Raw genomic sequence first — 57,532 nt, 5'->3', positions numbered from 1 at the left:
GGTGTTCATGTAGTCGTTGTAGATCACCGGCAGTGCGCGGTGGTCGGAGTGGTCGCGGCGGATGCTCCGGCGGTAGTCGGTGAGTTCACCGAAGGCCGCGTCCAGCCCGCCGGTCCGCGTGTGGACGAGAACGGCCGGGACGGTGTGGAACTCCTCGCCGGGGGCCAGGGTGTGCCGCCACTGGTGGTGCGCGTCGTCGGGGCCGAACAGGGCCACATAGGCGGCGCCCTCGCGTTCGCCCGTCTCGAAGCGCCAGCCCGCGCTGGACTCGATCTGCCACAGCCAGGCGCGGCCTTCCGCGTCGGTGAGGCCGGCCACGGGAAGGTGGCGGCCGGTGGACCAGCTCCCCTGTGAGTACCGCTCGAAGCAGCCCCGGCCCTCATGACCGTGGGCGGAGCGGCTCAGCGGGACCACCCGCTTGCGGAACCCGTCCTGCCGCCACCGGCATTCGGCGAGCCAGTCGTTGTCCGCCCAGTGCAGGGTCAGGTCGTCGAGGCCGCCCTCCCCGTCGACGACGCCGCCGAAGGCCAGGGTGGAGACGCTCTCCAGCCGCAGCGGCACCTCGCCCTCGTTGACGAGGCGCACCCGGGCCCGCAGACAACCGCTGCCCGCACGGGTCTCCAGGGTGACGTGGGCGGCCAGACCGGTCTCGGAATCCGTGAGCCGGATCGTCGTACACTCCCCGCCGCCGCGCTGAACCGTCTCGTGCCCCCGGTAGGCCAGGCGCTCACCGATGGCCGTCTCGATGAACCGCTCCCCCGACCACATGCGCCCGTGGCCGGTGGCGGTGACCTCGACGAGGGGCACCAGGCGGGCCCGGTCCTGACCGGGTCTTCCCAGCCTCACCGCTCCACCGGCATCCATGACGGCGTGCAGGCCGGTTTCCGGATGGGACCAGACCCAGGAGCCCTCGGCTGTTTCGACGGTAGCGGTCAACGCGATTCCCCTTCCGGGATGATTCGGTCCTGCGGCGGCTACGTGGGGTTGATCTGGGGATTCACCAACGGCGACAAGGCCGGGCCCCGGCGGCGGATGTGCCGGAGAGCTGATTGCCCTCGGCTGTTTCGACGGTAGCGGTCAACGCGATTCCCCTTCCGGGATGATTCGGTCCTGCGGCGGCTACGTGGGGTTGATCTGGGGATTCACCAACGGCGACAAGGCCGGGCCCCGGCGGCGGATGTGCCGGAGAGCTGATTTCGCGCTCACGGTCTCTTGACGCCCGCGTTGTGACCGCTCACAATCCTCGCATGTTTGTGACCGGTCACACAAGGTCGGGCAGCTCCGCCGACCTTCCTCAGGGGCAGCAGAAGGCCGCGAGCATCCGCGATGTCGCCCAGGCGGCGGGCGTCTCCTACCAGACCGTTTCGAGGGTCATCAACGGCCACCCGAACGTCCGGGAGGAAACGCGCAAGCGGGTGCAGGAGGCCATCACCGTCCTGGGATTCAGGCGCAACGCCACCGCGTTCGCACTGGCCAGCGGCGTGAACCGGTCGATCACCGTCCTCACGTCGAACACCCTGCTCCACGGTTACGCGGCCACCCTGCAGGGCCTGGAGGAGGCGTCCCGCGCCGCGGGCCACACGCTCGGCGTGCGGGTCCTGACTTTCGAGGACGACCTGGACCGCACGATCGCCTCGGCCGCCGACACCGGTGGCGGCCTGGTGGTCATCGGCTTCGACCGCCTCGGCGCGGCGGCCCTGGACCGCGTACCGGCACACGTGCCGTGCGCGGCGGTGGTGGAGGCTCCGCCCCCGGGGAGCTCACCCGGTCTGCCCGCCGTGTGGGCAGACGACCGCGAGGCGGCCCGTGCCGCAACCGCACACCTCTTGGCGCTGGGGCACGACACCGTCCACTACGTGGCGATTCCCGCCTCGACCGGATCCCGGCGCTCGGTGGGCCCGCGCGCCGAAGGCCGGCGCCAGGCCCTGGAGTCGGCCGGTGTCGCCGTTCCCGAGCCGTCCGGCAAGGGCTGGGACGCCCAGGCCGGGTACGAGGCCGGGAAGAAGCTCGCCCGGAACCCCGAGGCCACCGCGATCCTCTGCGGCAACGACGACCTGGCGCTGGGTGTTCTGCGGGCCCTTCACCACGCGGGCCGACGGGTCCCGGAGGACGTCAGCGTCATCGGGTTCGACGACGCTCCGCACTCCGCCTACGTCACACCGTCCCTCACGACGGTCCGCATGGACTTCCAGGGGCTGGGCCGCGCCGCCTTCGGGCTGCTGCGCACCCGGCTCGACCCCGATCAGCAGGCACCCGCGGTACTGCCGGCCGCACCCGCCCTCATCCTCCGGGAGAGTGCGGGCCCGCGCCGCACCTGAGCCGGAACGCACAGCCACGCGCCCCGTCTCCTCCTCCCTTCCCGTTCCCCGCAGTCATCGCCTCTCTTGACAGCACCGCACCGCCTTCCCGCTCCTCACGACCAAGGATCTCGCCATGAGAAGAGCCGTCTCCGTCCTTGTCACCGCCTGTCTGCTCGGCCTGACCGCCACCGCCTGCAGCGACAGCACCGCCGGCGGAACCGGCGCCGCTCCCGAGGGATCGGTCGACCCGACCGCCGACCTCAAGGGTGTCGAACTCACCATGTGGACGGCCCAGAACAGCGTCGGGCAACCCAAGCAGGCCATCGAGGCGTTCGAGAAGGCCACCGGCGCCAAGATCAACACCGAGGTCATCCCCGACCCGTACGAGTCGAACGTCCCGACCAAGCTCGCCTCGGGCGTCAAGCCGGACCTGATGTTCTGGCAGCCCACGGGCAGCACCCTGCCGTTCATCCAGCCGCAGCAGAACCTGCTCCAGCTCGACAACGAGGACTGGGTCCCGAGGCTCGGCAAGACGGAGCAGAGCCTCGGCCAGGTCGATGGCCACCGCTACGCGGCCATCGTCACCAGCCCCGCGGTCCTCGGCGTCTACTACAACAAGGACGTCTTCAAGAAGGCCGGCATCACCACGATGCCGAAGAGCTACGACGACCTCCTCGCCACCGCCTCGAAGATCAAGTCCAAGACGGGCGCGGCCCCCTTCTTCGAGGTCGGCGGCGACAAGTGGCCCCTGCAGTGGCAGGTCCAGGTGCAGATGACGGATCTGCCGCAGACGTTCTGGGACAAGCTGAACAAGAACAAGGCCAGTTGGACCGACAAGACCATCGTCGACGCCATCACCACGTACAGGACGAAGGTCCTCGACGGCGGCCTGGCGCAGAAGAACTACAAGACGGCCACGTTCGTCGACCAGGGCAAGGCGATCATGGACGGCAGTGCCGCGATGGCTCTCAACGTCACCTCGCTGCAGGCCCAGATACAGGCCACCTCCAGCGCGGAGGAGATGGACGAGAAGCTCGGCTGGTTCCCCATCGCCAACAGCGCCGCCAAGGCCGAGTACTCGCCCGACCAGACCAACGGCGTCGTCGCCTTCAAGACCGGCGCCACCAAGCGGCAGAACGCCGCCCGGCAGTTCCTGTCCTTCTGGCTGGGCAAGGACTACCCGGACTACATCAAGGCGAACAAGCTCGTCTCGGTGCAGCCGTCGGTGCCCAACCCCGGCGGTCTGCCGCAGACCGCGATCGCCCAGGCCGAGGCGCTGTCCTCCGCCACCGGTGTCTTCCAGGTCAAGGCCCTGACCGCGCCCGACATGCACCTCGCCCTCGCCGACATGATCTACGGCAAGAAGTCGCCCCAGCAGGTCGCCCAGGCCGCCCAGGACCAGTTCGAGCAGGTGCTCAAGGCGCGCGGCGTCTCCGGCTTCTGACCGGCGCCCTTTCACCAGCCCGCTCCCCGGGCCGCCGTCGGCGGCGCGCCCGGGCCCGCATTCGGAGGTGAGAAAGTGGTGGACACCGCCACCAGGGGCGCCCTCGACGCCACACGCGCGAAGGACCGGAGCGCATCGCCCCGCCGCAGCAGACGCGAGCGCGTCCGCAGGAAGGCCGACCAGCCGTGGTGGTTCGCGCTTCCCGCGCTCGCCGTGTTCGGTGCGTTCTTCCTGCTGCCGAACCTGCTGAACTTCGTCTACCCGTTCACGGACTGGTCGGCGTTCCACCCGCAGATCGGCTTCGTGGGCCTGTCGAACTTCGAGACCATCCTGAACGACGGCTCGATGGCCCGCGACATCCGCATCACCCTGGAGTACGCGGTCCTGGTGGCCGTGTTCCAGAACGGCTTCGGTCTGGGCCTGGCCCTGCTGCTGGAGCGGGACACCCGCTTCAACCGCTTCTTCAGGGCGGTGTTCTTCCTGCCCGTGCTGATCTCCGCCCTGGCCGTGGGCTACATCTTCCGGGCCCTGCTCGCGCAGGACGGGGCGCTCAACAGCGTGCTGTCCGCCCTCTCGGGGCACCAGCTCGACACGCCCTGGCTGGGGTCGACGACCTGGACCCTGGTCGTGGTGACCCTCGTGCACGGCTGGAAGTGGATGGGACTGGCCATGCTGATCTACCTCGCGGGCCTGAAGAGCATGCCCGGTGACGTGCTGGAGGCCGCCCGGATCGACGGGGCCGGCGCCTGGCGCACCTTCTGGTCGATCCGGTTCCCGCTGCTGGCGCCCGCGGTGACGTTCAACGTGACGACCGCGCTGATCGGCTCCATGAACACCTTCGACATCGTCCAGGCCACCACCGGGGGTGGTCCGGGCAGCGAGACCGAGGTGTTCAACATCTACATGTTCCGCATCTTCGGCCAGGGCCTGTACGCCCAGGCGTCCGCGATGAGCCTGGTGCTCTTCCTGGTGGTCGTCGTCCTCGCCGTGCCCGTGATCGTCGGCCTGCGCCGGAGGGAGAACAACCAGTGACCGCCACCACCGTGTTCGCTCCCGCCCGCCGGCGCGCCCCACGCCTGCTGCAGCCGGCGGCCGTCCTGCTCATCGCGGCCGTCACCATCGGCATCCCGCTCTGGCTCGTCGCGGTGACGTCCGTGAAGCCCCAGGCCGAGGCGATCAAACCCAACCTCTCGCTGCCGCACCGGGTGCAGGCCGCGGAGAACTACCAGCAGACCTTCGACCAGGGCAAGGTCGTCCAGGGTTTCGTCAACAGCCTGCTGGTCGTGGTCCCTTCCGTGGTGCTCGTGCTGCTGCTGGGCGCCGGCGCCGCCTGGGTCTTCGCCCGCCGCAAGGGGCGCCTGACCGGCACGCTGTACGCCTTGAGCATCAGCGGCCTCCTGCTGCCGCCCGCCGTCATCACCATCGTCATGGAACTGCGTCAACTCGGCCTTGCAGGCACCCAGTTGGGCATGATCGCGGTCTACACCGGGATGTACCTGTCGACGTCGATCTTCTTCATGACCGGCTTCATCCGGAACCTCCCCGAGGAACTGGAGGAGGCGGCGCGCATGGACGGCGCCGGTCCGGCCCGGGTCTTCTTCCAGGTGATCCTGCCGCTCCTGCGCCCCGTCATCGCCACCGCGACGATCATGGTGATGCTCTTCGCGTGGAGCGACATCTTCTACGCGTTCTTCGTGCTGGGCGGTGGGGAGAAGGCCACGCTCCCGCTCAACCTCTACCAGGTCGCGAGCGCCCAGCTGTACCTGAACAACTGGCACCTCATCTTCGCCTACGTCGTGATGATGAGCCTTCCGATGGTGGCGGTCTTCGTCATCGCCCAGCGCCGGATCGTCGCCGGCATCACCAGCGGCGCCGTCAAGTAGCGCGCGCCCACGGTCTCCGGGGCGCGACTCCCCGCGCGCCCCGGCCCTCACTCTCCGGTCCGCCCGGTCCGTCCGGGCCCCCGGGTCCACTCACCATCCTCCCGCAGCGACGCGGGAGGCGGAGGACGCACATGCCCCGAACCGAGCACACCTCACGCAACACCGCGCGCCTCATGGGGGCCATCGCCTGCGCCGCCGCGCTGATCGGCACGGCCGTGACCACTCCGGTCGCCCATGCGGCCACCCCGCGGGTCACCGTCGACCTGGGCGAAACCACCGGCGACGTGATGCACGGCGCCAACGGAACGCTGTACGGGCTCAGCGACGACGGCGTCCCGGGCGACGAGCTGGTGGCCCCGCTGCATATGACTACGGTCGTGCAGAAGGCGCCGGACGGCGCGCAGCACCCCAACGGGGACGCACTCGCGATCAAGAAGGGCTACGACCGCAACGGCGGCGGCGAGGTCCACATCTACATGCAGGACGTCTACGCCCAGTGGCCGTACGAGAACCTCGGTCTGGACGACTACCTGGCCAAGGTCGACACCATGGTCCGCAAGGTCGCCTCACGTCCCGACCGGGACGACTTCGTGTGGGTGCCCTTCAACGAACCGGACGGCAACTGGTATCCGGATCTGGGCAGTAGCGACAGCGCCAAGTACGCGAGCGCCCTGGGCAGGTTCCGGAGCGACTGGAGCACCGTCTACAAGAAGATCCGCTCGATCATCCCCGACGCCCGGATAGCGGGGCCCAACGAGACCCACTACGACGGCAGGCTCATGGGCGACTTCTACCCGTGGGCCAAGGCCGACAAGGTGCTCCCGGACGTCACGACGTGGCACGAACTGGGCCCGGGCTCCCTGAAGGACTTCGAGTCCCACCTCGCCGACTACCGGGCCGTCGAGGCGAAGGCCGGCATCTCCGAACGGCCGGTCGCCATCAACGAGTACGGCAACCGGCGTGACCAGTCCGTGCCCGGCCAGATGGTCCAGTGGCTGTCGATGTTCGAGCGCAACAAGGTCTACGCCGACCAGGCGTACTGGAACATCGCGGGCAACCTCAACGACAACGCCGCGCAGACCAACATCCCCAACGGCACCTGGTGGCTGCTGCGCTGGTACGCGGGCCTGACCGGCAAGACCGTGCGGCTGGACCCGCCGCAGCCGAACACGGTCGACACCGTCCAGGGCATCGCCTCACTGGACACCGGCCGCACACAGGCCCAGGTACTGCTCGGCGGCACCTCCGGTGACGTCGAGACGGTGATCCGTAACGTCCCCGAGCGCTTCGGCAAGAAGGTCCACGTCACCGTCGAGCGCATCGGCTGGAGCGGCTACGAGGGCGCCGCCGCGCCGAGCGTGGTGTCCCGCACCACCAGCAAGGTCGCCACGAACGGCAGCGTCACCGTGCCGTTGACGAACCTGGACGCCATGGCGGCGTACCGCGTCACCGTCAACCCGGCCGGCAGCGGCTCACCCACCGCGGCGAGCCTGCCCTGGTCCGCGTCGTACGAGGCGGAGAACGCCGCGATCACCAGCGGCACGGTCTACTCCCAGGGTTCGCTGAGCAACCCCTACGGCTTCGCCACCTCGGGCACCAAGGACGTCGGCAGCCTGAACCAGCCGGACAGCAAGGTCGCCTTCACCGTCGACGTTCCGAAGACCGGCACCTACGACCTGGACGTCTTCTACGGCAACCAGTCCGGCGGGCCCGCCACCCAGACCCTGACGGTCGACGGCGGCTCGCCGAAGACCCTCACCTACGGCTCCACTCTGAACTGGACCTACCGCGCCACGGCGCGCACGCCCGTGTCCCTGACGGCCGGCGAACACACCCTGACCCTGGGCAAGGGCACGAACGAGGTCACCCTCGACAAGATCGACCTCACCGCGTCCAGGACCCCGGACTCCGTCTACCCCGCGGCCTACGCCGACATCAGCGGGTCCCCGTCGTACGACTACAGCGCCTCCGGGATCAGCGGCGCCGGCGCCCTGGTGCTGAGCCCCGGTGACAAGGCCGCCTTCGACGTCCACGCGCCGGCCGACGGCTACTACACCGTGCACGCCGACTACGCCGCCACCGGCGAGGGCGCCCTGAGCCTGGACGGCGCCACCGCCGCCGCGCTCCCCTCCACCCGGGGTCGTGTCACCGACAGGTCCCTGCGGCTGTACCTGTCGCAGGGCAACAACCGCATCACCGCCGCCGTCCCGGGCAACGGCAGCCTCACCCTGCGCGATCTGCGCGTCACCGGCGCGGTCAGCACCTCGGGGACCAAGACCTACGAGGCCGAGGACGCCACCCCCGCGGGCACCGCGTCGGTCTCCGGCAACTCCTGGGCCTCCGGCGGCAAGTACGTCGGGCACGTCGGACTGGGCGCCGGCAACACGCTCACCTTCAAGGTGAACGCCCCCTCGGCCGGGCGCTACGTGATGAACGTGCGCTACGCCAACGCCGAGGTCGCGGGGTCCGGCAACTACAACACCAACGTCATCTCCCGGGCAGCGGACATCACGGTCGACGACACCTCCCAGAGGGTCATGTTCCGCAACTCCTACAGCTGGTCCGACTTCTGGGACCTGCCGGTCCCGGTCACCCTCAAGGCCGGCACCAACACCGTCACCTTCGGCAACTCGACGGCGTACGCGCCGGACATCGACAAGCTGACCGTCGCGCCCCTGAACGGCTGACGACACCGCACGCAGTACCCCGCCCGACCGCATGTGCAGAGTGACTCGAAGGGTCGGACCGGCGCAAGAACCTCTTCTCCCGACTCACTGCCGAGCCGTGCTCGTGCCCACGATCTCGATGGCGACCTGAAGTGGTGTCTCCGCCATACCGAGCAACGCCCGGGTGATTGCGATCGCCTGGATGGTGCTCATACCGCGCTCGGCCAGGAATGCCTGGACAGCCTCCATCCCGTGATGGTCGAGAATGGGTCGGGATTGCTCGACCAGCGCGCGCAGGCGTGCGGCCTCCTCGGGGCGCAGTCCGTTGACGTAGTCGAACATGGCTTCGCCTCCCGTGCTGAGCCGACGCGATGACTCGCTGATCCGAGCTCCTGCCAGTCTTCCATCTCGCTCGGTCGGTCATACCGCTCCCTGAGCATGTGCCCGGGAGGGTTGCCCGGCCGTGACTGTGCCGATGCCGGCCCGGCTTGCCTGCGTGCGGGGGTGGGCTCCTCCTGGCGGGAGGAGCCCACTTCGGGGGATGCGTGTGGAGTTACTCCGTGCGCAGGCCCTCCGGGCGCATCATCCGCAGCAGGGGCGGCAGGCTGAGGAGCGTGACCACGCCGACCACGGCCGCGCCCACGCCGGTCATGGTCAGGACGCTCGCCCAGTCCATGGCCACCGGTGTACGGGTCATCTTCAGCAGCACCGAGCCGAGGGTGACACCCACCGTCGTGGCCAGGACGAGACCGAGTCCGACCGGGAGGGCCGTCTGCCACAGCACCGACAGGCTCAGGGTGCGGCGCCGGGTGCCGAAGGCGATCAGCACGGAGAGCAGTTTCCTGCGCTCGCGCAGCTGCTCCAGCTGGGAGACCAGCAGACTCGCGCCGATCAGTGCCAGCACGAAGGCGGAGCCGACGAACAGGCCCGTGCGGATGGAGGCGTACTTCTCGTCCTCCTGGGTCGCCGACCAGCTGTAGGTGTGGGCCAGGGGGTCGATCCGGGCGGCGACGTTGCGTGCGTACTCCCTTGCCTCCGGCACCGACGGGTCGATGCGCAGATAGACCCCGTCCGAGGCCAGCGCGGGCGCCGCCTCGGCGGGCAGGGCGGCGGGGGTGACCAGCACACTGTTGGACTCCACCAGTGCGTCCTTGCGCGCGTCCACCACCCGCGTGTTCGCCGGAACGGTCCAGGGCGCCTCGATGCCGCGTTCGCCGGCGTCGCCGTACGACGGGTCGATGTAGAGCTGCCGGCCGGGCTTGACCACGGCGATTTCGGCGGCGTTGCTGGGATCCTCGTAGCCGCTCCTCGTGCGCGTGACGAACACGTCGCCGTCCTTGCAGGAGGGCAGTGCGGCGAGTTCGCGCAGGGCGGTGCAGGTGCCCACGGTCAGGCCGTTGCTGTTCTCCGGATCGCGACGCGTGTCCCCGTACTGGGAGATGGCCAGGGCCACCGCGGTCCGCACCCCCTTGGTGCCGGTGAATTCGCGCTCGACACCGGACAGCGGCTTGCGGTCGCTGAACTCGACCTGCATCTGGACCCGGCCGGGATCCTGGCCGGTGGCCTTGACGTACTGGCTCTGCGTGCCCGCGAACAGCATCTGCAGGGCGATGGCTCCGGCCACGGCGACGGCGATGCCGTTGACCATGCGTGCGGCGGTTCCGCTGCTCAGCTGCAGCCGCCGCACCGCGAGTTGCCAGGACAGCGCCCCCTTGCCGAGGCGGACGACGACCGCCTCCACGGCCCAGGGGAGCAGCGCGGTGACGCCGATCAGCAGCAACAGCACACCGCCGATGACGAGGTACTGGTTGAACTCTCCGTTCCTGTGGCCCTTGCCGATCATCGGGTAGAGCATCGCGAGGCCGGCCAGCGGCAGCAGTAGCCGCCACCACAGCCGGCGGCGGTGCTGCGTGGCCGCGCGCACGACGCCGAGCGGTTCCACGACCACGCCGCGCATCGCGAGCAGTGTGACGAGTACGGCGGCGACCGGGACCGCCACCGCGACGAGCGCGGCGAGCAGCGGGGAGGGGTCGAGGTAGCTGGGCCAGACGCTCACGCCCAGCACCTCGGTGGAGCCCAGCGTCCGACGGCCGAGGAGGAAGAAGCCGGTGCCGACGACCAGGCCGAGCAGGGCTCCCGCGAGTGCTTCGCCCGCCGCGATCCGCCGGGTCATGTGGCGGTCCGCGCCGACCAGGCGCAGCGCGGCCAGCCGCCGGTCTCGGCGCTCGCCGCCGAAGCGGACGGCGGCGGCGATGAACACCGCGACCGGGGTCAGCAGCACAAGGAACACGACGAGGATCATGAGCAGCAGCACCGGGTCGGTCTTCTCGGCTTTCGCGTCCGGTTTGCCGTACTCGGTCAGCCGGTGCACCGGGGAGAACTCCGTGAGTTTCAGCCCCGAGGCGCCGGCGTAATAGGCCAGTTCGTGGGAGCCGATGAGTCCGCTCTCGCCGATCGTGCCGGTGATCTTGTACGGCAGCCGTTCCCGCAGCAGCTTGGCGTCGTCGGAGGCGAGCAGGTCCTTGAGTGCCGGGGAGACGACCATCTCGCCCTCGCCCGGGAAGCTGTCGACCCCCGGGGGCAGTGGTGCCCGCTTGCCCTCCGGCTCGAGGAGCCGGCCGCGGACGTCGTCGTCGTGCCAGGTGGTGTCGGTGTCGACGATCAGGAAGGTGTTGTCGGCCTTCGGCGGGGCCTTCTGGGAGTACGTGAACGTGTTGTCGAAGCGGGCGTCCTCCACCTTGCCGCGGGCGGCGAACACGTTGGGCAGGGCGGTGCACAGCAGGAGCAGTGCCACGCCGAGGCCGACGCCGACGGCGGTGAGCGTCATCCGGACCCAGCCCTCGCGCCCGCCGGTGAGGGCGAAGCGTGCCCCCATGGCCAGGTCCGCGGCCCTCCCCCACGCTCGGCTTCGCTCGCGCGGGAGGTGCCCCCTACGAGAACTCATACGGCGCGCTCCATGTCCCGGGACCTGCCGTCGCGGACGACGACCTCGCGGTCGGAGTAGGCGGCCACGCGTGTCTCGTGGGTGACGAGGACGACCGCGGCATTGGTCGAGCGGGCCGCTTCGGTCAGCAGTTCCATCACGCGTTCGCCGTTGGAGGAGTCGAGGGCGCCGGTGGGTTCGTCGGCGAACAGCAGGCGGGGTCCGGTGACCAGCGCGCGAGCCACGGCGACGCGCTGGCCCTGGCCGCCGGAGACCTCGCCGGGACGCTTGGCCGTGAGGTCGTCGACCTCCAGGCGCGCCATCCAGCCGCGCGCGGTTCGCTCGGCGTCCTTGCGGGAGGAGCCGTTCAGCCGCAGCGGCAGGGCGACGTTCTCCACGCAGGTCAGCTCGGGCACCAGTTGACCGAACTGGAACACGAAACCGAACTCGGAGCGGCGCAGCGCGCTGCGCTGGGCGTCGCTCATCGCCGTCAGTTCACGCCCGTTGTAGGTGATCGACCCGGAGTCGGGTGGCACGATCCCCGCGAGACAGTGCAGCAGTGTGGACTTGCCGGACCCGGAGGGACCCATGATGGCGACGACCTCGCCGGGGTGGACGGAGAACTCGGCGCCGTCCAGCGCGCGGGTCGGGCCGTACGCCTTGCGCAGGTCGTGCGCGGCGAGCAGGGAACCGGTGGGAGAAGTCGTCATCGGGTCACAGCCTTGCGGAGTTTGTCGAGTCGGGCAGCGGTCGGTTCCAGCCAGCGCAGGTCGGCTGCCAGGTGGGATAGGGCGTGGTCGCAGATCAGCTGATCCGCCCAATCGCCCTTGCTCTTGCGGTCGGTGAGGGTCCGCATGCCGCGCAGCTGCTCGGAACGCTGGACGTCGAGGATTTTGGCGGCGTCGCGCCGGGTGAGCAGGGCGAGGACGACTTTGGTATAGAGGGGCGACTGGAGGTATTCCCCCGGTTTCTGCGGGGTCTCCAGCCACCGCTGTACGTCGGTGATGCCGGCGTCGGTGATCGCGTAGCGTTTGCGCTCGGGACCGCCGCCCGCCTCGACGCCGCCGACCTCGACGAGCCCGTTCTTCAGCAGGCGGGACATCGTCGAATAGACCTGGCCGTAGTGGAGCGGCCGGTCGTGACCGAACTTCTCGTCGAAGGCCCGCTTGAGGTCGTAACCGTGGCGCGGGCCGGACTCCAGGAGCCCTAAGAGGGTGTGACCGATGGACATGATCCGCACTCTACACACTGTGTATACCTAGCATGTATACGCGAGGTGTATACGTAGGGCCCAGATGGCGGCGGTGAGTACGACACCGCAGGTGAGGGGTGGGGAAGGCCGATCGTCACGGTTCGGAAACGGACGGTCCCCTGCCGAGTCGGCAGGGGACCGCGCGCAAGCAGCACCGGAGCGCCGGCCTGCTCTCGACGAGCGGTAGGGGGCCCACGCGGCTGAGGCCGGCTCGTCCAGCGGGACGAGCCGGCCTCGATCGAGCGTCTACGGGGTCACGGTCAGCCCGGGCGCCATGTCGGCGGTCGCGTTGGTGAGCTTCCCGGAGCCGGTGGCGCCTTCCGAGCTGACGAAGCGCAGCTCGTGGTTCGTGCCCCCCGCGTTGCCGACGGCGAGCAGGAGCGTGGACTGACCTGCCGTGTAGGCGTTCTGGACGAAGGAGGTGATGTCGACGGTGATGTCGCGGCCGTCGACAGGGTTGCCCTGGTGGTTCCCGCTGCCCTCGGCGACGACGGTCGAACCGAGGTTGAAGGTGGCCGACTTCGCCACGGAGGAGTTCGTGGCGGTGAAGCTCGGCCGGTTCTGCCAGGTCATCGTGTTGACCGGGCAGGACGTGCCGCCGCCGGTGCAGGTCGTGTCGGTGACGGGTTGCACGAGGAGTTGGTCGGTGTCAGTCGACGGGACCGACGAATAGCGGTGGCCGACGTAGGTGAGATGGAGTGTCGCCTGGCTCGGTGCCCTGGTGAGGCTGTTGAGGGGGAACTGGATGTAGGAGATCTTTCCGTCGCCGGACCCTGTGGTGTACTGCTCGCCCATCAGGCCGACCCCGGTGTTGCGGGTGATGAGGGTCAGGTCCGAGGAGTTGTTCTTGGTCTGGTCGCCGGTCCACGCACCCACCCAGGTGTCGCCATTGGTGAGGGCGCCGGCCTTGACGTTCTGGGTCTGGCCGTTCGCGCCCGTGAAGGTGGACGTCACCGAGCCGATCCCGCTCGGCGCCAGCGGGAACTGGCTGGAGTACTGGACGAGCTGGCCCCCGACACGGAGGTTGTTCAGCGTCACGTTCGTGGTGCCGTTCAACGGGCTGCTGTTCGGCTTCTGCTCCGAGAACCACACGTTGTCGAGGTTGAAGGTGCTGATCGGGGTCTTGGTGTACGTGTACGTGGCGCCCGACCCGTCAGGGTTGGGGGCGAACCCGTAGGTCGCCTGGTCGTCGGCGGTGATGGTCTGGGTGGATCCGTCGCCGCCGTTGAGCCTGATCGGTCCCGACCCGTACCGGGAGGTGTCGAACGAGCTGTTCTTGATCACGATGCTCGAGATACGCGGGTACGGCTTGGGGCTGTTCTGCGTGAAGATGCCGCCGGCACCCTGCGAGATGGAGTTGAAGTTGTCGAACGTGTAGTTGTTGAGCTTGTATCCCCACGAACTCCATCCGATGCGGATCGAGTTGCCGGCACCGGAGGACCAGCTCAGCGTGTCCTTGACCGAGATGTTCTTCGAGTCCGCGTTGTCCCAGTGGTAGCTGTCGAACCCGAGCTCGTCGGCGACGGCGTCGTGGGCGCCCACCGCGTTGGCATAGCCCTGGACGTCGGGGGTGGAGGTGCCGAGCTGGAAGTTGCCCCACACGCCGGCGGCCGTCGGGGTGAATCCGTCGCTGGGGTTGTAGTGGCCGGAGGCGAACGCGTCGTCGTTGCCGAGGGTGAAGACGCCGTTGGCGGTGATGTCCTGGCCGCTCGCGAAGTCCGTCCCGTCGATCCACGGCTGGGGGTACGGGGTGAGGCCCTTGATGTTGTTGAACGTCACCCTCTTGGCGGTGTGGGTCTCCCAGTTCCACTGCTTCGAGTCGCGCAGGTAGGTCTCGTTGAACGTGATGTCCGACGAGTGCATGACCATGACGCCGCCCTGGTGCTGGCTGCGGTAGGCGTCGTGCGAGTCACTGCGGTAGTTCGCCACGCCGTTGCCGTCGTAGACGCCTCGGCCGTCGATTTCGATGTTGTTCGAGTTGATGATCCCGACCGCCGGCTCGAACGCCTCCATGTACCCCTGGATGCGGTTCTTCAGCAGGGCCCCGTCGTCGGTGTAGATCTTCAGCTTGCCGCCCTTGAGCTTGCTGCCGTCCACACCGTTGACCATGAGACCGGACCACACGTACGTGCCGTTCGGGAAGTAGAGCGTGTTGAGCGCCGTGGGGTTGGCCTTGATGGTGTCGATGGCGGCCTTCAGGGCGTACGTGACGTCGTCGGCGGCCATCATCCGCACATTCGGGTACCGCACATTGGTGCTGCTCGCGCTCACCAGGGTCCCGGCCGAGCTCTTCTGACCGGCGGGGATGGCGGTGCCGTTGACCGTCTTGCCGGCCATCGAGCTCGTCTTCGCGGCGGGAGGCTGCTGAGCCGTGCTGTTCGGGTGCGCCGCGAGGTACTTCGCGGCGAACTGCTGGAAGTTGAGGACCCCGGTCTGCAGGTTGACGCCGGAACCGTCCGATGCGCTCGTGGTGTTCGGACGCTGCGCCGGGTCTTCCAGAGGGTCGTTGATGACCGCCAGGTAGGGCTGTCCCGTCACGCTGGTCGAGTCGCCGTTGACCATCACGATCGCTTGGTTCAACCCGGCGTCGGCTGACATCTGGAACGTCAGGGTGTGCTTGTCCGTGCTCACCGAGACGCTGCCGGGCGGGTAGTAGCGCGCCGGGTAGACGTTCACCGTGTCGATCGTGGTGCTGGGCAGCGTGACCGTGATCGTCGGTGTCCGGGAGTCCGACGCGAAGCGCGCGATGTCGAAGTTGTTTCGGTTCGCGGTGTACCGCACGGCCTGGACGGGCGTGCCGGCGACTTGCACCTGGTACTTGGTGGACGCCTGGTCCGGGGACGTCGTCGTACCGCCTCCCACACCCGTCGGCGCGTACGTGCGGACGGTGGTGGCGGCTTGTGCGGGGACGGCGCTGGTGAGCATGAGGCTCGCCACCGCAATGGTGGCGCCGGCAGCGCCCGCGATGATGCGTCTCACGCGCGAGCTGCGTCGCGCCGGGGCGGGGGTCGGGTCGGCGTCGTCGCCGGCCGGTCGGTACATGCCTGTCTCTCCTCAGGACGAGACCTTTCCAGGTCTGTTCAGGCGCTCCCCGCCTGCTGGAGACGGCGCGGAGCATTCGCGATGCTGCGGCCGGACCGCGGCCGTTGGGGGCCGTCGCGGCCGAGAGGACCAGCCCGACGCACCGAGCGCGGGAGCGCGAGGTGACATCGAGTGTTGTTGCACGCGGTGGGCCAGGGGGGACACCGCCGCCACGTTGATCGATCCATAGGATTGGCGTGGCGGGGACGTTACTGCCGCATTTCCGGAACCGTCAATGCTCCGCGCACTTCAAGTCGCGAAAACAGTCATGACCGGCTTCTGACCTCCTCACGTGCTCCGTAACGGCTGAATCACGGCCACCGTGCGAAGCCTTGCCCTCCTGGGACGGTCGCCCTACGCTGACGCCACTTTCGTGGATCGATAAAAGTTTTGGGGAGCGCATGTGGTGACAATGGCGGAGGTAGCAGCTCGGGCAGGAGTCACCAAGCAGACCGTCTCCAACGTGGTGTCCGGCAAGAAGGTACGGCCGGAGACGCTGGCGAAGGTGAACAAGGCGATCGCCGAACTCGGCTACAAGCCGAACCTGGTGGCGCGCTCACTGCGCACTGGCAGCACGTCGACGGTGGGGCTGTTCGTGCCGTCGGTGGCCAATGCGTTCTATTCGGAGGTGGTCGAGGAGGTGGAGAACCTCCTGGTCGGCCACGGATACAACCTGCTGCTCGCCACGACGCGCGACGATCCCGACTACACCCGGGCCCACCTGGAGAACCTTGCCGCGCGCTCGGTGGACGCACTGCTGGTCGCCGGGGACAACGGCGTCGAACAGCAGCTGCCGATGCTCGCCGAGGCCGACTTCCCGGTCGCGCTGTTCGCCTGGGAGGGCGACCCTCCGACCACACTCCCGGTGGTGTCCATCGACTACCAGCACGCAGGGTTTCTGGCCGGGTGCCACCTGCGGGATCTCGGCCACCGGAACGTCGCGGTGATCGCCGACCTCCCCGCGCACACGCCGCGCATCGTGGGGTTGCGCCGGGCGTTCGCGGCCGACGGGCTGGACGACCGCAAGGTGTTCGCCTGCACCAGCGACGACGCCGCCGGCGGTTTCGCCGCGGCCTGCGCGGCGCTGGAGGCAGATCCGGAGCTGACGGCGATCTTCGCCACCCACGACGTCCTGGCCGTCAGTGCCATAGAAGCGGTGGTCCGGTCCGGGCGGCGGGTCCCCGACGACGTCAGCGTCGTCGGCTTCGACGACATCGCCCAAGTCGGGCGGATCCGCCCGGCACTGACCACGGTCACCTTCCCCAAACGCGAGATGGCCCAGCAGGCCGTCGAACTACTGCTGCGAGCCGTCGACTCCGGCCGGCCGCCGACCAACGTCGTAACGCTGCTGCGCCCGACCCTGACCATCCGGGACAGCAGCGGCCCCGCCCGGGGCAACCGCTAAGCGCCTGGCACCGCCTGACCTGCCGCGGGACACCCCATGAGCCGCCGGCGCAGTCCTTCCCAGCCGTTTCCCGCCACCACGGGGCATTTCGAGAGGAAACACCTTTACTGATGAACGGCCTCGACCTCAACGCCTACGTCGAAGACCGGTCGCCGGGCACCGGACGGCTGCGGCCGCGCGCCGCGTTCGCTTCCGACCTGCCCACGATCGCGCTCGACGGCGACTGGAGATTCCGACTGGCGTCGGGGCTGGACGACCTCACCGGGGGCTTCGCCGCGCCGGACTTCGACGACACCGCCTGGGACCTGCTCGCCGTGCCGTCCTGCTGGCAGATGACCGGCCTGCCCGGCGAGCCGCGTTACGGTGCCCCGGCCTACACCAACATCCTGTACCCGTTCCCGGTCGACCCGCCGCGGGTGCCCCGGCAGAACCCGACCGGCGAGTACCGCCGCGAGTTCGACGTTCCGGACGGGTTCCCGGCATCGGCCGCGGTGCTCCGGTTCGAGGGCGTCGACTCCGCGTTCGCGGTGTGGCTCAACGGGATCCGGCTCGGCGACGGCAAGGGCAGCCGCCTCACCACCGAGTTCGACGTCTCCGCCGGTCTGCGGCCCGGCCGGAACGTGCTCGCGGTCCGCGTGCACCAGTGGTCGTCCGGCAGCTACCTGGAAGACCAGGACATGTGGTGGCTGTCCGGGATCTTCCGGTCGGTGTCCGTGGCCGCCCGCGGCGTCGAGGACTTCTTCGTCCAAAGCGCCTACGACCACACGACGGGGCAGGGCACCCTGGCCGTCGACGTCACCGCCCCTGCCCGGGTGACCCTGTCGGTGCCCGAACTCGGCATATCCGCCGCCGACCCGGCCGGACCGCACGTGATCGACGGCATCGAGCCCTGGTCGGACGAGCAACCCCGCCTGTACACCGGGGAACTGGTCTCCGAAGCCGGGGAGCGGATACCGCTGCGCATCGGCTTCCGCTCCGTGGCCGTCGTGGACGGCGTCCTGACCGTGAACGGCAGGCCGATCTCCCTGCGGGGCGTCAACCGCCACGAATGGCATCCGCTGACGGGGCGGACCCTGACCGAGGACACCATGGTGGCCGACGTGCTGCTCATGAAGCAGCACAACCTCAACGCGGTGCGCACCGCCCACTACCCACCCGACCACCGTTTCCTGGACCTGTGCGACGAGCACGGCCTGTGGGTGTTCTGCGAGGGCGACCTCGAGACGCACGGCTTCGAACCCGGCGGCTGGCGGCGCAACCCCAGCGACGACCCCGCGTGGCGCGAGGCCTACCTGGACCGGGCCGCGCGGCTGGTGGAACGCGACAAGAACCACCCCTCGGTCATCGTCTGGTCGCTGGGGAACGAGTCCGGCACCGGAGCCAACCTGGCCGCCGCGGCCGCGTGGATCCGGCAGCGCGACGACAGCCGCCTGATCCACTACGAGGGCGACTTCGCGAGCTGCGCGTACGTCGACCTGTACTCCCGCATGTACATCGGTGTGGACGAGCTGGCCGCCGTGGGACGCGGCCAGGAGGCACCGACGGCTGATCCGGCCGACGACGCACACCGCCGCGCCCTGCCGGCCGTGCTGTGCGAGTACGGACACGCCATGGGCACCGGCCCCGGTGGGCTGTCCGAGTACCAGCAGGTCATCGAGGCACATCCGCGCCTGGCCGGTGGATTCATCTGGGAGTGGATCGACCACGGGATCGCCCGGCTCACCGGCCAGGAGGACCCCCAGTCGTTCTACGCCTACGGCGGTGACTTCGGCGAGGAGGTCCACGACGGCAATTTCGTCGCCGACGGGCTGCTCTTCCCCGACCGCACGCCGTCGCCGGGCCTGGTCGAGTACAAGAAGGTCATCGAACCGGTCCGGATCCACATCGACCCGGCGACTCGGCAGATCGGCGTGCACAACCTGCACCACGTCCGCGACAGCGGCTGCCTGGACTTCCGGTGGACCGTCGAGGACGGCGGCGAGCCGGTGGGCTCCGGCGGCCTGACCGTGCCCGCGACCGCTCCGGGCGCGACGACAACCGTCGCATGGCCCGCCGACGTCACCGCCGCGCTCGATGCGGCGCGCAAGAACGACTCCGGCCACGAGGTGTGGCTGACCGTGACCGCGGTGCTCGCCGCCGACGAGACCTGGGCCGGGGCCGGTCACGAGATCGCCTGGGCCCAGGGGCTGGTGGTGGCTCCGGCCGCCTCACCCGTCCCCTTCACTCCGGCGCCGGCGATCGCCCGTGACGGCTACATCGCACTGGGTCCCGCGCGGTTCGACGCCCGCAGCGGGGCGCTGATACGGCTCGGCGACCTGGAGCTCGACGGTCCGAGACTGGACGTCTGGCGGGCCCCGATCGACAACGACCTGCTCAGCGCCTTCGGCGAGCCGCAGATCGGCGCTTGGCTCGCCGCCGGACTGCACCGGATGCGCCACGACGTCCTGGGTGTCGAGCCCGACGCGTCGGGACTCACGGTCACCGCCCGGCTGGCCGCCGCCGGGTCCTCCTCCGGGCTCGGCGTGGTCTACCGCTGGACGGCCTGCGACACACCGGACGCGGACCAGGGCCGGCTCCGGCTGGAAGCCGTCGTCACCCCCGACGGCCCATGGTCGGTGCCGCTGCCCCGACTGGGCGTCGCGATGTCGCTGCCCGGAACCGACGCCGAAGTCGAGTGGTTCGGTCCCGGTCCCGGTGAGGCGTACCGCGACTCCCGCGCCGCGGCTCGCGTCGGCCGCCACCTGTCGACCGTCTCGGCGATGCAGATCCCTCAGATCCGCCCGCAGGAGAACGGCAACCGCCACCGAGTCCGCCGCGCCAGGATCACAACCCCGGGCGGCACGCTGCTCATCACCGGCGCCCCGGTCATCGACCTGACCGTTCGTCCCTGGAGCACAGAAGCCCTGGCCGCCGCGGCTCACCAGCACGACCTGGTCCGCGACGGCAGGCTCCATCTGCACCTTGACCACGCCCACCACGGCCTGGGCAGCACGGCCTGCGGCCCGGGCCCGTCGGCACCGCACGTCCTGGCCGCGGTCACCACCGCGTTCGGCGTGGAGTTCGGCACCGGCCGGTAGACGGGCCTTGCCCGCCCGCCCACCGGCCATCCAGCAAGTCCGTCCCTGTCACAGGAGGTTCCTCACATGAACAGCACCACCATACGCACCCGCAGACTCCTGACGATCACCACCGCGGCGCTCCTCGTGGCCGGCCTCGGCGCGTGCAGCAGCACCAAGAGCACCTCCGACAACTCCGAGAAGAGCCAGGCCGGGCCGGTGAAGATGGAGTTCTGGGGCTGGGCCGGCTACGAGAAGATCGTCGACCAGTGGAACGCCTCCCACCCGAACGCCAAGGTCACCTTCAAGAAGATCCCGTCGGGCGCCAAGGGCGGCTACACCCAGATCAGCAACGCGATCACCGCCGGCAAGGGCCCGTGCCTGGCCCAGATCGAGTACCAGACCATCCCGTCGATGCTCGTGAAGAACACGGTCATGGACATCACGAAGTACGCGAGCGCCGACATGGACAAGTACGTCCCGTCGGCCGTCTCCGCCTCCAGCATCGGCGACAAGATCTACGGCGTCCCGGTGGACGTCGGCCCGATGGTCCTCTTCTACCGCAAGGACCTGTTCGCCAAGTACGGCATCACCAAGCCGCCGGCCACCTGGGCCGAGTACAAGGCCGACGCCAAGAAGGTCGCCGCCGCCGACAAGGGCGTGAAGTTCGGCACCGTGCTCGGCGACGGCAACGGTATGGCGGCCTTCACCCTGCAGACCGGCCGGTCCTGGTACTCGACCCAGGGAAACAGCTGGACCGTCAGCATCGACAACCCCGGCACCCGGAAGGTCGCCGAGTTCTGGCAGGACCTGAAGGACGAGGGTCTGGTGGCGAAGACCGGCAACGCCTGGGACCCGCAGTTCAACAAGGCCTCGGAAGCCGGCAAGGTGCTGACATTCGTCAACGCGGCCTGGGCCGCCGGCGGCATCAAGTCGGACCTGAAGGACCTGGCCGGCAAGTGGAGGGTCGCCCCGATGCCGACCTGGGAGGTCGGCGACGGCAAGAGCTCCAGCAGCGGCGGCTCGGCCACCTCGGTGATGACCGGGTGCAAGACGCCCCGCGAAGCCGTGCAGTTCGCCGATTTCCTGTCCAGCGACCCGCAGGCCGTGAAGACGGGCATCGAAAGCGGGCTGTACCCGGCGTCGAAGGCCGGACAGGAAGACCCGTCGCTCACGGGGGGCGACCCGTTCTTCGGCGGCCAGAAGGTCGGTGACGTGTACAAGGCCTCCGCCGCGCAGGTGCCCAGCACCTGGACCAACGGCCCGACCTTCCAGCAGGTCGAGTCGGACTTCACCGGTGCCATCGGTCAGGGCACCCTGCCGGACGCGGTCACCAAGGTCCAGGCCTCGACGGTCGTTGCGATCAAGAAGCTCGGACTGTCGGTGACCAACGGCTGAGGCAGCGGGACTCCAGCCGCCCCGAAGAGTTCCCGCGGCCGCCGGTACCCGGCGCCGCGGGGACCCGCTCCCTGTCGACGAACCGCCCAGCGAGGTTTCCATGAGCAGTCCCAGCAGCCCCCGGACCGCGTCACCGCCGCGGCCGGTGCCCGCGGCCACCCCCCGCGTCTCCCCCGCCGGTCGGCCTCGGCGCACCGGCCGCCGTGCCGCGTTGACCGCGTCGGGTTTCCTGGCGCCGTTCGCGGTGCTCTTCCTGACCATGATGGTCGTGCCGATCGGCTACGCGATCTATCAGAGCTTCTTCACCGTCCGCCGCGCCGGGCTGTTCGGCGGTACGCAGTCCACGGAGTTCGCGGGACTGTCCAACTACGCCGCCGCCTTCGGCGACCACGACTTCACCGCGTCGATCGTCCGGGTCGTGGTGCTGGGCTGCGTCCAGGTCCCGGTCATGCTCGGCCTGGCCCTCCTGCTCGCGCTCCTGCTGGACTCCCGCTCGGCCCGGCTGCGGAAGACCTACCGGCTCACGTTCTTCCTGCCCTACGCGCTGCCGGGTGCGATCGCCGCGGTGATGTGGTCTTTCCTCCTGGCGAAAGACCTCTCGCCGTTCACCGGACCGCTGTCCCACATCGGGATCGACGTCGACTTCCTGTCGCCGTCGTGGGTCCCGTTCTCGATCGGGAACATGATCACGTGGGGCTGGACCGGCTACAACATGCTGATCATCTACTCCGCGCTGCAGACGATCCCCGCCGAGGTGACGGAGGCCGCCGCGCTCGACGGCTGCACCGGATGGCGTCTGGCGTGGGCGGTGAAGATCCCGCTGGTGCGTCCCGCGCTGGTGCTGACCACGGTCTTCTCCATCATCGGGACGGCGCAGATGTACACCGAGCCGGCGGTGCTGGTCGGCGCGCGCGTCCCGGGCGTCTCGCCGAAGTTCACCCCGATCATGAACACGACCCTGAGCATGGACCTGGGCGACCAGAACCTGGCCGCCGCCGAGTCCGTCGTACTCGCGCTGATCACCCTCGTGCTCTCGTTCGGATTTCTCAAGTACAACCAGCGCAAGGGAGCGATGGCATGAGCGTGATCCCGGCTAGCCGGCCGATCCGACCGGCCCGCCGCGGCACCGACATCGCGAGCAAGGCCGCCGTCAACGGGGTGCTGGGCCTGATGGCCCTGTACACGCTGATCCCGCTGTGGTGGCTGTTCGTCTCCGCGACCAAAGCCTCGGGCTACCTCTACACCGGTACGCCGCTGTGGTTCTCCCACTTCGACCTGGTCACCAACATCAGAAACGTGTTCAGCTTCGAGGGCGGCATATTCTCCACCTGGCTCGCCAACAGCGCGCTGTACAGCCTCGTCGGCGCGACCGTCAGCACCCTGCTGTCCGCGATGGCCGGCTACGCGCTGTCCAAGTTCAGCTTCCGCGGCCGGGAGAGCGTGTTCAACGTCATCCTCGCCTCGGTTCTCATTCCGGCGCCGATGTTCGCGCTGCCGTTGTTCCTGCTCATGGCCAAGCTCGACATCACCAACTCCTACTGGTCGGTGCTGCTGCCCAGCTGTGTCAGCCCGTTCGGCGTCTACCTGTGCCGGATCTTCGCCTCGGCGTCCGTCCCGGACGAACTGCTGGAGGCCGCACGGCTGGACGGAGCAGGCGAACAGCGCACCTTCTTCGGGATCGCCCTGCCGCTGATGGCCCCGGCAATGGTGACCGTCTTCCTGTTCCAGTTCGTCGGCATCTGGAACAACTACCTGCTGCCCTCGCTCATGCTCAACACCCCCTCACTACAGCCCGTCACGGTGGGCCTGGTGCAGTGGCGCGCGGAGTTCGCCAACGGAGTGCCGCTGCTGCTGCCGATCACCGGTGCGTTCCTGTCGCTGGTCCCCCTGCTCGTCGCCTTCATCAGCCTCCAGCGGTACTGGCGCAAGGGCCTGACCGCAGGCGCCGTCAAGTAGCGCGCTCGCCGCCCCACTTCCCCACTACGGTCGGAAGGGCCGCGGCCGAGAAGCCCTCCGGGCGTCGGCCGCGCGGCGCACAGCTCCCTGGCCCGAGGGTGCGCGGGCCAGGGGCCAGGTTGGTGGCGCGCCCACTGGACCGCAACCGCCGCCTGCCGCGACCTCGCCACGTAACATGCGCGAGTGAGCCGACCCGCGATCCGTCGGCGGCCGATCGCCCCCGGCAAGGGTTCGACCGTCTGGCCGGCCACGTCGTCCCAAGGCGCCCGGTCGGCCCCAATGCCTCGGAACGGTGCAGCGTGGGAATGGTTCTCGTGTACGTGTCGATCCTGCCGTCGGTGATCACCGCACTGTGGGTCCTGGCCTGGCGGGGGGCACAACCGCTGCGCTGGGGCGCTCTGTCCGGCGGGGCCGTCGTCTCCGTGCTCTGCGTCGTCATCGGGATCAACACGAACGGACCGCCGGTCGCCCCGTCGCCGGGCGCCTGCCGGCCGGCCCTGGCGTGCTTCGATCCCGATCCGGTCTTCTGGATGGTTGCCGGGCTCCTCGGCTTCGCATGCTGCTTCGTGCTGACGGTCGTGACGGTAGCGGTCGAACTCCGGCGCACCCGTCGGGCCTCCGACTGAGGCCGCCGCACCCACTTGCAGGGACTCCGGGTGGGGCGTGACATGCCATGTCCGACTCTGTGTCAGCTCCAGTGGGACGTCATGGCCACGGTCGCGAAGGCGCACGGCGAACTCGACGTGCTGGTGGACATGTCGCAGATGACGGTGTCGCAGATGACCGCCACCAGCACCGCGGAATCCCACCAGCAGCGGCTGCGCTGGCTGGCGGAGCAGGTGCTGGACTGGTCGGGCCTGCCCGTGGTGCACGTGCGCCCGACGGCGTTCCTCGACAACCCGTTGTTCACCGCCCTCGCCGCGCGGTCGATCCGCGAGAACGGCACACTGGCGCTGCCGTTCGGGACCGGACGCACCTCGCCAGTCGCTGCCGACGACGTCGCCCAGGTGGTCGCGACCATCCTGCGCGATCCCGGGGAGCACACCGGGAACGTGTACGAGCTGACCGGACCGCGGGCGCTCGACATGACCGAAGTAGCCCAGCAGTTCTCCGAGGCGCTCGGCCGCACGGTGACCTATCTGGACGTCCCCCTGCAAGGGTGGCGCACAGAGGTACTCGCGAACGCGGGCCTGCCACAGCACACCGAGCAGCACATCGCGACCATGGCGCAGCTGCACCGCGCGAACCGCTACGACAGGGCGACGATCGACGTCGAGCGCATCACCGGGAAGCGGCCGATGACCGTCGAGGAGTTCGTCGCCGTCCGCAAGGACTTCTACCTCGGCTGACTGCCGCAGGAACTCCAGATGAAGGGGGCGTCGGCCGACGAGTACACGCGCCTCGGCGGGACTGCAAGTGTCCAGGACATCATTCCTGGGGCAAGACCTGAGCCGGTACGTCGCCAGGCTGCTACACGACCCTACGCGGTGTTCCCCTGCGCCGGCTCAACCGGTGCTGCGGAACGTGGAGCATCTGGCTTCCCACTCGAACTGCCGGAAAAGGGCTGGATAGATACCGGATCAGTGCGAGCCGGGGGGGACGGGCGAGAGCCGGTAGGCGCCCTCATGGGTGACGACACGGCCGGCGGTGGGTGGCGCGAAGTGGGTGCCCAGGACAAGGGTGTCCGTGCCGGCGAGCGAGCGGAGCAGTGTGCGGCGCGAGGCCTCGGACCGCTCGGGCTCGATGTCGACGCAGGCCCCGATGGTGGGGTGAGCGAGCTGGACGGGGTGGTGGATGCAGTCGCCGGTGATCAGCGCCGTCTCTCCGCGGCTGGTCAGCTCGACGGCGACGTGGCCTGGGGTGTGCCCGGGGGTGGGGATCAGGCGCAGGCCCGGGACGACCTCGACGCCCTCGGCGCAGACGTCGACGAGGTCGAGCAGCCCCGCCTCCTCCACCGGGATCACGGAGTCGCGGAACATCTGCTTGCGCGCCTCGTCCATGTCGTACCCGGCCCAGAACTCCCGCTCGACGCGTGAGGTGAGGTAGCGGGCGTTGGTGAAGGTGGGGACCCACTCGCCGTTGACCTCATGGGTGTTCCAGCCGACGTGGTCGGCGTGCAAGTGGGTGAGGATCACCAGGTCGACGGAGTCCGGGGGGAGTCCGGCGGCGGTGAGGCGCTGAAGGTAGTCAGTTTTCAGGTTGTGCCAGGCGGGGTTGGTCCGCTCCTTGCCATTGCCGATGCCGGTGTCCACCAGGATGCGCAGCCCGCCGACGGTGAACGCGAAGCTGTGGCTGTCGATGTGCAGGGTGCCCTCGTCGTCGCAGAAGTGGGGGCGCAGCCAGTTGTGTTGGCTGACGACGTCCGGCGTGGCGCCGGGCAGCAGCCACGGTCCGGTGGCTGACGGCAGGCGAACCTCGTCGATGCGGTGGACGGTGACGTCGCCCACGCTCCAGGAGGGGACGGCGGTCGGGTTAGGTGCACCTGGCGTGACGGTGGACATGGGATCCCCTTGGCACTAAACGCAATTGGTTTGCTTTAAGTGACCGTAGGCTCTACCGTCGACTAACGCAAACCCTTAGCTTTTGACGTCGGGTGTTACCCCCCTCCCTCCAGCCCCTGAGGAGAGAACGTCCATGCCCTCCGATGAACTCACCCCGCCGGAAGCGGCCCGCTGGGCCGCCCGTGCCGGGCTCCGGCTGCCCGCCGACCGCAACGCTGCGGTTGCAGCCACCGCCAACCACATCCACTCCGTCGTCGCGGTCCTGCGGGAGCTGGACTTCGGGGACACCCCGCCCGCCCCCGCCTACCGCGCTGAACCGGAGAACCACGATGCAGCCGTATGAACTGCCCCTGACCGCAGCCGCCGACGCGATCCGGGCTCGGCAGCTGTCCCCCGTCGAGCTGGCGGACTCCGTCCTTGAGCGCATCGCACAGGTGGAGCCGCACCTTCAGGCGTACGTCACCGTCGCCGCCGAGCACACCCGGCGCGCCGCGCGGGAAGCCGAGAACGACATCGCGGCCGGCCGCTACCGTGGCCCGCTGCACGGCATCCCCATGGGCCTCAAGGACCTGATCGACGTCGCGGGCGCGGCGACGTCGGCCGGCTCCCGCGTCCGAGCCGACCACCGCGCACAGGCCGACAGCACCGTCGCCGCCCGCCTGTCGGCCGCCGGAGCCATCCTCGTCGGCAAGACCCACACCCACGAGTTCGCCTACGGACTGACCACCCCGCAGACCAACAACGCCTGGGACACAGGCCGGGTCGCCGGCGGCTCCAGCGGCGGATCCGCCGTCGCCGTCGCCGCGGGCACCGCCACCTTCACCCTGGGCACCGACACCGGCGGATCGATTCGGGTGCCCGCCGCGCTGAACGGCGTCGTCGGCCTCAAGCCGACCTACGGCCTCGTCCCCCGCCACGGCGTCACGTCCCTGTCCTGGTCACTGGACCACGTCGGCTCGATCACCCGCACGGTCGGGGACGCGGCCCTGATCCTCACCGCCCTGGCCGGACACGACCCCCGAGACCCCGCCTCCCTGACCACGCCCGGCACGGACTACCGGCCGGTCTCGGATGCGGACCTGACGGGGCTGCGCGTGGGCGTGCCGCGCAACCACTACTTCGACCACGTCGACGAGGAGGTGGAAGCCGCCGTACGGCGCGCGATCGACCAGCTTCGGGCCCTCGGTGCGCGCCTGGTCGAGGTCGAGATCCCCATGACCCGCTACATCCAGGCCACCCACTGGGGCCTGATGGTGCCCGAGGCGACCGCCTACCACGAAAGCACCCTGCGCACGGTCCCCGAGCTCTACCAGACAGACGTCCGCATCCTCCTCGAGGCCGGCGAGCTGATGCCCGCCGGGGACTACCTGCGCGCCCAGCGCTCCCGCACCCTCATGCGGCAGGAATGGGCGCGCATGCTGCAAGAGGTCGACCTGATCGTCGCCCCGACCGTCCCGGCGACCGCGGTCGAGGCCGGCCAGGAGACGATCACCTGGGCCGACGGCACCGTCGAGGGCGTCTCCGATGCCTACGTGCGCCTCTCGTCCCCTGCCAACATCACCGGGGCGCCGTCCCTTTCCGTCCCCGTCGGCCGCGACGCGGCAGGCTTGCCGATAGGCATGCAACTGCTCGGGCGACCGCTCGGAGAGAGCGTGCTCCTGCGGGTCGGCCAGGCCTACGAGCAGACGCAGCCCGCCCGAAAGCTCGCGCGCACAGCGTGAACGAGCGCTTGACCCGGCCTCACCACTCGGTCGGACCCGAGAGCGCCGCTCGGCTCGATCTGCAAGGTGCCGCAAGAAGAAGACCGCCGGAGGGAGGTGGGCGGCTCGCTAGACGCAACGACTTTGCTTTAAGGTGGGTTCCATGAGCAGGCAGATGGTGCGCCCTGGGGGTCGTAGCGCCCGGGTTCAGGCATCGGTCCACACCGCCGTACGCGAACTCGCCTCGGAAGTGGGCCGGGACGCACTGACCGTACCGCTGGTCGCCCAGCGTGCGGGCGTGACGCCGTCGACGATCTATCGCCGCTGGGGGGGACCTGCAGGAGCTGTTGTCGGACGTGGCGGTCGAGCGTCTGCGGCCCGACACCGCACCCGACGACCACGGTGCCATGTCGTCCGACCTGACGGCCTGGGCCGAGCAGTTCCTCGACGAGATGGCCTCCCCCACCGGCCGGGCCTACATCCGCGACGCCTTGCTCGGCGACCCGGACGGCAGTAACGCCGGCCAGTGCTCGGCCTACGCCGCCGACCAGATCAACCTCATCCTCACCCGAGCAGCTGAACGCGGCGAGAAGACGCCCGACGTCGAGGCGGTCATCGACGGCGTCGTCGCGCCCATGATGTACCGCATCCTCTTCCGCCCGGACGGACTCGACGCCGCGTACGCGCGCCGACTGGTCGCAGAGCTCCTCGGCCAGACCGGCCCATGACCTGACGTGGAGCCGTGGTGCTGCGTGTAGGGCTGGATCCCCCACCTTAGGGCGGTCTGACGCCGACTCACTCTCCGGCTGCGAGCGCGCGCGGTGCGGGCGTGCAGGGCTCGCCGTAGGGGCAGGCCGGGTGATCGCCAATGCGCTGGCTCGCTGTCATCGCCGCAAGCCTTTCGACTCTGGGAGCTCTCCTAGGTTCGCAGCTCTGACAGGACGGTATCGGCGGTGATCGCATCGGCTACCTGTTCGACGGTATATCCGTCGGTGTCGATGCGCAGATCACCGATCCCGGCATCTTCCAGGCCGGCGGCCGATGCCACCGCCTGGTCGGCGACGTGGAGCAGGCGTGTGACGGACTGCCCGCGCAACGGGTCGCCCGGTTGGGCCCAACTGCCGCCTTGTCCACGGGACATGATGCGTTCCGTCAAGTGCTGCCGTCCGGCGTGCAGTCGGCACAGCGTGAGCTCGGTCGCAGGCAGCGCCTCGGAGTACGCCTTGACCGTGGCCTCGTCCTCGACCGGGCCGGACATGATCAAGCACTGGGCACCGGCCGCACGGTAGGTCCTCCACACGGCGGCCAGGTTGCGGGCCTTGACCCGGTGGTTGGCGGGATCATCCGAAGCCGGGCGGCAGAAGCCGAGCTGGTCGAGATCCAGATACGCGGCGGTGGCACCAGCGCCCAGGACCCTTTGGTAGACCTCGAAGCCGACCGTCGACTTGCCGACGCCGGTCGCGCCGCACAGCCACAGCACCGGAAGATCAGCGGAAGTCTCCGCCTGTGCCAAGGCCGAGCCTCTGCCCGTAGCGGTGACCACCGGCAGCTCGGGCGCGTCAGCTGACCGGCCGAGAGCCGAGGCCGGCCATCCGCCGGTTCGCTCCCCGACACGCCGCGCCACCTCGTTCACCAGCAATCCGCTGGTGTCGACGCAGGCATCCGCGAAGGTGCTCGCATCCAGGGCGTCGGCTTCCCGCAGCACCCCGCCGACCAACTGGGCAGGACCTCCGCGGCCGGTGAACCGCTGCCGAAGCACCTCCTGGTCGGCCCGCAGCCGGCAGACCGTCACCGCGGCCTGAGGAATCTGGTCGACGTGCACTCCGCAGGCGGGATCGACGACACCCGAAACGATGAGACACCGGGCGCCGGCCGCCCGGAAGCCGGCCACCACCGCATCGACGTTGCGTGCCTTCATACGGTGCCGCCCTGGATCTCCCGCAGGCTCGGGGTAGCAGATCCCCAACTGGTCGATGTCAACGAAACCGCTCTCGATCCCGGCCCGTATGAGGTGGGAGTACAGCTCCCAGGCGACCGTGGTCTTACCGACTCCCGGCGGACCGCAGAGCCACAGCACGGGGAACTCAACACCCCTCACCAGCGTGCCGCCCCATCCGGGCGACGCGCCCTGAGCTCCGGAAGCGCGGGTTCGATGACAGAGACCATGGCCCCGGATTCTCTCCATCGCGCACGTCCTTGTCGACAGACTTTTGCGCGCCCGCGGAACGCCCCCACGAGGATCAGGAACAGGCACTGACCAGGGACTCGTGACAGAGCAAGGCCCGGACCAGGTGTCCCTTCGTCGTGCTCCCGACTCTTTCCCCCCGGCGGCTGCTGACCGTCCCCAGGCTTCCGGCCTCTAGCGGGTGCCGGTACCCCGCCTCGCTCAACCTCCTGATGCCGTCCGGCGCATCAGGGTGTACATCCAGCTCGGCGAAACCGTCCAGGATGTGCCGCGCTGCGGCCGTGCCGTCGACCGCCCAGCCCTCCAGCCCGCAGGACCCCGACCAACCAAGTGCCGGCAGCCACTGACCTCCACCAGGTCAGGCAGACAGGAGACGTCGGTGCGGAAGTGGCCGCAGCCCACGCAGCGGAAACGGACGGGTAGTCGTGGCCTCCGGCGGCGACGCTGGACGGCTCGGTGCACAGCCCGTAGGGGACGGCGACCTCGCCGACCGCCCGGTGCACGTGCTCGGAGTCCAGGACGAGCTGGGCCGGGCGCCAGATCCCGTGATCGTGGCGGTCGAACTGCACGGAGCTTCTGTAGGACCGCTTGTGGCGCTTCGAAAGCCGGGGTGCCCGGTGGTAGACGTCCCCCCCCCGGCACGCCGGGCACCCTTCCACCCCTCACTGCCGGCGCCCCCGCTCCGCTCGACACGGGCCTGGGGCGCCGGTCTGTCTGCAGCCTTGCCCGCGCCCCGCTAGGTTGTGCCGCATGAGCAACCTTGACCGCGCACCCACGCCGAGCGTGTGCGGCGGCCGCGGATTCGTCGCCGCAGAACCCGTCCGCGAGCTGCTGAGTCCTCGACACGTACAGCTCGGAGAGTCGACCGAAGTGCGCCGGCTGTTGCCGAACCTCGGCCGCCGCATGATCGCCGCATGGGCCTTTGTCGATCACTACGGGCCCGATGACATCGCCGACGAGCCCGGCATGCAGGTTCCGCCGCACCCGCACATGGGTCTGCAGACGGTCAGTTGGCTGCACGAGGGGGAGGTGCTGCACCGCGACTCGACCGGCAGCCTGCAGACGATCCGCCCGCGCGAGCTGGGACTGATGACCTCCGGCCGGGCGATCAGCCACTCGGAGGAGAGCCCGCGCTCGCACGCCCGTTTCCTGCACGGCGCGCAACTGTGGGTCGCGCTGCCGGACGCGCATCGGCACACCGACCCGAAGTTCGAGCATCACGCCGAGCTGCCGACCGTCACGGCGCCCGGGCTCACGGCAACAGTGATTCTCGGCGACCTCGACGGCGCGGCCTCGCCCGGCTCGACGTTCACACCGATTGTCGGCGCCGACCTCGCCCTCGACCGAGGCGCCGACGTCCGGCTGCCCCTCGTTTTCGACTTTGAGTACGGCGTGCTGTCCATGTCCGGCGAGGTGCACGTCGACGGCGTGCCCGTCCTGCCCGGCTCGATGCTGTATCTCGGCTGCGGCCGCAGCGAGCTGCGACTGCGGGCCGAGTCGGACGCGGGCGTCATGCTGCTCGGCGGCGAACCGTTCGCCGAGGAACTGATCATGTGGTGGAACTTCGTGGGCCGCACGCAGACAGAGATCGAGCAGGCTCGCGCCGACTGGACGACGGGCAACCGATTCGGCGACGTGAAGGGCTACGACGGCGCCCCGCTCCCTGCGCCCGAGCTGCCTGCGACGCCACTCAAGCCGCGCGGCCGCGTCAGGTAGTCCAGAACGGCAAGCGCCCCCACCGGCAAAGCTGCTGGTGGGGGCGCTTAGCTGGCTGGTTGTGCTGGGGAGTGATGAACGACGAAGCACCAGGCCCCGACCATGCGGCGGCCAAGGTTGGGCAGCAGCCGGCGGACCTCGCTGGACTCGCCCGGCTTCACGCGGCGAGGACTGCGGAGTTCACGCACCGGCTCCGCCACCACGAAGCCACGGCCGCCGCACAGGGAGGGGGCCGCTTCGCGCTCAAAATCGCTCATGGCTCACAACCTGGTCCGGCGCACGGGCACACCGGCCGGCGCTCCTGGAGAATGTGCTGGCCCGGCACGGCATCACCTTCCAGCAGTCGGTCACCCTCCGGCTCGCCGCCCTCGCCGACGGCCGGGTCGGCCCGGTCGGACGCGATCAGCTCGACGACGGCGTCAGCGGCGCGCTGAAGACCGACGCGGCGGAGGTGCACGGCGTGCTCGACGAGCTGATCGCCGCGCAGCTGCCGGCCGCGGTCCCCTCCGGCCAGCGGAATATCCGGCCGACAGGCTCGGTTGTCGGCCTCAAAGGAGGCACCGAGTGAACACGACTCAGGACACCAGCTACTACGCCCACGGAACCCCTGCCGAGCGCTGGGAGCGCGCGCGGCTGTTCTTCGACGCCAAGGACTACGCCGCCGCCGCGCGCGTCCTGGTCGGGCTGGTCGAGGAGGTGCCCGAGCAGACCGGGCCCCGGCTGCTCCTGGCGCGTTCCTACTACCACTCGGCCCAGCTGCAGCGCGCCGAGAGCGAGTTGCGGACGATCGTCGAGCGGGACCCGGTGGAGCACTACGCCCGGCTGATGCTCGGCCGCACGCTCCAGCGGCAGAACCGGCACGAGGAGGCGGAGTCGCACCTGCGGATCGCCTCGGCACTGGCCGGTGACTTCGAGCAGGTCTGACCCCCCGCCGCACGTGATGGTGCCCGGCTCCGCGCGGAGCCGGGCATCGTCGTCGGCGGTCCCGCTACGAGACCGGCGTCCCGTAGGAGCGTCGTCCCCGCCGGTGGGCGATCTCCCCCAGCAGGATGTCGACGGCGAGGAAGGCCGCCAGCGGGATGCCGAACAGGGGCAGGAAGTAGCCGAGTACGGCGATGCCCGCCAGCAGCGGCACCAGGATCTGCGGCGGGACCTGCTGCCAGGCGCCGCGCGGGATCGGACGGCCGAAGGAGGTGCCCCGGCCGCGCTGCCACCACATGCGGTAGCCCCAGACGATCAACAGGATCAGGGAGGCCGCGAGCAGCATCAGGGCGATCTGGTTGGCCAGGCCGAACAGGACGCCGGTGTGCAGGTCGATGCCCCACCGGGTGAGCTTCGCGAGCACCGGATAGTCCGCGAAGCGCACCACGTCGGTGACCTCGCCGTCAGCCGGGTCGATCGCGACGGCATCCTGCTTGGAGGGCCAGCTGCGCTGCACCTGCTTGACCACGTACGCCGAGTTCGCGTCGGCGGGCGGCACGATCTCCACCGGGTCGCCCAGCCCCTCGGCCCGCGCGGCCGAAAGGATCTTGTCCAGGCCCACGCCGTGTGCGGCGTCGCCCGCCTGCCCGGCGGCGGAGCCGTGGCCGGCGTGTTCACCGCCGGCGGCCGCCGACACCGACGGGGTGGCCTGGCCGAGCGAGGTCCGCAGCTCGTCGATGGTGGCCCCGGCGTAGGCGGACCAGGTCAGGCCGGTCGCCGAGAGGAAGAAGAAACCGATCGCCGCCCATACGCCGACGGTGCCGTGCAGTCCGAGGGTACGGCGCCGGCCCTTCGTCCCCCGCACCTTGCGCAGCGCGCGGCGCCGGGAGAACCACAGCGCCAGCCCGCCCGCCGCGATCACCCACAGCCAGCTGGCCGCCAGTTCGCTGTACAGCCGCCCCTGCTCCCCCAGGTGCAGGTCCCGGTGGAACTCGTCGATCCAGGTGCGCAGCGGCAGCGCGCCGGTCGAGCCGTACTGTTCGAGAGCGCCGCGCACCTCGGCGGTGTACGGGTCGACGAACACGGCGAGCGCGTGGCCCTCGTCGACGCCCGGGACGCCGGACAGCATCACCCTGGTCGTCGCGCCGGCCTCGGGTGAGGGGCGTACGGCCGAGACGGTGCCCTCGGGGTGGGCCTTGCGGGCGGCGGCCACCTGCTCGCTGATCGGCAGCTTCTTCTCGCCCACGGGGACGCTCAGTTCGTGGTCGTACACGAGCTTCTCGGCTTGGAACGAGCCGGCGTACAGCAGGCCGGTGACGGCGGCGACGAGGAGGAACGGCGCCACCAGCAGTCCGGCGTAGAAGTGCAGACGGAGGATCAGCGGGCGCAGGGAGGCCCAGCTGGCCTTCGACGGTGCCGGGGCGGCTGGTTGCGGGGCCTCGTCCGTGGTGGTCGAGGGAGCGGTGGTCATCGGCGGGCTTCTCCGGGGACGTCTTCTGGGCCGTTGCGGTGTGAGCGGTGGCCGTTGCGGTGCAGTGGTCGCGGCGCCGGGGCGTTCAGTTCCCGGGAAGTACGTGTGATGTGCATCACGCAGGGGTGGGGGGTGCCGTGTCATCCTGACGCGATGGGAACACCGAGCGATCGCGCGCCCCTGGCCGAGCGGGTCGGCCAACTCCTCGACGGGGGACTCCCGTTGACCATCGTCGCGGCCGGCGACCCGGTGTTGCGGCAGGGCACCGAACCCTACGACGGTCAGCTGGGGCCCGCCCTGCTGGCCCGGTTCGTCGAGGCCCTGCGGGTCACCATGCGCGCGGCGCCCGGGGTCGGCCTGGCGGCGCCGCAGGTCGGCGTGGAGCTCAGGATCGCGGTGATCGAGGATCCGGCGCCGGTGCCGGAGGAGGTACGGCTCGTGCGCGGGCGGGTGCCGCAGCCGTTCCGTGTGCTGGTCAATCCCTCCTACGAGCCGGCCGGGGACGCGCGGGCCGCGTTCTTCGAGGGCTGCCTGAGCGTCCCGGGCTGGCAGGCGGTGGTGGCGCGGCCCGCCGAGGTGCGGCTGACCGGGCAGGACGAGCACGGACGGGCGCTGGACGAGGTGTTCACGGGCTGGCCGGCGCGGATCGTGCAGCACGAGACGGACCACCTCGACGGCGTCCTGTACCTGGACCGCGCCGAGCCGCGTTCACTGGCGTCCAACCTGGCGATGGCGGAGCGCTGGGGCCAGCCGACACCGCAGGAGGCGGCGCGGGCGCTCGGCTTCGAGCTGCCGTAACGCGCGCGGAGTCGCTCCGCCGGAAATGCGGAGGCGCCCGTGGCGGGATCTCCGTGACCGTGACCGCATGTCCACGCCCCGAATTTCCTAGCTCAGGACCCACTCCCACGCCACCCGTGTGTCCTCTTGCTTGTTCGGAGCGGTTTTCTCATGATCACCGTTCGTGATGTCGACGTGCGCGTGGGCGCGCGTCTGCTGCTGTCCGGCGTCTCCTTCCACGTCTCCCCCGGCGACCGCATCGGCCTGGTCGGCCTCCCCCAAGCTCTCGGCTTCGCTCGAGCAGGGAGGTGCCACCATCGGCGCCGGGAAGACGACCCTTTTGCACACCCTGGCGGGCGAACTGCGGCCTGCCGCCGGCTCGGTCTGCCGCACGGCCGGAGTCGGGCATCTCCCCCAGGACTCCCGTGCCGCCGACCAGTCGGTCACCGTCACCGACCGGATCCTGTCCGCGCGCGGCCTGGACCCGGCCGTGCGGGCGTTGCGCAGCGCCGAGGACGAGCCCACCAACAACCTCGACCCGGCCTCCCGCGCCGAGGTCCTGGCCGCGGTGGGCACCTACCCGGGGGCGATCGTCATGGTCACGCACGACGAGGGCGCCGTCGACGCGCTGCGGCCGGACCGGGTGCTGCTGCTCCCGGAGGCGGAGGAGGATTTGTGGGACGACGACTACCGGGAACTGGTGGTGCCCGCGCACGCGTGATCCCGGTCGGCGCCGCTCGGGCGCCGACCGGTCCGCGGGTCAGGCGTCGCGGTACGCCTCCAGCAACCGCAGCCACACCTCACTGATCGTCGGGTAGGACGGGACGGCGTGCCACAGGCGGCTGATCGGGACCTGGCCCGCCACCGCGACGGTCGCGGAGTGGATGAGTTCGCCGACGCCTGGTCCGACGAAGGTGACGCCGCGAAGGATCTCTCCCTCGAGGTCGACGACCATGCGGGCGCGGCCTTGATAGCCGTCGGCGTACAGGCCGGCCCCGGCGACGGTGGACAGGTCCACGTCGACGGCTTTCACCCGGTGCCCCGCCTGTTCCGCCTCGGCCAGGGACAGGCCCACGGCCGCGGCTTCCGGGTCGGTGAAGACGACCTGCGGGACGGCGGCGTGGTCGGCGGTCGCGGCGTGGGCGCCCCAGGGCTCGGCCACGAGGGTCTCCCCGTTGGCTCGCGCGGCGATGGCGGCGCCCGCGATGCGGGCCTGGTACTTGCCCTGGTGGGTGAGGAGCGCGCGGTGGTTGACGTCGCCGACCGCGTACAGCCAGTCGTGGCCGTCCACGCGGAGGCTGTCGTCGACCGGCAGCCAGGAGCCGGGGTCGAGGCCGATCGTCTCCAGCCCGATGTCGTCGGTGCGCGGGGCGCGGCCGGTGGCGAAGAGGATCTCGTCGGCCTCGATGCGGTCGCCCGTGCCGGTGACGGCCACGACCGTCCCGTTCTCCCGGGTCACCGACTCCACCGAGGTGCCCGTACGGACGTCCGCGCCGGCCTCCGTGAGCGCCTCGGCGATCAGTTCCCCGGCGAACGGCTCCATGCGGGGCAGCAGGCCCCTGCCGCGGACCAGCAGGGTGACCTGCGAGCCGAGGGCCTGCCAGACCGTGGCCATCTCGGTGGCGACCACTCCGCCGCCGATCACGATCAGCCGGCCGGGCACGGTCTTGGAGCTGGTGGCCTCCCGGCTGGTCCACGGCTTGACGGCGTCGAGGCCGGGCAGGCCCGGCAGGGCGGCTCGGCTGCCGGTGCAGACGGCGACGGCCTGCCGGGCGGTCAGGACGTGCTCGCCGCCGTCCGGGCCGGTGACCGTCACCGTGCGGGGGCCGGTGAGGCGCCCGTGGCCCCGGTACAGGGCGGCGCCGATGGAGTCGAGCCAGCCGACCTGACCGTCGTCCTTCCAGTTCGAGGTGTAGTAGTCCCGGTGGGCGAGGACCGCGGAGGCGTCGAGGGGGCCCTGGACGGACTGGCGCAGCCCCGGGACGCGGCGGGCGTCCGCGCGGGCGATGACCGGCCTCAGCAGGGCCTTGCTGGGCACGCACGCCCAGTAGGAGCACTCGCCGCCGACCAGTTCGCTCTCCACGACCGCGGTGGTCAGTCCGGCGGCGCGGGTGCGGTCGGCGACGTTCTCCCCCACGGGCCCGGCACCGAGGACCACGACGTCGTACGTGTTGGTTTCCGTTTCCGTCATGGGGTCAGTCTGGTGGGTGGTGTGCGCCCTGGCCACATGGGTAGGGGCGCGGAATACGTGTCCGGTCGGCCGTGTTGTGCCGACGGCTTGACCCCACACCAGGAAGAGGGATTTACGCCATGAGCAGCACCGTGGAGCTCACCAAGGAGAACTTCGACCAGACGGTCACGGACAACGAGTTCGTCCTGATCGACTTCTGGGCCGACTGGTGCGGGCCGTGCAAGCAGTTCGCCCCGGTGTACGAGAAGGCGGCCGGGGAGAACCCGGACCTGGTGTTCGGCAAGGTGGACACCGAGGCGCAGCCCGAGCTGGCCGCGGCCTTCGGTATCCAGTCCATTCCCACGCTGATGATCGTCCGTGATCAGGTCGCCGTGTTCGCGCAGCCCGGCGCCCTGCCCGAGGCCGCCCTGACGGACGTCATCGGGCAGGCCCGCAACCTCGACATGGACGAGGTCCGCAAGGCGGTCGCCGAGCAGCAGGCTCAGCAGCCGGCCGAGTGACCCGGCGCGGGGCCCGGACGACCGGGCCCCCGCACCGGCCCCTCGCGCACGGGACGCGCAGGCTCTAGAAGGGGTACGGGGCGACGTCCCCGCGTACCGTCGTCCAGCGCAGTTCGGTGAAGGCCTCCAGGTTGGCCTCGCCGCCGAAGCGGGCGCCGGTGCCGGATGCGGCGACCCCGCCGAAGGGCGCCACGGCCTCGTCGTTCACGGTCTGGTCGTTGATGTGGACGATGCCGGTCGGGATGCGCTCGGCGAGGTCGAGGCCGCGGGCCGGGTCCCTGGTGACGATGCCCAGGGAGAGGCCGTACGGGCTCTGCGCGGCCAGGGCCGCCGCCTCGTCGGGCGTGCTGAAGGAGCGGACGGGCGCGACCGGGCCGAAGACCTCCTCCGTATAGGCGGGGGTGCGGTCGTCGACATGGGCGAGGACCGTCGGCCGGTAGAAGAGCCTGTCGTAGGTGCCGCCGGCGGCGAGCTTGGCACCCGCGGCCGTGCTGGCCTCGACCAGACCGCTGATCTTGCCGAGCTGGCCGGAGTCGATGATGGGGCCCAGGTGGACCTGGTCCCGGTGCGGGTCGCCGACCGCGAGTGAGTCCGCCTTGGCGGCCAGCCGCTCGACGTACTCGTCGTAGAGGGACGCGTGCACCAGATGGCGTCCGGTGGTCATGCAGATCTGGCCCTGGTGGAAGAACGAGCCCCAGGCGGCCGTGGAGATCACCGCGTCGAGGTCGGCGTCCTCCAGCACGATCATGGCCGAGTTTCCGCCCAGTTCCAGGTGGGCCCGCTTGAGGTGACGGCCGGCGGCCTCGCCCACGGCCCGTCCGGCGGCGGTGGAGCCGGTGAAGGAGATGACCGGCACGCGCGGGTCGGCGACCAGGGCCTGTCCGGCGTCCGGGCCGCCCGGCAGCACGTGCAGCAGGTCCTCCGGCAGACCCGCGGCGGCGAAGACCGCGGCGAGGGCCAGACCTCCGCAGACGGCCGTGCGCGGGTCCGGCTTCAGCAGGACCGCGTTGCCCAGCGCCAGGGCCGGTGCGACGGAACGGATGGAAAGGATCAGGGGGGCGTTGAACGGCGAGATCACGCCGACCACACCGGCCGGGACACGGCGCGTGTACGACAGGCGCGGCGCCTCGCTGGGCAGGACCTGGCCGGCCGGGCGGGAGGCGAGCGCGGCGGCCTCGTAGCACTCCTGGGCGGCGACGTGCAGTTCGAAGTCGGCCTTGCCGGGGACGGAGCCCGATTCGCGGACGAGCCATTCGCGCAGTTCGGCGGCGTGCTCGGTGAACAGGTCGCCGGCCTTGCGCAGCACGGCGGCGCGGGCGAAGTGCGGGGTGCGTGCCCAGGCGCTCTGGGCGGTGGCGGCCCGCCCGGCGGCGGTTTCGACGTCCTCCGGGCCGGCGAGGGCGAGAGTGCCGAGGGCTTGGCCGGTGGCGGGCTCGGTGACGGTGTATCCGGGCCCCGCGAGGCTGCGGGGCTGCCAGGATTTCGTGTCGAGCAACGGCATGACGGCTCTCCGATCGATCGGTCACCGGCTGACGGGCGAGCGGAACTCCCGTGCGTGCGCGGCCGGTTCGGCGGTCACAGGGCGGAACGCGCCGAGCGGGCGCGGCGGTGCGTGCCGCGGCCCGCGTAGGAACGCGTCCCCGTTTTGTTGAGCATGCAACATCCTAGCCCTGCCACGCCCGCAGACCGGACCGCCTGCCGGATTGCCGTGTGCCGTGTGCCGTGTGCCGATCTGCGCACGGTGGCGGCGCTCACCCTCTTCCGGATGGCGCCCGGCACCGTGTGGCGATTGCGGATCTGCGCACGGGCTCCGGCGCTCGCCCTTCCGGATGGCGCCCGGCGTCTGCCGTCCGGCACCTGACGTCCGGCGGAACGTCGTGCCCGCCGGGTCAGCTCGATTCGCGGTGCAGCACCGTCGCCCCCAGCACCTTGTGCGTCTCGGGCTCGGTGGCGGGATGACGAACCGCCCGGTCGACCAGTTCGGCGAGTTCACGCCCGGACGGCAGCCGCAGGTGGACCGTGCTGAGCCGGGGGCGCAGCAGCCGCCCGAGCATCAGGTCGTCGGCCCCGATCACGGCCGTCTCCTCGGGGATGCGGATGCCCTCGTCCAGCAGGGCCCGCATCAGCAGCATCGCGTACTCGTCGTTGTAGGTGAACACGGCGTCCAGGCCGAGCCTGCGCCAGCGGGCGGCGAGGAGCGCCGCTTCCTGCTCGTCGTAGGCGAGGGGCAGTTCGGTGACCGTGGCGTCCGTCCCGCGCAGCGACTGGCGCACGCCGTCTAGGCGGGGTGCGGAGAACGCCTCGAGACCGGGCTCCTGCGGGACGACGACGCCGATCCGGCGCCTGCCGCGGTCGTAGAGGTGGGCGCCCGCACTGTGGCCGACGACGTCGTGGTCCATGAGCAGCGCGTGCGCGCCCTCGATGGTCTCGGGACCGAGTGTGACCACGGCCCGCGCCCCCGAGCGCTTGAGCACCGCCACCCCGCGCGGGCCCAGCCCGGAGCCGGGCACGAGCACGGCCACGGGCCGCAACTCGGCCCAGGCGCGGGCGGCTTCGTCTCCGTGCGGGCCACCGATGCCGTGCTGCACGACGATGTAATCCAGGGCGGCGAGTGATCCCTGGAGGTCGGTGAGGAACCGGTTGTAGAGCGGGCCGACGGGGAAGGTCGGCGCGGGGATCAGGACCATGCGGCTGTGCCCGGCGCGCAGACTGCGGGCCGCGGCGTGGGGCACGTACCCGAGCTCCTTCGCGGCCTCGCGCACGCGGCGGCGGGTGGGTTCGCTGATCCGTACGGCACTGGTGTTGTTGAGGACGTAGGAGACGGTCGCGCGCGAGACGCCGGCCAGGCGGGCCACATCGGCGCTCGTGGGCACGGAGCGCGACGGTGCGGGGGACGGGGGCGCGGGCGTTTTCGGTATCTGCACCATGACGTACGGCATCTTGGCAGAAGCCCCAATGCGCCCGTCCGGCGGGGGAGTTGTGAGAAACCCGTGAGCGCTCACGGGCTACGGTGGGCGCCTATCGGCAGGTGGCGCCCGCGCCTGTCACCCGGTCGACCAGGTCGACCCACGCGGCCTCCAGCCGGGCCAGGGGGATCCCGCACTGCCTGCTCAAGTGGTGGATCAGGGCCGGATCCAGCTGACCCATCAGCGCATGGGAGAGAAGATCGCAGTCCGCGTCGGGGACGGCCTGGCGCAGCAGCATCTCGATGTGGTGCCGCAACACGCGGCGGGCGGGGGCGACGAAGCGGCGGTTCGCGCCGGGCTCGGCCGCCAGCTGCAGATCCAGGTCGTCGGTCGAGCGGCGCAGCATCGCGCAGCCGAACGCCCGCAGCCGCTCCACGGGCGGCGCTCCGGGCCCGAGCGGCGGCGGGCCACCGAGGAAGGCGGCCTGAAACTTCTTCTCGGAGTGGTCGAGCAGCGCCGTCAGCAGGCCGGTACGGTCGCCGAACCTGCGGAAGACGGTGCCCTTGCCGACACAGGCCTCGGCGGCCACGGCCTCCATCGTGACGGCCTCCGCGCCGCGCTCCGCCACAAGCCGCCCGGCGGCCTCCAGCAACCGTGCACGGTTGCGCGCGGCGTCGGCTCGCAGGCAGGGCTCGTCGCCCTCCAGGGTGGTGCCCAGCTGAAGCAGCTCGGGATGGTCGACGGGCTCCTGGGGCGTCGGAGAGGAGGGCGGGGCGGTGGACATGAAGCCAGCGTAAAGCATCGGGAACAAAACTGGACCGCGGTCCGGTTAGGATGCTAGAACGTTAAACGGACCTCGGTCCGGATCTCATCAGTGCCTCAGAGCAGCCTCAGATGTGGGAGTCAGCATGTCCGTTCGTATCCTCGCCCTCGTCGGCAGCCTCCGTGCCGGTTCGCACAACCGCCAGCTCGCCGAGGCGTCCGTCAAGCTCGCCCCCGAAGGTGCCGAGGTGAACCTCTTCGAGGGGCTGGCCGAGATTCCCTTCTACAACGAGGACATCGACGTGGAGGGTAGCGTCCCGGCCGCCGCCGCGCGGCTGCGTGAGGCCGCGAACGCCGCCGACGGCCTGATCCTGTTCACCCCCGAGTACAACGGCACCATCCCGGCCGTGCTGAAGAACGCCATCGACTGGCTGTCCCGCCCGTACGGTGCCGGTGCCCTCAACGGCAAGCCGGTGGCCGTGGTCGGCACGGCGTTCGGCCAGTACGGCGGTGTCTGGGCGCACGACGAGACCCGCAAGTCCGTGGGCGTGGCCGGCGGCAAGGTCCTGGAGGACGTCAAGCTGTCCATCCCCGGCTCGATGACCCGCTTCGCCGAGACCCACCCGGCCGACGACGCCGAGGTCGCCGAGCAGCTGACCGAGGTCATCGCCCGTCTGCACGGTCACGCCTCGGAGCCCGCCGCGGCCTGACGCCTCACCTCGCGCCCATGGAGGGGCCGCGGCCGGAAACGGCCCCGGCCCCTCCGGCACATCCGCGGCAGCCCCTTTTAAGGAAGGCCGGGCTGCGGCTTGCGCGCTGACCCGCCGCGTCTTCGGCTCGCGCTCAGGGCGACTGCCGCCGCGGCCAGCGCTCAGACCGGCTGGGGCTCGCGCTCGGGGCGGTGGATCGGCCTGCCCGAGCCGGTGAGCGGTGTCCCCGTGCCGCCGTGCCGTGCCGCGATGATCTCCGCCGCGATGGACACGGCGGTCTCCTCGGGTGTACGGGCCCCCAGGTCCAGGCCGATCGGAGACCTGAGCCGGGCCAGCTCGCGCTCGCTCACGCCCACGTCCCGCAGCCGCCGTTCGCGGTCCTCGTGGGTGCGGCGGGAGCCCATGGCGCCGACGTAGGCGACAGGCAGCCGCAGCGCCTCCGTGAGCAGGGGGATGTCGAACTTCGCGTCGTGGGTCAGCACGCACAGCACCGTGCGCCCGTCGGTCCTCGTGCGCCGCAGGTAGCGGTCGGGCCAGTCGACGACGATCTCGTCGGCCTCGGGGAATCGGGCCCGGGTCGCGAAGACGGGGCGGGCGTCGCACACGGTGACGTGGTAGCCGAGGAACTTCCCCGCCCGGGCGAGGGCCGCCGCGAAGTCGATCGCGCCGAAGACGATCATGCGGGGCGCAGGGGCGGCCGACTCGACGAGCAGCGTGAGACCGCCGGGGCAGTGTGACCCGTCCTCGGAGAGTTCCACCGTGCCGGTGCGCCCCGTGGCGAGCAGGCCGCGGGCCCGCTCGAGCGCGGCGCGGTCCAGCTCCGGGGTGCCGCCGAGACCGCCCTCGTACGAGCCGTCGGGATGGACCAGCAGCGCCCGGCCGAGGAGGCCGGACGGGCCGCGGGCGACCCGGGCCAGGGCCACGGGTTCCTCCCGGACGACGGCTGCCAGGGCGGCCGTCTCGGCCGGACGACCGCCCCGGAACGGGGTGATCATGACGTCGATCGTCCCGCCGCAGGTCAGTCCCACCGCGAACGCGTCCTCGTCGCTGTAGCCGAACCGCTCCACCACGGTCTCGCCGTCCTGGAGGGCCTGAAGGCACAGGTCGTACACCGCTCCTTCCACGCAGCCCCCGGAGACCGAGCCGACGGCCGTGCCGTCGGCGCACACGGCGAGGGCGGCGCCGGGAGGGCGCGGGGCGCTGCCGCCGACGGCGACCACCGTGGCGACGGCGAAGTCCCGGCCCTCCTCGATCCACGCGTGCAGGGGCCCTGCGAGATCAAGCATCGCCGCCCGCCAGCACACGGTCGGGCCGGATCGGAAGGTTCCGGTGGCGTACGCCGGTCGCGTGCCACACGGCGTTGGCGACCGCCGCGGCCGCGCCCACGATGCCGACCTCGCCGATGCCCTTGATGCCCACCGGGTCGTCGGGGTCGGGGTCGTCGACCCAGTCGGCCTCGATGTGCGGAACGTCGGCGTGCGCGGCGACGTGGTAGCCGGCGAGGTCGGCGCCGTAGAGGCCGCCGCTCGCGCGGTCCCGGACGGCTTCCTCGTGCAGGGCCATGGAGATGCCCCAGGTCATGCCGCCGACGAACTGGTTGCGGGCGGTGAGCGGGTTCACGATCCGGCCGGCCGCGAAGATGCCCAGCATGCGGCGGACGCGGATCTCCCCGGTGGCGGGATCGACGGCGACCTCGGCGAACTGGGACCCGAAGGCGTGCCGCTCCTTCCGGGCGAGGGCACCGAGGGCCTCGGCCGTGTCCGACCGGACGGTGACGCCCTCCGGCGGGATGTCCGCGCCCGGCGGGAGGCTGCGGCGCAGTTCCTGGGCGGCCGCCGTGACGGCCCAGCCCCAGGAGCGGGTGCCGGCCGACCCGCCGGCGATCGACGCGGCGCCGAGGTCGCTGTCCCCGATCCGCACCCGGACGCGGTCCGCGGGCACCTCCAGGACGTCGGCGGCGACCAGGGTGAGCGCGGTTCGGGCGCCGGTGCCGATGTCGGCGGCGTTGATCCGCACCGTGAAGGTGCCGTCCGCCTCCGCGGTCAGGGCCGCCGTGGACGGCATGGCCAGCGTCGGGAAGGAGGCGGCGGCGGTACCCGTGCCGAGCAGCCAGCGGCCCTCCCGGCGCACGCCGGGCCGCGGATCCCGCCCGTCCCACCCGAATCTGCGGGCGCCTTCCCGGAAGCAGGCGATCAGGTTGCGGCTGCCGAACGGCAGCCCGGACACCGGGCCGACCGCGGGCTCGTTGCGGACCCGCAGCTCGATCGGGTCGATGCCGCATCGCTCGGCGAGCTCGTCGAGCGCCGACTCCAGCGCGAACGACCCCGGCGCCTCGCCCGGGGCGCGCATCCAGGTCGGGGTGGGGACGTCGAGCTTCACGAGCCGGCTGGCGGTGTGGTGGGCATCGGCGGCGTACATCGACCGGCTCGCCGCGGCGCTCGGCTCGACGAAGTCATGCACGGTCGAGGTGTGGTTCAGGGACCGGTGCTCCAGGGCGCGCAACCGCCCGTCCGCGTCGGCGCCGAGCCTGACGCGCTGGGCGGTGGGGCTGCGGTGGCCGGCGAGGGAGAACATCTGCCGGCGGGTCAGGACGACCCGTACGGGGCGCTGCAGCACGGTCGCGGCCATCACGGCGGCCACCTGGTGCGCCCGGGTGCCCTTGCTGCCGAAGCCGCCGCCGACGTGCTCGGAGCGGACCCGTACGGAGGCCGGGTCGAGGGAGAAGAGGTTCGCGAGCTCGCCGGCGACCCATCCCGTGCCCTGGTTGGAGTCGACGACCTCCAGTCGGCCGCCCTCCCACCGGGCCGCCGCCGCGTGCGGCTCCATCGGGTTGTGGTGCTCCTCGGGAGTGGTGTACTCCGCGTCCACGACGACGGCGGAGGCGGCCAGCTCGGCCTCCAGGTCGCCTTTTTCCACCACGGCCGGCATGTGCCCGTCCAGCGCATAGGCCTCGGCTTCGCGCACGGCGGAGAACGCCACGTCGTGCGGCTCCCGGTCGTAGCGCACCACGAGGGCCTCGGCGGCCTCCCGGGCCTGCTCGGAGGTCTCGGCGACGACCAGGGCCACCGGCCAGCCCATGTGGGGCACCCGGTCGTGCTGGAAGAGGCCGGTGCTCGGGTCCGGCGCGACGCCCATCATGCCGGTGAAGGCGGTGTCGACGCGCGGGGCGTTGCCGTGGTGGAGCACGGTGAGGACGCCGGGCATCGCGAGCACGGCGTCGGTGTCCAGGGCGCGGAGGCGGCCGCGGGCCACGCTCGACAGCACCAGCCAGCCGTGGGCGAGGTCCGCGAAGGGGATCTCGCCGGCGTAGCGGGCCGCGCCGGTGACCTTGTCGCGGCCTTCGACACGGATGTGCGCGGCGCCGACGTCGCCCCGGGTGGCGGTGCCGGTGTTGCCCTGGGTGGCGGTGCCGGTGTTGCCCTGGGTGGCGGTGCCGGCGTCGCCCCGGGTGGCGGTGCCGGTGTTGCCCTGGGTGGCGGTGCCGGCGTTGCCCCGGGTGGTGGTGGTCATCGGGCGGTCTCCTCGGCGAGTTCGCTCAGCACGGCCACGACGAGGTTGCGCATCAGGGTCACCTTGTATCCGTTGTGGGGCAGGGGCCGGGCGGCCGCCAGTTCGGCGTCCGCGGCGGCGGCGAAGTGCTCCGCGTCGGCCGGGCCGCCGGTCAGGGCGCTTTCGGCCGTGCGGGCGCGCCAGGGGCGGGAGGCGACCGCGCCGAACGCCAGGCGCACGTCGTGGACATGGCCGTCACGGACGTCGAGCGCGGCGGCGACGGAGCCGATGGCGAAGGCGTACGAGGCCCGCTCGCGCACCTTGCGGTAGCGGGAGTTGGCCGCTGTGTCGTTGGCGGGGAGGGTGACGCCGGTGATGAGAGCGCCCGGCGGCAGCGCGGTCTCCAGATGCGGGGTCTCCCCCACCGGAAGGTAGAAGTCGGCGAGCGGCAACTCGCCCGCACCGGCGGCCGTTTCGTACGACACGCTCGCATCGAGGGCGGCCAGTGCCACACCCATGTCGGAGGGGTGGGTGGCCACGCAGTGGCCGGAGGCGCCCAGGACGGCGTGGTTGTGGTGCTCTCCGGTGATGGCGGGGCAGCCGCTGCCGGGATCGCGCTTGTTACAGGGGGAGGTGACGTCGGCGAAATAGCCGCAGCGGGTGCGCTGGAGCAGGTTGCCGCCGACGGTGGCCATGTTGCGCAGCTGTCCGGAGGCCCCGGCCAGCACCGCCTGCGCCAGGGCCGGGTAGCGGCGCCGGACCTCGGGGTGGGCGGCCAGGTCGCTGTTGGTGACGGTCGCCCCGATGCGCAGCCCGCCGTCCTCGGCCGGCTCGACGCGGTTCAGGGGCAGTTCGCGTACGTCCACGAGCCGGGCGGGCCGTTCGACGCCGGTCTTCATCAGGTCGACGAGGTTGGTGCCGCCGCCCAGGAACCGGGCTTCCCCGTCGCCGTCGAGCAGCGCCACGGCGCCGGAGACGTCGTACGCCCGCTGGTAGCCGAACTCCCTCATGCCGCCGCTCCCTTGGTCTCCTCGGCGGCCCGGGCCACGGCCTGGACGATCGACACGTAGGCGCCGCAACGGCACAGGTTGCCGCTCATGCGTTCGCGGATCTCCTCCGGGGTCAGCGGCGGTGGTCCCGCCTCGGGGCGGACGTCGCCGGTGACCGCGCTCGGCCAGCCGGCCGCGTGCTCCTCGATCACGGCGATGGCCGAGCAGATCTGACCCGGCGTGCAGTAGCCGCACTGGAAGCCGTCCAGGTCGAGGAAGGCCTGCTGCACGGGGTGCAGTCGCTCGCCCTCGGCCACGCCTTCGATGGTGGTGACCTCGCGCCCCTCCGCGGCCACGGCGAGCTGGAGGCAGGCCAGGCTGCGGCGGCCGTCGAGCAGGATCGTGCAGGCACCGCACTGGCCCTGGTCGCAGCCCTTCTTGGTGCCCGTCATCTCGAGTCGTTCACGCAGGGCGTCGAGCAGGGTGGTGCGGTGGTCGACGGTCAGCGTGTACTTCTCGCCGTTGACGGACAGGGTGAGGTCGCTGGACGTCGATGGGGGCATGGAAGCCTTCTCTCTCACATCGCGGGGTAAGGGGGCGGGGGCGCTGCGGGTGGTGGTGCCGGTCCGCGACCGGGCGCGATGCGGGGCGTGCCCAGGGGCGCGGTGTCCGGCACGGGCTGTCCGCACGGATGGCCCGCCGATACGATGGAACAAGCGGACAGTTGTCCGCTACTCGGGAAACGTAACGGACACCTGTCCGCTTAGCAAGGTCCGGTTTCGGCCGCGGCCCGCGAGGAGTACGAGTGCGGCAGAAGAAGGACGCCCCCCTGCGCTCGGACGCGCTCCGCAACCGCGAGCGCATTCTGGAAGTGGCGCTGGAGGAACTGACCCGTTCGGCGGACGTCCCGCTGAGCGCGATCGCCAAGAAGGCGGGCGTCGGGCAGGGCACCTTCTACCGCCACTTCCCCACCCGCGAGGCACTCGTCCTGGAGGTCTACCGGCACGAGATGCGGCAGGTCGCCGACACCGCGGCGCCGCTGCTGGAGAGCCGGGAGCCCGACCGGGCGCTGCGCGAGTGGATGGACCGGCTGGCGCGGTTCGCCCTGGCCAAAGCGGGCCTGGCCGACGCGATCCGCCAGGCCACCAGCGCACCGGGACAGCCGGCGAAGCCCGGGCACGCCCCCGTCACCGAGGCGGCCGAACTGCTGCTCCGGGCCGCGGAGGAGGCCGGCACCATCCGCCCGGGTATCACCGCGGACGACCTCTTCCTCGTCATCGGCGGGCTCTGGACGCTGCCCCCCGGCACCGACTGGCAGCCCCGCGCCACCCGCCTGCTGGATTTCGTCATGGACGGGCTGCGCGTGGGGGCACCCGGGAGGTGAGGCGCGAGGCCTTCGGTGGGCCGCCTTCGAGATGCGCACCCGCCGGGCCCGGGACGGACGGACCCCGGACGTGAGGAGCTCGGACCGCCCGCGCTGGGGTGCGTCCCCGGTCAGGAGCAGTCGTACGTGAAGCCGGTGGTGCCCGTGCGCGGGGTCCCGGAGAGGATGCGCAGTTCGGCCCGGGCCGTCCGGTGCCCCGTGCCCTGGAAGGTCCAGCGCAGGTGAAGGCGTGCCTGCCGCTGTCCCTGGGCCAGCACTTCCTTCAGCACGCCCGAGGCGGTGCCGTCGCTCCGGATCCAGCGGTAGGACAGCGTGCCAGGACGGCCGTTGGTGGTGACCAGGGCGACGAGGTCCGCGGTGCCGTCGCAGCCCAGGGACGTCGGCCGCGCCGTGACCGTCACCGCACTCACCGACAGGGGCGGCCCGAGGCGCTGCCAGGCGAGGAACGCGAGGACGCAGAGCACGACCAGCGCGGGCAGGGCGTGCCTGCGCAGCCGTCGCTCCCGGGGTGCGGGAGGCGGCGGCACGACGGGGAGGGTCCGGTGGGTGCGATGGTGAACGGCGGCGGTCACTCCGGGGCCGAAGCGCAGCACGGTTCCTTCGACCCGGTCGGGGGGCGTCGGCAGGGCAGACGCCTTCTGCGTCGCCGCCTGCTCCGCGAGGGTCTCGTCGGCACCGGGCCGCTGGATCCAGTGGCTGGCGAGGACGGTGGCGCTGTACTCCGCGTCGACTTCGGGCGTCCGGGTCCGGCCGGCGGGACGTCCCGGCGCCTCGGGCCGTTCGCCGGCGCGGCCGAGCACCGCGGTCGGCTCGCCGGCGGGGCCGAGCACCTCCGTCCGCTCGCCGGCGGAACCCAGCACCTCCGTCCGCTCGCCGGCGGAACCCAGCACCTCCGTCCGCTCGCCGGCGGTCTGCGCGGCGGTGCGGTCGTCGTCGTGTGCGGTCATCGCAGATCGCACCGCCTGGTCAGGAGTTGCTGCGAGGCGCCGCCGTCGGCGGCGGCCGGGGTGGTGGTGGCCTGCACCGTCCAGTAACAGCCGAGGTTCTGGAAGGTGTGGTCGACGCCGAGCGTGTACTGGGTGGCGCCGCTGCGCTCGAAGGTCTGGGACGCGCCGTCCGCCGTGCCCGGCTGTCCCGCGGTGTCGCCCGTGAACCAGGAGACGGTGATGGAGACCGGGCCGGTGCCGTCCGTGGTGATGCCGAGGGTCGCCGTCGCGGTCGTGGGGCTGGTCTGCCGGAAGGCCGTCACGGTGACGTCCTTGACGGCGGGACCGGAGGGCGGCGCCGGGGCCGTGGTCGTCGGCGTCGTCGCGGTGGGGGGTGCGGTGGTCGTCGCGGCGGGAGCGGTCGTCTGCCCGCCGCCGGGCGGGGCGGCCGAGGCCGTGGGCGCGCCGGTGCCGGTGGTCGCCGGGTCCGGGGCCGTCACGGTCGGGGACGGCGACCGGGCGGTCGAGGCCGTGGGAGCGGCGGACGGGGAGGACGCTGCCGGGGCGGCGGACGCCGCCGCGCCCGCACCGGGCCCGGCGCCGGTGGTGGCCAGGGACTGCGCCGCTCGCTGCGCCGCGGTCCCGGGGTCGTACGGCAGCCCGGACGTCAGGAGGGCGCCGAGCAGTACGGCGGCGGCGGACACGAGCAGTCCGGGGCGGCCGGGCAGCCACGGGTGGGCCCGGCCGGGGCGCGGCGTCCGGCTCAGCACCGTGCGAGCGGTGTCCGTGGTGCTCCGGGGTGCCGTGCGGGCCGAGGGAAGGAGCAGCGGCAGCAGGGCCACCAGCGCGGCGAGCCTTTTCCGGCCGCGTTCCTCCCAGTCGGTGCCGTAGACGGCGCCGGCGACCGCCTCCAGTTCGGTGACGAACGCCTCGGCCTGTGCGGGGCGTTCCACCGGGTCCTTGGCCAGACCGCGCCGCACCAGCTCCCGTACCACGTCGGGGACCTCCTCGGCGGGGACGGGCGCGTCGAGGTGCCGCAGCGCGAGCTCCGCGAGGTTGTCGCCGTCGTACGGCTTGTGCCCCGTCAGGCACTCGAAGAAGGTGGCCGTGGCCGCGTAGACGTCGGAGGCGGGCGAGGCGGGTGCGCCGGTCCACTGCTCGGGGGCCATGTAGGAGGGGGTTCCCGCCACACCGGCGCTGGTGCCCGCGTCCACGGCGATGCCGAAGTCGACGAGCTTGGAGGACCCGTCCGGCCCGACCAGGACGTTCTCCGGCTTGTAGTCACGGTGGACGACACCGAGGTGGTGCGCGTCGGCCAGGCCGAGCAGTGATCCCTTGAGGACGACGAGCGCGGCCTCCGGAGCGAGAGGGCCCTCCCGTCTGAGCAGCTTGCGCAGCGGGACGCCGTCGACCAGCTCCATCACGATGGCGGCCCCGTCCGGACTCTCCACGTACTCGTACAGCCCGGCGACATGAGGGCTCTCCAGGCCGCCGAGCAGCCGTGCCTCGGCCCGGAAGTCGCGCACGAACCCGGGCCGGGTGCGCAGCGACTCGCTGAGGTACTTCACTGCGACCGGCACCCCGGTCTCCTCGTGCACGGCGAGGACGACCCGGCCGCCCGCCCCTGCGCCGAGTTCGAGTGACTCGGTGTATCCGGGCACCGCCCATGTGTTCATTTCCAGCCCCCCAAGGCGGCCGCTCCCCAGCGGCCGGCCACGCTCGGAGACACATTTTTCGGCCACTTCGGTTGCGTGGCCAGAAGTATGCGCGAGGCGTGCCCGGACCGTGACAGAGGCGCGGTCGCGCCGCCGAAGGCCGCGATCCGGTGACGCCGGCTCAGGCTCGGGGCACCTTCGCTGCCGGGCCGGGCACACCGAGCAGGAGCAGCGTCACGTCGTCGTCGGAGGTGTCGGTGTCCGCGATGAGGGCCCTGATCAAGCGGCCCGCAGCCTGATCGAGGGTGTCCGGGTCGTCCACGGGAGCGCCCTTCAGCGCGGTGTCGACCGTGCGGATGAGGACGTCGACCTGCGCCTCGATGTCCGTGCCGGGCCTTTCGACCAGCCCGTCGGTGTAGAGCACCAGGGCGCTGCCCGGCGGCAGCGGCCTGGTCGCCTCCTCGAACGGCACCCCGTATCGCGCGTCGTTGACGCCCAGCGGCACGCCGACGGGTGAGGTCAGCCGGCAGGCCGGCCCGTCGGGCGGCAGGGCGATGACGGGCAGGTGTCCCGCCGAGCACAGGGTGACCTCGTGCCTGCCCTGGTCCAGGACCAGGTACACGCAGGTGACCAGCTGGTCCCCAAGGTCGCCGACGAAGGCGTCGAGGGCCCTCATCAGCCCGCTGGGCGTGGCGCCCGTGCGGGCCAGGGCGTGGGAGGCGGCGCGCAGTTGCCCCATGACGGCCGCGGCCTCCAGCCCCCGGCCCATCACATCGCCGATGAGGACGCCCGTGCGGCGCTCGTCGAGGGGGATGACGTCGAACCAGTCGCCACCGACTCCTGGGTCCTGGACGGACGCCAGATACCGGTAGGCGCACGGCAGGTGGGCCAGACGGGGCGGCTCCCCCATGAGGCTGTGCTGCAGGGTGTAGGCGATACGCCGCTGCTGCTCGTAACGCTCCGCGCGTTCGGCCTCCAGCCGTCTGCGCTCGGTGATGTCCCGGACGGTCAGGACCACCAGGGTCTCCTCCTCGGACCGCAGGCTGCTGACGCTCACCTCGACGGGGAACTCGGAGCCGTCGCCGCGCAGCCCGAACAGGTCCGTGTCCAGGACCGTCGGCTTCGGAGCACGCAGACGGAAGTACGCATCCAGGAGGGCGCCGTGCCGCCGGCGCCGGGAGGCGGGCACCAGGCCGATCACGTCGGTGCCGACGAGGTCACCCGGCGCGCGTCCGAACAACCGCTGAACCTGCGGGTTGGCCATGAGGACGGTGCCGTCGCCGTCCGTGATCAGGGTGGCGTCGGGAGCGGACTCCAGCAGCGCGAGGAACCGCCGGTGCGACCGTTGGACCTCGCGCTGCGCCGCGACCCGCTCGGTGATGTCGGTGACGACACCGCACAGGGCATAGGGCGTGCCGGAGGCGTCCCTGAGGGGGAACAGGGTGGACAGGACCTCCCGCGGACCGCCCGGCAGGGCAAGTTGTTCCTCTCGCTGCACGGGCCTGCCCTCCGCCAGCATCGCGAGGTCGGCGGCTCGCGCCTGGCGCGCGAGGTCGGACGGCATGACGTCGTCGTCGCGGCGGCCGAGGACCTGGTCCCGGGACAGGTTCAAGCTCTGCTCGAACGTCGTGTTGACGGCCAGGAAGCGGCCGTCCAGGTCCTTGATGAACACCACGGCGGGCGTGTGGTCCATGAAGGCCTGCAGCAGTGCGTTCTGGCGGACCTGCCACTCGAGTCGGCCGTGCGCCACCTCGACACGACGGCCCACGGTCAGAGTCGCGAAGATCACCGCCGTGAACCCGGCCACGTGGCCGCAGACGAGCAGCGCGGTGCCCAGCCGCGAGCCGAACACCCCCTCGTCCTCACCCGCGAGGGTGGCCAGGCCCAGCAGCGGCGGCACGATCAGGACGGTGACGAACAGCCGGCGTCCCAGCGCGCCCGTCGTCCCCGCGTTCAGCAGCAGCCCCGCGCAGCCCTCTCCCGGACGGGCCAGGAAGAGCGCCGTCCCCAGCAGCACCAGCGCCACCGCGGTGTGCAGGGCCATGCCCGAGTAGGGGCCGAACTGCTCCAGTGCGGGCACCGCGCAGGCGGCCCCGTACAGCCTCAGCATGCCGAGAGCGCCGACGGCCAGTCCCAGGACCTGACTCACCCATGCGGGAACCCGGGGCGCACCGGCACACAGGGAACCCGCCCCTGCGGCTATCAGCGCGGCGGTCGTGTTCGGCGCCATCCGGCCCGGCGGCCCCGTTCCCTGGTGGGCGGTGTCGTCCGCGAAGAGGAACTCGTCGATCCCCAGGTCCGCCCCGGTCGCGTACTCCGCCAGGGTGAGCGCGCCGAGCAGGGCGCACAGGACCGCCGCCACGCGGGAGACAGCGAGCGTCCCCGGGCGGGCGCCACCTCGTACGACCGCGTACAGGGAGAGGCCGAGCGCCATGAGAGCCACGGCGGTGTTGGCCTTCATGGCCACCGCGATGCCGGGCAGCACTTCCTTCAGGGCATCGGCCCCCGAGATCCATCCGATGAGGCCCACCAGGCCCAGCAGGCCTGCCGCCAGGGCCGCGGCCCTGGCGACCCGGTGCGCGGTGGGGAGAGCGCGTGGGTGGAACGGCAGCCCGTCGACCTGCTCCGCGCTGTCCGCGCCAGGCAGCCCGGACGTCTGCTGGTCCCTCGTCACCGCATTCTCATCCCTGCCGGATGACCACCAAGCCGCATCAATCAGCTTGAGTAATACGAAAGGGTATAGCTGCGACGGGCGACGGGCCGGGTGAGGTGGCTGGGCCGTAGGAGACCGGCCCCTGAGTCCTGTGAGGTGGTGGCCGGGCTGGGCAAGGCCGCCGAGTCTTGTGATGCGCCGGAGCCCGTGGCGGCGCCACTCGTTCGCGCCGTGCGGGTTCGGCAGGCCGCTACCCTGACCGCCGAGGCCGGCGGCAGGTACCCGCAGTCGCTGCCGCGCTCGCCCCCGATCCCGTCGCCCGCCCCCGTGGCACCACCCGCCGTACGGCGGGCAGTTTCCGCCGCTCGGCGGCGTCCCGGACGGGGCCCGCGGCCCGACCATGGCTGCACGAGCCGCCGCGACCTCGCGTGAGGAGACGCCATGACGCACGTTCCGCCCCCGTTCGACCCCGAACTCGCCGCCGCCCTGGAGCTGATCAAGGACGTGATCAGCCCGGGGCTGACGCTCGACGAGATCGCCGAGGTGCGTCAGGGTCCGGGCATCCAGCTGCTGGCCGAGCTGGACCTGACGGTGGGCGGGGCGTTCGAGGTGGAGGACCGGCAGGTCCCCGGGCCGCAGGGCGAGCCGGACATCTCCCTGCTGATCTGCCGCCCGGCGGCGCCGGAGACCGCGGGGCCGCGCCCCGTGATCTACCACGTGCACGGCGGGGGCATGGTCCTCGGGAACAACCGGGTCGGCGTCGACGTACCCCTGGCGTGGGCGCAGGTGCTGGACGCGGTCGTGGTGTCCGTGGAGTACCGGCTGGCTCCGGAGCATCCGCACCCCGCGCCGGTCGAGGACGTCTACGCCGGCCTGCTGTGGACGGCGGACCACGCCGCCGAACTCGGCGCGGACCCCGAGCGGATCGTCATCGCGGGGGCGAGCGCCGGCGGCGGGCTGTGCGCGGCCCTGGCTCTGCTCACCCGGGACCGCAAGGGGCCGCAGCCGATCGGGCAGGTGCTGATGTGCCCGATGCTCGACGACCGCAACGACACGCCCTCGACGCATCAGATGGCGGGCCTCGGGGTGTGGGACCGCACCGCCAACGAGACCGGCTGGAGCGCGCTGCTCGGCTCGCGCCGCGGCGGCCCCGATGTGCCGGCGTACGCGGCGCCGGCCCGGGCCGAGGACCTGACGGGGCTGCCTCCCGCCTTCCTCGACGTGGGCTCGGCGGAGACGTTCCGCGACGAGGTCGTCGACTACGCCTCGCGCATCTGGCAGGCCGGCGGGGTGGCCGAGCTGCACGTGTGGCCGGGCGGCTTCCACGGCTTCGACGGCTTCGCCCCTCAGGCGGCGGTGTCACAGGCGGCACGCGGAGCCCAGACCGCCTGGCTGCGGAGACTGCTGGGGGTGTAAGAGGGGGGCCGGGGGCGGCGAGTCCGGCGAAGCCTACGCACTCCGGCCGACCGCAAAAGCCGCCGCGCGCGGAGGTTGCCGGGAGTGTGAAGGGCCGAGCGCGGCGAGCCAGGGGAAGCCCTCGCACTCCGGCCGACCGCAAAAGCCGCCGCACGCGGAGGTTGCCGGGAGTGTGACGGGCCGAGCGCGGCGAGCCAGGCGAAGCCCTCGCACTCCGGCCAACCGCACAAGCCGCCGCACGCGGAGGTTGCCGGGAGTGTAACGGGCGGAGCGCAGCGAGCCAGGCGAAGCCCTCGCACTCCGCCCGTCCGCAAAAGCCGCCGCATACCGCACCATGGGCCTATGAAAGAGCTGGCCGGGCGGCTGACCGCCCTCGACCCGGATGCCGGTGCGGCGGTCCGGGTCATCGCCTACTTCGACCGCCTGGCCGAGTCCAGAGCGGGGGTGGAGGCGCTCGTGCGCGGCGCCGCGGTCCTGGCCGGCTGCCCGGCGCGGCTGGTGGATCCGGAACGGCGTGTGCACGTGAGGGTGGAGGCCGACGGCACCCGGCGTGACGGGGAGACCCCACCGGACCCGGCCTGGCCCTGCGCACGACTGAGCCCCGACAGCGCGGCTGTGCTGTGGCTGGAGCGGGGAGCGGGCGATGCCGGGCCCCGGGGGACGGCGGCGAAGGGGCTCGAAGCGGGAAACGCCCGGCCCGTCCCCGAGAACGCCGACGCGCGGCACGTGGCGGTCGCCCCCAGCGTCGTCGACGCCGTGATCCTGGAACGGGCCGCCGGTGCCGTACGACTCGTCCTCGACCGCACGCGCGGCCGGGCACCGGCCGACGATCCGGCATTGGTCGAGACCCTCCTCGACGCCACGGCCCCCGAACAGGCCCGTCTGCTCGCCGCCCGCCGCCTCGGTCTGGACCTCGCCGCCCACGCCCGGGCGCTCGCCCCGCTGAACGGCCGGCCCCGGGTGATACCCGCCGGTGCGGTGGCCGTTCCGCAGGCAGCAGGTCATCCGTCCGCGGAAGGCACCGACCGGCCCGGGACCGGCCTCACGGGCCCGGCGGCCGTGCGGACCACACCCGGTCCGGGCGACGGCGTAGAGGAGCTCCCTCTCCCAGCGCGCCCCGCCACACCGGCGCAGACCGCTCCGCGACCCGCCACACCGGTGCCGACCGCTCCCCGTCCCGGGACCGGCTCGACCGCGTCCCCCGCCGGTGTCCATCCCACTCCCGCCCATCTCCGCCCCACGTCCGCCACCCTCCACCCCGCTCCCCCGGACCCCCGCCTCCCCGCCGGGCGCCTCGGTGTGGGACCCGCCGTGCCCGTGCTGGAGCTGCCCAGGTCCTGGGCCGGGGCCCGTACCGCCCTGCGGTTCACCGCCGAGGACACCCCGCAGGACCCCGGTCCCTCGGTCGTCCACGCCGACGAGCTGGGCGGCATCGCCCTCCTCGCCGATCTCGTCGCGCCGGGTTCCGAGCCGCCGGAAGACGTCCGTGCCCTGGAGAGCGCCGCCGCGACCGCCCCCTGGCTGCCGGCCACCCTGCATGCGGTCGCGTCCACGTCGAGCCTGCGGGCGGCCGCCGCCGAGATCAACGTCCACCACTCCACGCTCCAGGAACGCCTGGCCCACGCCGAACACCTCCTCGGCTGGCCGGTACGCACACCGCAGGGACGGCTCCGCCTGCAACTCGCCCTCACCATGCGCCGCCTGGCCCGGCCATGAGCGTCACAGACCTCGCCGTATCCGCCGCACCCGTGCCGTGAACCCCGCAGACACCCGGTGTCCGCCGCCCCCGACCGTGAACCTCGCAGACCTCGCCGTATCCACCGCACCCTGGCCATGACCCGCCCCGCACGAAGGAAAACCCGCACGTCAGCGACGCCGCCGCGCTCCGAAACCGTCCGTCGGCGTGATCCGGATCGCGTCGGCGGCCCGCCCTCCCGCTCTCCACCTGCGGCAGACTGTCCGAGCGCCCTCCGTACACGATTCGGGAGCTTGAGGCATGAGCGTGCAGCGGTACCCCCTGGCCGGGGTCACGGTGGTCAGTCTGGAGCAGGCCGTGGCCGCGCCCTACGCCACCCGGCAGCTCGCCGACCTCGGGGCCCGGGTGATCAAGGTGGAGCGGCCGGGCGGCGGCGACTTCGCCCGCCGGTACGACACGACCGTGCACGGGCACTCCAGCTACTTCGTCTGGCTCAACCGCTCCAAGGAGTCCCTCACCCTCGACCTGAAGGACCCCCGCGGCCACGAGATCCTGCACGACCTCCTCGACGGCGCCGACGTCTTCGTGCAGAACCTCGCCCCGGGCGCCGCCGCCCGGCTCGGTCTGGACGCCGCCACCGTCACCAGCCGCCGGCCGGGCCTGATCCCGTGCACGATCTCCGGCTACGGCACGACCGGTCCCTGGTCCGACCGCAAGGCCTACGACCTGCTCGTGCAGTGCCAGACCGGGCTGGTGTCGCTGACCGGAACCCCCGAGGGCACCGCCCGGACCGGCATCTCCGTCGCCGACATCGCCGCCGGGATGTACGCCTACAGCGGCGTCCTCACGGCCCTGTACACCCGCGCCATGACCGGCGAGGCCCACCCCGTGGAGGTGTCGCTGTTCGAGGCCCTCGCGGAGTGGATGGGCCAGCCCGCCTACTACACCCGGCACGGCGGCACCCAGCCCCCTCGCCTGGGCACCCAGCACGCCACCATCGCGCCCTACGGGACGTACACCGCCGCCGACGGCAAGGACGTGCTGTTCTCCATCCAGAACGAGCGGGAATGGGTGGCGCTGTGCGCCGAGTTCCTCGGCCGTCCCGAGCTGGCCGACGATCCGCGGTTCGCCACCGGCTCCGACCGTGTCGCCCACCGCGAGGAGCTCAACGTCGTCGTCGCCGAGCGTTGTGCCCGCTCCGGGTCCGACGAGGTCCTCAAGGACCTGGAGCGCATCGGCATCGCCTGCGCCGGGGTCAACGACGTGGCCGCCTTCCTGGACCACCCCGTGCTGGCCGCCCGGGGCCGCTGGAGCGAGGTCGAGGTGCCGGGCGCCACCGTGGAGGCGCTGCTCCCGCCCGCCGACCTCGCCGGTCTGGAAGCGCGCATGGACCCCGTGCCGGCGGTGGGCGAGCACACCGAGGCGATCCTCGCCGAACTGGGCCGCGCCGAAGAGGAGGTGGCGGCCCTGCGTGCGGACGGGGTCGTCTGACGGCACCCCCTCCCCCGTCGTCTAGGGTGTGTATCGAAAGTGGATCATGGGTGGGATGATCTTGGCTTGTGGCACGTGGAGATCTGACCGACGCACAGTGGGCAGTGCTGAAACCGCTGTTGCCCACGG

At 71.4% G+C, this 57,532-nt stretch carries 44 protein-coding genes and 3 pseudogenes (1 of these 47 cut by a window edge); 26 read left to right on the top strand and 21 right to left on the bottom strand.

The features are described 5' to 3' along the window. Positions 1-864: the beginning of a glycoside hydrolase family 36 protein gene (locus FDO69_RS38580; RefSeq protein WP_234388287.1), read on the bottom strand. The gene continues 1,188 nt to the left of window position 1, outside the view; 864 of the gene's 2,052 nt are visible here — the first part of the coding sequence; the start codon lies at positions 862-864; the stop codon falls past the left edge of the window. Positions 865-1,247: 383 nt separating this feature from the next. On the opposite strand from FDO69_RS38580, the gene FDO69_RS38575 reads away from it, so the two are divergent. The 5 genes from FDO69_RS38575 to FDO69_RS38555 all read left to right on the top strand — a co-directional run bounded on the left by FDO69_RS38575 (position 1,248) and on the right by FDO69_RS38555 (position 8,314). After that, the gene (locus FDO69_RS38575) at positions 1,248-2,318 is read left to right on the top strand and encodes a LacI family DNA-binding transcriptional regulator (RefSeq protein ID WP_104788280.1); all 1,071 of its coding nucleotides are present in this window, start codon (positions 1,248-1,250) and stop codon (positions 2,316-2,318) included. A gap of 115 nt (positions 2,319-2,433) precedes the next feature. Then, positions 2,434-3,744 carry an ABC transporter substrate-binding protein gene (locus FDO69_RS38570; RefSeq protein WP_104788278.1) on the top strand — a complete coding sequence of 437 codons (1,311 nt, stop codon included), beginning with the start codon at positions 2,434-2,436 and terminating at the stop codon, positions 3,742-3,744. 75 nt (positions 3,745-3,819) lie between these two features. Then, positions 3,820-4,776 carry a carbohydrate ABC transporter permease gene (locus tag FDO69_RS38565; protein WP_104788276.1) on the top strand — a complete coding sequence of 319 codons (957 nt, stop codon included), beginning with the start codon at positions 3,820-3,822 and terminating at the stop codon, positions 4,774-4,776. After that, the gene (locus FDO69_RS38560) at positions 4,773-5,627 is read left to right on the top strand and encodes a carbohydrate ABC transporter permease (RefSeq protein WP_104788273.1); all 855 of its coding nucleotides are present in this window, start codon (positions 4,773-4,775) and stop codon (positions 5,625-5,627) included. Before FDO69_RS38565 ends, FDO69_RS38560 begins: the two co-directional genes overlap by 4 nt. 131 nt (positions 5,628-5,758) lie before the next feature. After that, positions 5,759-8,314, top strand: a complete 2,556-nt coding sequence (locus FDO69_RS38555; protein ID WP_104788270.1) for a CBM35 domain-containing protein — start codon at positions 5,759-5,761, stop codon at positions 8,312-8,314. Between the two features lie 84 nt (positions 8,315-8,398). On the opposite strand, the gene FDO69_RS38550 is transcribed toward FDO69_RS38555, so the two are convergent. The 5 genes from FDO69_RS38550 to FDO69_RS38530 all read right to left on the bottom strand — a co-directional run bounded on the left by FDO69_RS38550 (position 8,399) and on the right by FDO69_RS38530 (position 15,510). Beyond that, positions 8,399-8,635 carry a hypothetical protein gene (locus FDO69_RS38550; protein ID WP_104788268.1) on the bottom strand — a complete coding sequence of 79 codons (237 nt, stop codon included), beginning with the start codon at positions 8,633-8,635 and terminating at the stop codon, positions 8,399-8,401. Positions 8,636-8,846: 211 nt separating this feature from the next. Then, positions 8,847-11,168: an ABC transporter permease gene (locus FDO69_RS38545; RefSeq protein ID WP_159030688.1), complete on the bottom strand. Its 2,322-nt coding sequence runs from the start codon at positions 11,166-11,168 to the stop codon at positions 8,847-8,849. A 65-nt stretch (positions 11,169-11,233) separates the two neighbouring features. Continuing rightward, complete coding sequence (locus tag FDO69_RS38540) at positions 11,234-11,926, bottom strand: ABC transporter ATP-binding protein (protein ID WP_104788262.1); 693 nt, start codon at positions 11,924-11,926, stop codon at positions 11,234-11,236. Continuing rightward, positions 11,923-12,447: a PadR family transcriptional regulator gene (locus FDO69_RS38535; protein WP_104788370.1), complete on the bottom strand. Its 525-nt coding sequence runs from the start codon at positions 12,445-12,447 to the stop codon at positions 11,923-11,925. Before FDO69_RS38535 ends, FDO69_RS38540 begins: the two co-directional genes overlap by 4 nt. Before the next feature lie 267 nt (positions 12,448-12,714). Then, a complete protein-coding gene (locus FDO69_RS38530; RefSeq protein WP_104788260.1) occupies positions 12,715-15,510 on the bottom strand; it encodes a DNRLRE domain-containing protein in 2,796 nt (931 codons plus the stop codon). Positions 15,511-15,961: 451 nt separating this feature from the next. On the opposite strand from FDO69_RS38530, the gene FDO69_RS38525 reads away from it, so the two are divergent. The 7 genes from FDO69_RS38525 to FDO69_RS38495 all read left to right on the top strand — a co-directional run bounded on the left by FDO69_RS38525 (position 15,962) and on the right by FDO69_RS38495 (position 24,713). Beyond that, positions 15,962-16,954 carry a LacI family DNA-binding transcriptional regulator gene (locus FDO69_RS38525; protein ID WP_104788257.1) on the top strand — a complete coding sequence of 331 codons (993 nt, stop codon included), beginning with the start codon at positions 15,962-15,964 and terminating at the stop codon, positions 16,952-16,954. A gap of 110 nt (positions 16,955-17,064) precedes the next feature. Then, complete coding sequence (locus tag FDO69_RS38520; protein ID WP_104788254.1) at positions 17,065-20,031, top strand: glycoside hydrolase family 2 TIM barrel-domain containing protein; 2,967 nt, start codon at positions 17,065-17,067, stop codon at positions 20,029-20,031. 66 nt (positions 20,032-20,097) lie between these two features. Then, complete coding sequence (locus tag FDO69_RS38515) at positions 20,098-21,408, top strand: ABC transporter substrate-binding protein (RefSeq protein ID WP_104788251.1); 1,311 nt, start codon at positions 20,098-20,100, stop codon at positions 21,406-21,408. Between the two features lie 100 nt (positions 21,409-21,508). After that, positions 21,509-22,489 carry a carbohydrate ABC transporter permease gene (locus tag FDO69_RS38510; protein ID WP_104788249.1) on the top strand — a complete coding sequence of 327 codons (981 nt, stop codon included), beginning with the start codon at positions 21,509-21,511 and terminating at the stop codon, positions 22,487-22,489. Further along, the gene (locus FDO69_RS38505; protein WP_104788246.1) at positions 22,486-23,364 is read left to right on the top strand and encodes a carbohydrate ABC transporter permease; all 879 of its coding nucleotides are present in this window, start codon (positions 22,486-22,488) and stop codon (positions 23,362-23,364) included. The genes FDO69_RS38510 and FDO69_RS38505 overlap by 4 nt, the downstream gene beginning before the upstream one ends. A gap of 299 nt (positions 23,365-23,663) precedes the next feature. Next, on the top strand, positions 23,664-23,990 hold the full coding sequence (locus tag FDO69_RS38500; RefSeq protein WP_138430275.1) for a hypothetical protein: 327 nt from the start codon (positions 23,664-23,666) through the stop codon (positions 23,988-23,990). Positions 23,991-24,071: 81 nt separating this feature from the next. Next, positions 24,072-24,713, top strand: coding sequence for an NmrA family NAD(P)-binding protein (locus FDO69_RS38495; RefSeq protein ID WP_234388284.1), 642 nt, complete (start codon positions 24,072-24,074; stop codon positions 24,711-24,713). Positions 24,714-24,944: 231 nt separating this feature from the next. Here FDO69_RS38495 and FDO69_RS38490 read toward each other — a convergent pair whose 3' ends face one another. Further along, on the bottom strand, positions 24,945-25,865 hold the full coding sequence (locus FDO69_RS38490) for an MBL fold metallo-hydrolase (protein ID WP_104788240.1): 921 nt from the start codon (positions 25,863-25,865) through the stop codon (positions 24,945-24,947). A gap of 133 nt (positions 25,866-25,998) precedes the next feature. Here FDO69_RS38490 and FDO69_RS38485 point away from each other — a divergent pair, with 133 nt between their 5' ends. The 3 genes and pseudogenes from FDO69_RS38485 (at position 25,999) to FDO69_RS38475 (ending at position 28,293) form a co-directional block, all read left to right on the top strand. Then, complete coding sequence (locus FDO69_RS38485; RefSeq protein ID WP_104788237.1) at positions 25,999-26,208, top strand: hypothetical protein; 210 nt, start codon at positions 25,999-26,001, stop codon at positions 26,206-26,208. Beyond that, positions 26,195-27,586 (top strand): amidase, encoded by a 1,392-nt coding sequence (locus FDO69_RS38480; RefSeq protein ID WP_104788235.1) that lies wholly within the window; start codon positions 26,195-26,197, stop codon positions 27,584-27,586. Before FDO69_RS38485 ends, FDO69_RS38480 begins: the two co-directional genes overlap by 14 nt. 154 nt (positions 27,587-27,740) lie before the next feature. Next, a pseudogene (locus FDO69_RS38475) lies at positions 27,741-28,293 on the top strand (TetR/AcrR family transcriptional regulator). A 191-nt stretch (positions 28,294-28,484) separates the two neighbouring features. Here the strand turns inward: FDO69_RS38475 and FDO69_RS38470 are convergent. Beyond that, a complete protein-coding gene (locus tag FDO69_RS38470; protein WP_234388283.1) occupies positions 28,485-29,642 on the bottom strand; it encodes an AAA family ATPase in 1,158 nt (385 codons plus the stop codon). An 858-nt stretch (positions 29,643-30,500) separates the two neighbouring features. Between FDO69_RS38470 and FDO69_RS38460 the strand changes: the two genes are divergently transcribed. Then, the gene (locus FDO69_RS38460) at positions 30,501-31,466 is read left to right on the top strand and encodes a pirin family protein (protein WP_104788229.1); all 966 of its coding nucleotides are present in this window, start codon (positions 30,501-30,503) and stop codon (positions 31,464-31,466) included. 65 nt (positions 31,467-31,531) lie between these two features. On the opposite strand, the pseudogene FDO69_RS38455 reads toward FDO69_RS38460, so the two are convergent. After that, positions 31,532-31,723 (bottom strand): annotated as a pseudogene (locus tag FDO69_RS38455) (pirin family protein); the annotation flags it as partial. A 53-nt stretch (positions 31,724-31,776) separates the two neighbouring features. Here FDO69_RS38455 and FDO69_RS38450 point away from each other — a divergent pair. Next, positions 31,777-32,034 carry a hypothetical protein gene (locus tag FDO69_RS38450; RefSeq protein ID WP_420878580.1) on the top strand — a complete coding sequence of 86 codons (258 nt, stop codon included), beginning with the start codon at positions 31,777-31,779 and terminating at the stop codon, positions 32,032-32,034. Beyond that, entirely contained in the window at positions 32,031-32,390 is a 360-nt protein-coding gene (locus FDO69_RS38445) for a tetratricopeptide repeat protein (RefSeq protein ID WP_104788226.1), read from the top strand. The genes FDO69_RS38450 and FDO69_RS38445 overlap by 4 nt, the downstream gene beginning before the upstream one ends. 64 nt (positions 32,391-32,454) lie before the next feature. On the opposite strand, the gene FDO69_RS38440 is transcribed toward FDO69_RS38445, so the two are convergent. After that, on the bottom strand, positions 32,455-33,858 hold the full coding sequence (locus FDO69_RS38440; RefSeq protein WP_104788224.1) for a PepSY-associated TM helix domain-containing protein: 1,404 nt from the start codon (positions 33,856-33,858) through the stop codon (positions 32,455-32,457). Between the two features lie 153 nt (positions 33,859-34,011). Here FDO69_RS38440 and FDO69_RS38435 point away from each other — a divergent pair, with 153 nt between their 5' ends. Both FDO69_RS38435 and FDO69_RS43260 read left to right on the top strand, forming a co-directional pair. Further along, a complete protein-coding gene (locus FDO69_RS38435; RefSeq protein WP_104788221.1) occupies positions 34,012-34,656 on the top strand; it encodes a peptide deformylase in 645 nt (214 codons plus the stop codon). A 493-nt stretch (positions 34,657-35,149) separates the two neighbouring features. Further along, positions 35,150-35,356: pseudogene (locus tag FDO69_RS43260) on the top strand (ABC transporter ATP-binding protein); the annotation flags it as partial. A 39-nt stretch (positions 35,357-35,395) separates the two neighbouring features. On the opposite strand, the gene FDO69_RS38420 reads toward FDO69_RS43260, so the two are convergent. Next, entirely contained in the window at positions 35,396-36,826 is a 1,431-nt protein-coding gene (locus FDO69_RS38420; protein ID WP_104788219.1) for a dihydrolipoyl dehydrogenase family protein, read from the bottom strand. Positions 36,827-36,945: 119 nt separating this feature from the next. Between FDO69_RS38420 and trxA the strand changes: the two genes are divergently transcribed. Next, entirely contained in the window at positions 36,946-37,326 is a 381-nt protein-coding gene (trxA, locus tag FDO69_RS38415; protein WP_053673779.1) for a thioredoxin, read from the top strand. A 64-nt stretch (positions 37,327-37,390) separates the two neighbouring features. On the opposite strand, the gene FDO69_RS38410 is transcribed toward trxA, so the two are convergent. From FDO69_RS38410 to FDO69_RS38400, 3 genes are all read right to left on the bottom strand, one after another. Then, a complete protein-coding gene (locus FDO69_RS38410; protein ID WP_104788216.1) occupies positions 37,391-38,827 on the bottom strand; it encodes a benzaldehyde dehydrogenase in 1,437 nt (478 codons plus the stop codon). A gap of 388 nt (positions 38,828-39,215) precedes the next feature. Further along, positions 39,216-40,265 carry a LacI family DNA-binding transcriptional regulator gene (locus tag FDO69_RS38405; protein ID WP_420878578.1) on the bottom strand — a complete coding sequence of 350 codons (1,050 nt, stop codon included), beginning with the start codon at positions 40,263-40,265 and terminating at the stop codon, positions 39,216-39,218. 79 nt (positions 40,266-40,344) lie between these two features. After that, entirely contained in the window at positions 40,345-41,016 is a 672-nt protein-coding gene (locus tag FDO69_RS38400) for a TetR/AcrR family transcriptional regulator (RefSeq protein WP_104788364.1), read from the bottom strand. Positions 41,017-41,140: 124 nt separating this feature from the next. On the opposite strand from FDO69_RS38400, the gene FDO69_RS38395 reads away from it, so the two are divergent. After that, positions 41,141-41,704 carry an NAD(P)H-dependent oxidoreductase gene (locus FDO69_RS38395; protein ID WP_104788213.1) on the top strand — a complete coding sequence of 188 codons (564 nt, stop codon included), beginning with the start codon at positions 41,141-41,143 and terminating at the stop codon, positions 41,702-41,704. Between the two features lie 161 nt (positions 41,705-41,865). Here the strand turns inward: FDO69_RS38395 and FDO69_RS38390 are convergent, their stop codons facing one another. The 4 genes from FDO69_RS38390 to FDO69_RS38375 are packed head-to-tail and all read right to left on the bottom strand — an operon-like array spanning position 41,866 to position 46,745. Continuing rightward, positions 41,866-42,990 carry an XdhC family protein gene (locus FDO69_RS38390; RefSeq protein ID WP_104788362.1) on the bottom strand — a complete coding sequence of 375 codons (1,125 nt, stop codon included), beginning with the start codon at positions 42,988-42,990 and terminating at the stop codon, positions 41,866-41,868. Further along, the gene (locus FDO69_RS38385) at positions 42,983-45,214 is read right to left on the bottom strand and encodes a xanthine dehydrogenase family protein molybdopterin-binding subunit (protein ID WP_104788211.1); all 2,232 of its coding nucleotides are present in this window, start codon (positions 45,212-45,214) and stop codon (positions 42,983-42,985) included. Before FDO69_RS38385 ends, FDO69_RS38390 begins: the two co-directional genes overlap by 8 nt. Beyond that, a complete protein-coding gene (locus tag FDO69_RS38380) occupies positions 45,211-46,203 on the bottom strand; it encodes an FAD binding domain-containing protein (protein ID WP_104788208.1) in 993 nt (330 codons plus the stop codon). Before FDO69_RS38380 ends, FDO69_RS38385 begins: the two co-directional genes overlap by 4 nt. Continuing rightward, complete coding sequence (locus FDO69_RS38375; protein WP_104788206.1) at positions 46,200-46,745, bottom strand: (2Fe-2S)-binding protein; 546 nt, start codon at positions 46,743-46,745, stop codon at positions 46,200-46,202. The genes FDO69_RS38380 and FDO69_RS38375 overlap by 4 nt, the downstream gene beginning before the upstream one ends. A 242-nt stretch (positions 46,746-46,987) precedes the next feature. Here FDO69_RS38375 and FDO69_RS38370 point away from each other — a divergent pair, with 242 nt between their 5' ends. Continuing rightward, entirely contained in the window at positions 46,988-47,566 is a 579-nt protein-coding gene (locus FDO69_RS38370; RefSeq protein WP_104788203.1) for a TetR/AcrR family transcriptional regulator, read from the top strand. A 110-nt stretch (positions 47,567-47,676) separates the two neighbouring features. Here FDO69_RS38370 and FDO69_RS38365 read toward each other — a convergent pair whose 3' ends face one another. The 3 genes from FDO69_RS38365 to FDO69_RS38355 all read right to left on the bottom strand — a co-directional run bounded on the left by FDO69_RS38365 (position 47,677) and on the right by FDO69_RS38355 (position 52,821). Further along, positions 47,677-48,513, bottom strand: a complete 837-nt coding sequence (locus tag FDO69_RS38365) for a hypothetical protein (RefSeq protein ID WP_234388282.1) — start codon at positions 48,511-48,513, stop codon at positions 47,677-47,679. Continuing rightward, a complete protein-coding gene (locus FDO69_RS38360) occupies positions 48,510-50,168 on the bottom strand; it encodes a serine/threonine-protein kinase (protein ID WP_104788200.1) in 1,659 nt (552 codons plus the stop codon). Before FDO69_RS38360 ends, FDO69_RS38365 begins: the two co-directional genes overlap by 4 nt. Positions 50,169-50,328: 160 nt before the next feature. Then, positions 50,329-52,821 (bottom strand): SpoIIE family protein phosphatase, encoded by a 2,493-nt coding sequence (locus FDO69_RS38355; protein ID WP_104788198.1) that lies wholly within the window; start codon positions 52,819-52,821, stop codon positions 50,329-50,331. 420 nt (positions 52,822-53,241) lie between these two features. Between FDO69_RS38355 and FDO69_RS38350 the strand changes: the two genes are divergently transcribed. The 3 genes from FDO69_RS38350 to FDO69_RS38340 all read left to right on the top strand — a co-directional run bounded on the left by FDO69_RS38350 (position 53,242) and on the right by FDO69_RS38340 (position 57,403). Beyond that, positions 53,242-54,216, top strand: coding sequence for an alpha/beta hydrolase (locus FDO69_RS38350; protein ID WP_104788195.1), 975 nt, complete (start codon positions 53,242-53,244; stop codon positions 54,214-54,216). A gap of 342 nt (positions 54,217-54,558) precedes the next feature. Continuing rightward, on the top strand, positions 54,559-55,932 hold the full coding sequence (locus FDO69_RS38345) for a helix-turn-helix domain-containing protein (RefSeq protein WP_104788192.1): 1,374 nt from the start codon (positions 54,559-54,561) through the stop codon (positions 55,930-55,932). A 280-nt stretch (positions 55,933-56,212) separates the two neighbouring features. After that, the gene (locus FDO69_RS38340; protein ID WP_104788189.1) at positions 56,213-57,403 is read left to right on the top strand and encodes a CaiB/BaiF CoA transferase family protein; all 1,191 of its coding nucleotides are present in this window, start codon (positions 56,213-56,215) and stop codon (positions 57,401-57,403) included. Positions 57,404-57,532 lie beyond the last annotated feature (129 nt).

The sequence above is a fragment of the Streptomyces tibetensis genome, assembly GCF_007655005.1.
GTDB lineage: Bacteria > Actinomycetota > Actinomycetes > Streptomycetales > Streptomycetaceae > Streptomyces > Streptomyces tibetensis.
The sequence above is the reverse complement of the archived record's forward strand: the minus strand, read 5'-3'. Positions and strand labels throughout refer to the sequence as shown.

Excerpts from the sequence above, each read along its gene's own strand:
- FDO69_RS38575 (WP_104788280.1), top strand. The coding sequence starts at position 1,248 with ATGTTTGTGACCGGTCACACAAGGTCGGGCAGCTCCGCCGACCTTCCT.
- FDO69_RS38570 (WP_104788278.1), top strand. The coding sequence starts at position 2,434 with ATGAGAAGAGCCGTCTCCGTCCTTGTCACCGCCTGTCTGCTCGGCCTG.
- FDO69_RS38555 (WP_104788270.1), top strand. The coding sequence starts at position 5,759 with ATGCCCCGAACCGAGCACACCTCACGCAACACCGCGCGCCTCATGGGG.
- FDO69_RS38550 (WP_104788268.1), bottom strand. The coding sequence starts at position 8,635 with ATGTTCGACTACGTCAACGGACTGCGCCCCGAGGAGGCCGCACGCCTG.
- FDO69_RS38545 (WP_159030688.1), bottom strand. The coding sequence starts at position 11,168 with ATGGGGGCACGCTTCGCCCTCACCGGCGGGCGCGAGGGCTGGGTCCGG.
- FDO69_RS38540 (WP_104788262.1), bottom strand. The coding sequence starts at position 11,926 with ATGACGACTTCTCCCACCGGTTCCCTGCTCGCCGCGCACGACCTGCGC.
- FDO69_RS38535 (WP_104788370.1), bottom strand. The coding sequence starts at position 12,447 with ATGTCCATCGGTCACACCCTCTTAGGGCTCCTGGAGTCCGGCCCGCGC.
- FDO69_RS38530 (WP_104788260.1), bottom strand. The coding sequence starts at position 15,510 with ATGTACCGACCGGCCGGCGACGACGCCGACCCGACCCCCGCCCCGGCG.
- FDO69_RS38525 (WP_104788257.1), top strand. The coding sequence starts at position 15,962 with ATGGCGGAGGTAGCAGCTCGGGCAGGAGTCACCAAGCAGACCGTCTCC.
- FDO69_RS38520 (WP_104788254.1), top strand. The coding sequence starts at position 17,065 with ATGAACGGCCTCGACCTCAACGCCTACGTCGAAGACCGGTCGCCGGGC.
- FDO69_RS38515 (WP_104788251.1), top strand. The coding sequence starts at position 20,098 with ATGAACAGCACCACCATACGCACCCGCAGACTCCTGACGATCACCACC.
- FDO69_RS38510 (WP_104788249.1), top strand. The coding sequence starts at position 21,509 with ATGAGCAGTCCCAGCAGCCCCCGGACCGCGTCACCGCCGCGGCCGGTG.
- FDO69_RS38505 (WP_104788246.1), top strand. The coding sequence starts at position 22,486 with ATGAGCGTGATCCCGGCTAGCCGGCCGATCCGACCGGCCCGCCGCGGC.
- FDO69_RS38495 (WP_234388284.1), top strand. The coding sequence starts at position 24,072 with ATGGCCACGGTCGCGAAGGCGCACGGCGAACTCGACGTGCTGGTGGAC.
- FDO69_RS38490 (WP_104788240.1), bottom strand. The coding sequence starts at position 25,865 with ATGTCCACCGTCACGCCAGGTGCACCTAACCCGACCGCCGTCCCCTCC.
- FDO69_RS38485 (WP_104788237.1), top strand. The coding sequence starts at position 25,999 with ATGCCCTCCGATGAACTCACCCCGCCGGAAGCGGCCCGCTGGGCCGCC.
- FDO69_RS38480 (WP_104788235.1), top strand. The coding sequence starts at position 26,195 with ATGCAGCCGTATGAACTGCCCCTGACCGCAGCCGCCGACGCGATCCGG.
- FDO69_RS38460 (WP_104788229.1), top strand. The coding sequence starts at position 30,501 with ATGAGCAACCTTGACCGCGCACCCACGCCGAGCGTGTGCGGCGGCCGC.
- FDO69_RS38440 (WP_104788224.1), bottom strand. The coding sequence starts at position 33,858 with ATGACCACCGCTCCCTCGACCACCACGGACGAGGCCCCGCAACCAGCC.
- FDO69_RS38435 (WP_104788221.1), top strand. The coding sequence starts at position 34,012 with ATGGGAACACCGAGCGATCGCGCGCCCCTGGCCGAGCGGGTCGGCCAA.
- FDO69_RS38420 (WP_104788219.1), bottom strand. The coding sequence starts at position 36,826 with ATGACGGAAACGGAAACCAACACGTACGACGTCGTGGTCCTCGGTGCC.
- trxA (WP_053673779.1), top strand. The coding sequence starts at position 36,946 with ATGAGCAGCACCGTGGAGCTCACCAAGGAGAACTTCGACCAGACGGTC.
- FDO69_RS38410 (WP_104788216.1), bottom strand. The coding sequence starts at position 38,827 with ATGCCGTTGCTCGACACGAAATCCTGGCAGCCCCGCAGCCTCGCGGGG.
- FDO69_RS38405 (WP_420878578.1), bottom strand. The coding sequence starts at position 40,265 with ATGCCGTACGTCATGGTGCAGATACCGAAAACGCCCGCGCCCCCGTCC.
- FDO69_RS38400 (WP_104788364.1), bottom strand. The coding sequence starts at position 41,016 with ATGTCCACCGCCCCGCCCTCCTCTCCGACGCCCCAGGAGCCCGTCGAC.
- FDO69_RS38395 (WP_104788213.1), top strand. The coding sequence starts at position 41,141 with ATGTCCGTTCGTATCCTCGCCCTCGTCGGCAGCCTCCGTGCCGGTTCG.
- FDO69_RS38390 (WP_104788362.1), bottom strand. The coding sequence starts at position 42,990 with ATGCTTGATCTCGCAGGGCCCCTGCACGCGTGGATCGAGGAGGGCCGG.
- FDO69_RS38385 (WP_104788211.1), bottom strand. The coding sequence starts at position 45,214 with ATGACCACCACCACCCGGGGCAACGCCGGCACCGCCACCCAGGGCAAC.
- FDO69_RS38380 (WP_104788208.1), bottom strand. The coding sequence starts at position 46,203 with ATGAGGGAGTTCGGCTACCAGCGGGCGTACGACGTCTCCGGCGCCGTG.
- FDO69_RS38375 (WP_104788206.1), bottom strand. The coding sequence starts at position 46,745 with ATGCCCCCATCGACGTCCAGCGACCTCACCCTGTCCGTCAACGGCGAG.
- FDO69_RS38365 (WP_234388282.1), bottom strand. The coding sequence starts at position 48,513 with ATGACCGCACACGACGACGACCGCACCGCCGCGCAGACCGCCGGCGAG.
- FDO69_RS38360 (WP_104788200.1), bottom strand. The coding sequence starts at position 50,168 with ATGAACACATGGGCGGTGCCCGGATACACCGAGTCACTCGAACTCGGC.
- FDO69_RS38350 (WP_104788195.1), top strand. The coding sequence starts at position 53,242 with ATGACGCACGTTCCGCCCCCGTTCGACCCCGAACTCGCCGCCGCCCTG.
- FDO69_RS38345 (WP_104788192.1), top strand. The coding sequence starts at position 54,559 with ATGAAAGAGCTGGCCGGGCGGCTGACCGCCCTCGACCCGGATGCCGGT.
- FDO69_RS38340 (WP_104788189.1), top strand. The coding sequence starts at position 56,213 with ATGAGCGTGCAGCGGTACCCCCTGGCCGGGGTCACGGTGGTCAGTCTG.